At 69.8% G+C, this 52848-nt stretch carries 49 protein-coding genes and 5 pseudogenes; 29 read left to right on the top strand and 25 right to left on the bottom strand.

The genetic code is table 11. The features are described 5' to 3' along the window. The 6 genes and pseudogenes from ACFYOY_RS46090 to ACFYOY_RS46065 all read left to right on the top strand — a co-directional run. The coding region (locus tag ACFYOY_RS46090; protein WP_388593902.1) for a hypothetical protein at window positions 1-356 on the top strand (356 nt) is incomplete at its 5' end. Between the two features lie 11 nt (window positions 357-367). Continuing rightward, window positions 368-829 (top strand): pyridoxamine 5'-phosphate oxidase family protein, encoded by a 462-nt coding sequence (locus ACFYOY_RS46085; protein ID WP_388593900.1) that lies wholly within the window; start codon window positions 368-370, stop codon window positions 827-829. 364 nt (window positions 830-1193) lie between these two features. Continuing rightward, the gene (locus tag ACFYOY_RS46080; protein WP_388593898.1) at window positions 1194-4595 is read left to right on the top strand and encodes a CARDB domain-containing protein; all 3402 of its coding nucleotides are present in this window, start codon (window positions 1194-1196) and stop codon (window positions 4593-4595) included. A gap of 99 nt (window positions 4596-4694) precedes the next feature. Further along, complete coding sequence (locus tag ACFYOY_RS46075; RefSeq protein WP_388593908.1) at window positions 4695-5417, top strand: HEAT repeat domain-containing protein; 723 nt, start codon at window positions 4695-4697, stop codon at window positions 5415-5417. Then, window positions 5411-6415, top strand: a pseudogene (locus ACFYOY_RS46070) (HEAT repeat domain-containing protein); the annotation flags it as partial. The gene ACFYOY_RS46075 and the pseudogene ACFYOY_RS46070, both read left to right, overlap by 7 nt. Before the next feature lie 42 nt (window positions 6416-6457). Next, window positions 6458-6892, top strand: coding sequence for a cupin domain-containing protein (locus tag ACFYOY_RS46065; RefSeq protein ID WP_388593905.1), 435 nt, complete (start codon window positions 6458-6460; stop codon window positions 6890-6892). A gap of 106 nt (window positions 6893-6998) precedes the next feature. Here ACFYOY_RS46065 and ACFYOY_RS46060 read toward each other — a convergent pair whose 3' ends face one another. The 3 genes from ACFYOY_RS46060 to wrbA all read right to left on the bottom strand — a co-directional run bounded on the left by ACFYOY_RS46060 (window position 6999) and on the right by wrbA (window position 9736). Continuing rightward, entirely contained in the window at window positions 6999-8450 is a 1452-nt protein-coding gene (locus tag ACFYOY_RS46060) for an amidase (protein ID WP_388593896.1), read from the bottom strand. A gap of 179 nt (window positions 8451-8629) precedes the next feature. After that, the gene (locus tag ACFYOY_RS46055) at window positions 8630-8932 is read right to left on the bottom strand and encodes a muconolactone Delta-isomerase family protein (protein ID WP_351888014.1); all 303 of its coding nucleotides are present in this window, start codon (window positions 8930-8932) and stop codon (window positions 8630-8632) included. 192 nt (window positions 8933-9124) lie between these two features. Then, window positions 9125-9736, bottom strand: coding sequence for an NAD(P)H:quinone oxidoreductase (gene wrbA, locus ACFYOY_RS46050; RefSeq protein WP_351887367.1), 612 nt, complete (start codon window positions 9734-9736; stop codon window positions 9125-9127). A 194-nt stretch (window positions 9737-9930) separates the two neighbouring features. On the opposite strand from wrbA, the gene ACFYOY_RS46045 reads away from it, so the two are divergent. Together ACFYOY_RS46045 and ACFYOY_RS46040 are read left to right on the top strand one after the other, a co-directional pair. Then, window positions 9931-10551 (top strand): TetR/AcrR family transcriptional regulator, encoded by a 621-nt coding sequence (locus ACFYOY_RS46045; protein WP_351887370.1) that lies wholly within the window; start codon window positions 9931-9933, stop codon window positions 10549-10551. 238 nt (window positions 10552-10789) lie between these two features. Further along, a pseudogene (locus ACFYOY_RS46040) lies at window positions 10790-10990 on the top strand (anthrone oxygenase family protein); the annotation flags it as partial. Between the two features lie 12 nt (window positions 10991-11002). Here the strand turns inward: ACFYOY_RS46040 and ACFYOY_RS46035 are convergent. Together ACFYOY_RS46035 and ACFYOY_RS46030 are read right to left on the bottom strand one after the other, a co-directional pair. Beyond that, entirely contained in the window at window positions 11003-11764 is a 762-nt protein-coding gene (locus ACFYOY_RS46035; RefSeq protein WP_351887373.1) for an SDR family oxidoreductase, read from the bottom strand. Then, on the bottom strand, window positions 11761-12183 hold the full coding sequence (locus ACFYOY_RS46030; RefSeq protein WP_351887376.1) for a VOC family protein: 423 nt from the start codon (window positions 12181-12183) through the stop codon (window positions 11761-11763). The genes ACFYOY_RS46035 and ACFYOY_RS46030 overlap by 4 nt, the downstream gene beginning before the upstream one ends. A gap of 69 nt (window positions 12184-12252) precedes the next feature. On the opposite strand from ACFYOY_RS46030, the gene ACFYOY_RS46025 reads away from it, so the two are divergent. Continuing rightward, the gene (locus tag ACFYOY_RS46025) at window positions 12253-12927 is read left to right on the top strand and encodes a GntR family transcriptional regulator (RefSeq protein ID WP_351887379.1); all 675 of its coding nucleotides are present in this window, start codon (window positions 12253-12255) and stop codon (window positions 12925-12927) included. A gap of 43 nt (window positions 12928-12970) precedes the next feature. Here the strand turns inward: ACFYOY_RS46025 and ACFYOY_RS46020 are convergent, their stop codons facing one another. After that, window positions 12971-13546, bottom strand: coding sequence for a TetR family transcriptional regulator (locus tag ACFYOY_RS46020; RefSeq protein WP_351887382.1), 576 nt, complete (start codon window positions 13544-13546; stop codon window positions 12971-12973). Window positions 13547-13585: 39 nt separating this feature from the next. On the opposite strand from ACFYOY_RS46020, the gene ACFYOY_RS46015 reads away from it, so the two are divergent. Beyond that, window positions 13586-14416, top strand: coding sequence for an oxidoreductase (locus ACFYOY_RS46015; RefSeq protein ID WP_388593890.1), 831 nt, complete (start codon window positions 13586-13588; stop codon window positions 14414-14416). A gap of 135 nt (window positions 14417-14551) precedes the next feature. Continuing rightward, window positions 14552-17467, top strand: coding sequence for a tetratricopeptide repeat protein (locus ACFYOY_RS46010; protein ID WP_388593888.1), 2916 nt, complete (start codon window positions 14552-14554; stop codon window positions 17465-17467). Between the two features lie 23 nt (window positions 17468-17490). Here the strand turns inward: ACFYOY_RS46010 and ACFYOY_RS46005 are convergent, their stop codons facing one another. Further along, a complete protein-coding gene (locus ACFYOY_RS46005; RefSeq protein WP_351887390.1) occupies window positions 17491-18282 on the bottom strand; it encodes a helix-turn-helix transcriptional regulator in 792 nt (263 codons plus the stop codon). A 102-nt stretch (window positions 18283-18384) separates the two neighbouring features. On the opposite strand from ACFYOY_RS46005, the gene ACFYOY_RS46000 reads away from it, so the two are divergent. Further along, on the top strand, window positions 18385-19197 hold the full coding sequence (locus ACFYOY_RS46000) for a sulfite exporter TauE/SafE family protein (protein WP_351887393.1): 813 nt from the start codon (window positions 18385-18387) through the stop codon (window positions 19195-19197). Between the two features lie 55 nt (window positions 19198-19252). Here ACFYOY_RS46000 and ACFYOY_RS45995 read toward each other — a convergent pair whose 3' ends face one another. Next, a complete protein-coding gene (locus ACFYOY_RS45995; RefSeq protein ID WP_351887396.1) occupies window positions 19253-19831 on the bottom strand; it encodes a TetR/AcrR family transcriptional regulator in 579 nt (192 codons plus the stop codon). An 80-nt stretch (window positions 19832-19911) separates the two neighbouring features. On the opposite strand from ACFYOY_RS45995, the gene ACFYOY_RS45990 reads away from it, so the two are divergent. Next, a complete protein-coding gene (locus ACFYOY_RS45990) occupies window positions 19912-20685 on the top strand; it encodes an oxidoreductase (protein ID WP_388593883.1) in 774 nt (257 codons plus the stop codon). 435 nt (window positions 20686-21120) lie between these two features. Here the strand turns inward: ACFYOY_RS45990 and ACFYOY_RS45985 are convergent, their stop codons facing one another. Further along, complete coding sequence (locus tag ACFYOY_RS45985; protein ID WP_351887402.1) at window positions 21121-22041, bottom strand: LysR family transcriptional regulator; 921 nt, start codon at window positions 22039-22041, stop codon at window positions 21121-21123. 219 nt (window positions 22042-22260) lie between these two features. On the opposite strand from ACFYOY_RS45985, the gene ACFYOY_RS45980 reads away from it, so the two are divergent. The 3 genes from ACFYOY_RS45980 to ACFYOY_RS45970 all read left to right on the top strand — a co-directional run bounded on the left by ACFYOY_RS45980 (window position 22261) and on the right by ACFYOY_RS45970 (window position 25654). Then, window positions 22261-23610: a PucR family transcriptional regulator gene (locus ACFYOY_RS45980; protein WP_388593880.1), complete on the top strand. Its 1350-nt coding sequence runs from the start codon at window positions 22261-22263 to the stop codon at window positions 23608-23610. Window positions 23611-23850: 240 nt separating this feature from the next. Next, window positions 23851-24342 carry a flavin reductase family protein gene (locus ACFYOY_RS45975; protein WP_351887408.1) on the top strand — a complete coding sequence of 164 codons (492 nt, stop codon included), beginning with the start codon at window positions 23851-23853 and terminating at the stop codon, window positions 24340-24342. Window positions 24343-24388: 46 nt separating this feature from the next. Further along, on the top strand, window positions 24389-25654 hold the full coding sequence (locus ACFYOY_RS45970) for an acyl-CoA dehydrogenase family protein (RefSeq protein ID WP_351887411.1): 1266 nt from the start codon (window positions 24389-24391) through the stop codon (window positions 25652-25654). A gap of 76 nt (window positions 25655-25730) precedes the next feature. On the opposite strand, the gene ACFYOY_RS45965 is transcribed toward ACFYOY_RS45970, so the two are convergent. From ACFYOY_RS45965 to ACFYOY_RS45945, 5 genes are all read right to left on the bottom strand, one after another. Continuing rightward, window positions 25731-26969, bottom strand: a complete 1239-nt coding sequence (locus tag ACFYOY_RS45965; protein ID WP_351887414.1) for a DUF3500 domain-containing protein — start codon at window positions 26967-26969, stop codon at window positions 25731-25733. Window positions 26970-27031: 62 nt separating this feature from the next. Continuing rightward, window positions 27032-27490, bottom strand: coding sequence for a nuclear transport factor 2 family protein (locus tag ACFYOY_RS45960; protein WP_351887416.1), 459 nt, complete (start codon window positions 27488-27490; stop codon window positions 27032-27034). After that, entirely contained in the window at window positions 27487-28239 is a 753-nt protein-coding gene (locus ACFYOY_RS45955; protein ID WP_351887419.1) for an aldolase/citrate lyase family protein, read from the bottom strand. The genes ACFYOY_RS45960 and ACFYOY_RS45955 overlap by 4 nt, the downstream gene beginning before the upstream one ends. Next, complete coding sequence (locus ACFYOY_RS45950; RefSeq protein ID WP_351887422.1) at window positions 28236-29084, bottom strand: hypothetical protein; 849 nt, start codon at window positions 29082-29084, stop codon at window positions 28236-28238. Before ACFYOY_RS45950 ends, ACFYOY_RS45955 begins: the two co-directional genes overlap by 4 nt. Window positions 29085-29235: 151 nt before the next feature. Continuing rightward, window positions 29236-29709, bottom strand: coding sequence for a MarR family winged helix-turn-helix transcriptional regulator (locus ACFYOY_RS45945; protein WP_388593877.1), 474 nt, complete (start codon window positions 29707-29709; stop codon window positions 29236-29238). Between the two features lie 65 nt (window positions 29710-29774). On the opposite strand from ACFYOY_RS45945, the gene ACFYOY_RS45940 reads away from it, so the two are divergent. Continuing rightward, on the top strand, window positions 29775-29942 hold the full coding sequence (locus tag ACFYOY_RS45940; protein ID WP_351887427.1) for a hypothetical protein: 168 nt from the start codon (window positions 29775-29777) through the stop codon (window positions 29940-29942). 89 nt (window positions 29943-30031) lie between these two features. Beyond that, window positions 30032-30964, top strand: coding sequence for an NADP-dependent oxidoreductase (locus ACFYOY_RS45935; protein ID WP_351887430.1), 933 nt, complete (start codon window positions 30032-30034; stop codon window positions 30962-30964). A gap of 400 nt (window positions 30965-31364) precedes the next feature. Here the strand turns inward: ACFYOY_RS45935 and ACFYOY_RS45930 are convergent, their stop codons facing one another. Both ACFYOY_RS45930 and ACFYOY_RS45925 read right to left on the bottom strand, forming a co-directional pair. After that, complete coding sequence (locus ACFYOY_RS45930; protein WP_351887433.1) at window positions 31365-32129, bottom strand: transposase family protein; 765 nt, start codon at window positions 32127-32129, stop codon at window positions 31365-31367. A gap of 30 nt (window positions 32130-32159) precedes the next feature. Further along, window positions 32160-33431 (bottom strand): MFS transporter, encoded by a 1272-nt coding sequence (locus ACFYOY_RS45925; protein WP_388593873.1) that lies wholly within the window; start codon window positions 33429-33431, stop codon window positions 32160-32162. Between the two features lie 498 nt (window positions 33432-33929). Between ACFYOY_RS45925 and ACFYOY_RS45920 the strand changes: the two genes are divergently transcribed. Continuing rightward, a complete protein-coding gene (locus ACFYOY_RS45920; RefSeq protein ID WP_351887438.1) occupies window positions 33930-34127 on the top strand; it encodes a hypothetical protein in 198 nt (65 codons plus the stop codon). Window positions 34128-34206: 79 nt separating this feature from the next. Beyond that, a complete protein-coding gene (locus tag ACFYOY_RS45915; protein ID WP_388593870.1) occupies window positions 34207-34467 on the top strand; it encodes a hypothetical protein in 261 nt (86 codons plus the stop codon). 233 nt (window positions 34468-34700) lie between these two features. Here ACFYOY_RS45915 and ACFYOY_RS45910 read toward each other — a convergent pair whose 3' ends face one another. Further along, complete coding sequence (locus ACFYOY_RS45910; protein ID WP_388593867.1) at window positions 34701-36848, bottom strand: hypothetical protein; 2148 nt, start codon at window positions 36846-36848, stop codon at window positions 34701-34703. An 854-nt stretch (window positions 36849-37702) separates the two neighbouring features. Here ACFYOY_RS45910 and ACFYOY_RS45905 point away from each other — a divergent pair. Further along, complete coding sequence (locus ACFYOY_RS45905; RefSeq protein WP_388593865.1) at window positions 37703-38113, top strand: nuclear transport factor 2 family protein; 411 nt, start codon at window positions 37703-37705, stop codon at window positions 38111-38113. Window positions 38114-38131: 18 nt separating this feature from the next. Here the strand turns inward: ACFYOY_RS45905 and ACFYOY_RS45900 are convergent, their stop codons facing one another. Next, the gene (locus ACFYOY_RS45900) at window positions 38132-38884 is read right to left on the bottom strand and encodes a dienelactone hydrolase family protein (RefSeq protein WP_351887450.1); all 753 of its coding nucleotides are present in this window, start codon (window positions 38882-38884) and stop codon (window positions 38132-38134) included. A gap of 395 nt (window positions 38885-39279) precedes the next feature. On the opposite strand from ACFYOY_RS45900, the pseudogene ACFYOY_RS45895 reads away from it, so the two are divergent. Next, a pseudogene (locus ACFYOY_RS45895) lies at window positions 39280-39375 on the top strand (IS5/IS1182 family transposase); the annotation flags it as partial. Between the two features lie 755 nt (window positions 39376-40130). Here the strand turns inward: ACFYOY_RS45895 and ACFYOY_RS45890 are convergent. Beyond that, entirely contained in the window at window positions 40131-40745 is a 615-nt protein-coding gene (locus tag ACFYOY_RS45890) for a dihydrofolate reductase family protein (RefSeq protein ID WP_351887453.1), read from the bottom strand. 62 nt (window positions 40746-40807) lie between these two features. On the opposite strand from ACFYOY_RS45890, the gene ACFYOY_RS45885 reads away from it, so the two are divergent. The 6 genes from ACFYOY_RS45885 (at window position 40808) to ACFYOY_RS45860 (ending at window position 45028) form a co-directional block, all read left to right on the top strand. Continuing rightward, window positions 40808-41929, top strand: a complete 1122-nt coding sequence (locus ACFYOY_RS45885; protein WP_388593862.1) for an ABC transporter substrate-binding protein — start codon at window positions 40808-40810, stop codon at window positions 41927-41929. A gap of 230 nt (window positions 41930-42159) precedes the next feature. Then, window positions 42160-42522, top strand: a complete 363-nt coding sequence (locus ACFYOY_RS45880; protein ID WP_351887458.1) for a DUF2089 domain-containing protein — start codon at window positions 42160-42162, stop codon at window positions 42520-42522. Beyond that, window positions 42519-42779, top strand: coding sequence for a hypothetical protein (locus ACFYOY_RS45875; RefSeq protein WP_351887460.1), 261 nt, complete (start codon window positions 42519-42521; stop codon window positions 42777-42779). Before ACFYOY_RS45880 ends, ACFYOY_RS45875 begins: the two co-directional genes overlap by 4 nt. 20 nt (window positions 42780-42799) lie before the next feature. Next, window positions 42800-43231: a hypothetical protein gene (locus ACFYOY_RS45870; protein WP_351887463.1), complete on the top strand. Its 432-nt coding sequence runs from the start codon at window positions 42800-42802 to the stop codon at window positions 43229-43231. Window positions 43232-43520: 289 nt separating this feature from the next. Then, window positions 43521-44624 (top strand): AI-2E family transporter, encoded by a 1104-nt coding sequence (locus ACFYOY_RS45865; RefSeq protein WP_351888017.1) that lies wholly within the window; start codon window positions 43521-43523, stop codon window positions 44622-44624. Between the two features lie 164 nt (window positions 44625-44788). Next, the gene (locus ACFYOY_RS45860; RefSeq protein WP_351887466.1) at window positions 44789-45028 is read left to right on the top strand and encodes a DUF6411 family protein; all 240 of its coding nucleotides are present in this window, start codon (window positions 44789-44791) and stop codon (window positions 45026-45028) included. A gap of 27 nt (window positions 45029-45055) precedes the next feature. Here ACFYOY_RS45860 and ACFYOY_RS45855 read toward each other — a convergent pair whose 3' ends face one another. The 6 genes and pseudogenes from ACFYOY_RS45855 to ACFYOY_RS45830 form a co-directional block, all read right to left on the bottom strand. After that, window positions 45056-46696 carry a thiamine pyrophosphate-binding protein gene (locus ACFYOY_RS45855; RefSeq protein WP_351887469.1) on the bottom strand — a complete coding sequence of 547 codons (1641 nt, stop codon included), beginning with the start codon at window positions 46694-46696 and terminating at the stop codon, window positions 45056-45058. Continuing rightward, on the bottom strand, window positions 46693-47478 hold the full coding sequence (locus ACFYOY_RS45850; protein WP_388593857.1) for a cyclase family protein: 786 nt from the start codon (window positions 47476-47478) through the stop codon (window positions 46693-46695). Before ACFYOY_RS45850 ends, ACFYOY_RS45855 begins: the two co-directional genes overlap by 4 nt. Window positions 47479-47954: 476 nt before the next feature. Then, window positions 47955-48833 (bottom strand): annotated as a pseudogene (locus ACFYOY_RS45845) (ThuA domain-containing protein); the annotation flags it as partial. Window positions 48834-49102: 269 nt separating this feature from the next. After that, the gene (locus ACFYOY_RS45840) at window positions 49103-50098 is read right to left on the bottom strand and encodes an aldo/keto reductase (RefSeq protein WP_351887475.1); all 996 of its coding nucleotides are present in this window, start codon (window positions 50096-50098) and stop codon (window positions 49103-49105) included. A gap of 177 nt (window positions 50099-50275) precedes the next feature. Beyond that, window positions 50276-51622 carry an NADP-specific glutamate dehydrogenase gene (gene gdhA, locus ACFYOY_RS45835; RefSeq protein ID WP_351887478.1) on the bottom strand — a complete coding sequence of 449 codons (1347 nt, stop codon included), beginning with the start codon at window positions 51620-51622 and terminating at the stop codon, window positions 50276-50278. Window positions 51623-51693: 71 nt separating this feature from the next. Next, window positions 51694-52041 carry a hypothetical protein gene (locus ACFYOY_RS45830; RefSeq protein WP_351887481.1) on the bottom strand — a complete coding sequence of 116 codons (348 nt, stop codon included), beginning with the start codon at window positions 52039-52041 and terminating at the stop codon, window positions 51694-51696. 224 nt (window positions 52042-52265) lie between these two features. Here ACFYOY_RS45830 and ACFYOY_RS45825 point away from each other — a divergent pair. Further along, window positions 52266-52526, top strand: a pseudogene (locus ACFYOY_RS45825) (hypothetical protein); the annotation flags it as partial. Window positions 52527-52848: the final 322 nt, after the last annotated feature.

Raw genomic sequence — 52848 nt, 5'->3', positions numbered from 1 at the left:
CTCCCTATGCGCCGCATCTGGCCCTGCTGGCATGGGTGTGGCACCGGACCGTGCCCGCGCCGAGGGCCACCGGCGGGGCGCGGGTGCGGCGGCGGATCCGCGAGGGAATCAGCGCGACGTGCGCTCGCCCGGTGGAGGTGCCGGCCACCGCGTCGTGGGACGAGCGGTTCGCGATCGCGGTGGTCCTCGGCCGGTGGCCGGCCCGACGACGTGGCGTGGCCGGGTTCCTCGCCGGCCCGGAGGCCATGTTCCGGCAGGAATCCGACATCGGTGTCGACCGTGCCGAGTCTCGGCCCATCAACCGGTCGCTGGTCGTAGGTCCCGTGCCTCATGCGCGCTGTGAGTCCGCTGGCTAGCGTCGGTTCCCATGCAGACCACGGGAAACGTTCGTCGCCAGGCGGCGGAGCGAAGGCGCGACACACTGGACCGGCTCGTCACCGAGCGGGATATATGGGTGTCGACGGGGCATCCTGAGCGCGGACCGCACCAGGTGCCGCTGTGGTTCCTGTGGGATGGGCAGGCCGTTTGGATGTGCACCAGCGCCACTTCGGTGACGGCGCGGAACCTCCGCGAGGAGCCGCGCGTGCGCCTGGCACTGCCGGACACCTTCGATGTGGTGCTGCTCCAAGGGGAGGCGGAGCGCTTCCCGGATCAGGAGGTCCCCGCAGACGCGGCGGAGGCGTTCACCACCAAGTTCGGGTGGGACCCTCGCACGGAGGAGGGTCCCTTTCTGTACGTCCGCGTGGTGCCGAAGACGGTGCTCGCCTGGCGTGGCGAGCCGGAACTACGCGGGAGAGCCATCATGCGCGACGGGACGTGGCAGGAGTAGCCGCCGCCTCCGGGGACGCGACGCTCACCATGACGGCGGCCAACTGAACGGGCTCAGTGGCCGACTGGAGCACGCCGTCCCCAAGTGCTGCGCTGTACCGGGCCGTTGACAAAGTCGATGGGCAGTAGAAATCTGTCGTCAAGGCACTGCAAAAGATAGACGAAATTACTCAACTCTTGCACTGCGGCTGGCTCGGCTTCTTCACCGCGACATCGTCCGGGCCCGCTGAATACCGTCATCGTCCACCAGGCGCACCGCTCCCTCATGCCTGCGTGCTCCCTGCCCCGAGAAATCCTGCGCGTCTGTGGGCGGCGGGTGGCGGGGCCGGTTGCGAGCGCTCAGGGGAAGGGATCGAGAGGGCCTCATGAGAAGAAGACAACACGGTCGGCGGTTAGCCGCCGGGCTTGTGACGGCGGGTCTGCTCACGGTCGGGCTGCTGCCCGTGGCAGCCCATGCCGCAGAGGGAGCGAACCTGGCGCTGGGCAGGCCGGTGACGGCCAGTGGGGCACACGGCTCCTACCCGGCGAGCAATGTCACCGACGGCAGCCAGTCCTCGTACTGGGAGGGTCCCGCGGGCTCGTTCCCGCAGTGGGTGCAGGTCGACCTCGGGAACAAGGCGGACATCGACGAGGTGGTCCTGAAGCTCCCCGCCTCGTGGGAGTCCCGCACCGAGGGCGTGAGAGTCCAGGCCAGCGCCGACGGCCAGAACTTCACCACCGTGGTCGCCGACGCGCGCAAGGACTTCTCGCCGTCGTCCGGCAACACCGTGGCGCTCGACGTCACGGCCGAGGCGCGATACGTGCGCGTACAGGTGACCGGCAACACGGGCTGGAACGCCGCCCAGCTCTCCGAGGTGGAGGTGCGCGGGGAGGCCGGCGGGGAGGACCCCGGGGACCCGCCCGCGGGCACCAACCTGGCCCTGCGCAAGCCGATCGAGGCGTCGTCGACCGCCCAGAACTACGTGGCGAGCAACGCCAACGACGGCAGCACCGCCACCTACTGGGAGGCGAGCGGCCAGTCCTCGACGCTGACCGCGAAGCTCGGCGCAGACGCCGATCTGACCGGCGTCGTCGTCAAGCTGAACCCCGATCCCGTCTGGAGCACCCGGTCGCAGAGCATTCAGGTGCTGGGGCGGCCGGCCGGGGAGTCCGGTTTCACCTCGCTCAAGGGCCGGGCCGACTACACCTTCAACCCGTCGCAGAACAAGAACACGGTGACCATCCCGGTCACGGGCCGATACGCGGACGTACGCCTGCAGTTCTTCGGCAACACCGGCGCCGGCGGGGGACAGGTCGCCGAGTTCGAGGTCGTCGGCGCGGCCGCACCCGCCCCTGACCTGACCGTCACCGATCTCTCCTGGTCGCCCGAGTCCCCCTCCGAGACCGACGCGGTCACCGTCGAGGCGACGGTCCGCAACACCGGGCCGGTGGCCGCACCCGCGACCACGGTGAACGTCAGCCTCGAGGGCGCGGTCGCCGGCAGCGGCGCCGTCGACGCGCTCGCGCCGGGCGCGTCGCTGAAGGTGCCGGTCAAGGTCGGCAAGCGGGCCATGGGCAGCTACACCGTCTCCGCCGTCGTCGACCCGACCGACACGGTCGCCGAGCTCGACAACACCAACAACAGCCGCAACGCGGCCACGAAGCTGGTCGTCGGCCAGGCCCCCGGGCCGGACCTGGAGGTCACCGGCATCACCACGAACCCCTCCAGTCCGGCCGTCGGCGCCAAGGTCACCTTCACCGTCGCGGTGCACAACAGGGGCACGAGCGCGGTGCCCGCCGGTTCGGTCACCCGGCTCACCGTCGGTGAGACCACGCTGAACGGCACGGCGGGCGCCATCCCGGCCGGTGGCACCGCCACCGTGGCCATCAGCGGCGACTGGACCGCCACCAACGGGGGAGCGACGCTCACCGCGACGGCCGATGCCACCGGCACCGTCGCCGAGACCAACGAGGACAACAACACCTTCGCCCGCTCCCTCGTGGTCGGACGCGGCGCCGCCGTGCCGTACACCGAGTACGAGGCGGAGGACGGCCGGTACGACGGGACCTTGCTGAAGACGGACGCCAAGCGCACCTTCGGACACACCAACTTCGCAACCGAGTCCTCCGGGCGCGAATCGGTCCGGCTGGACACCACCGGTCAGTACGTGGAGTTCACCTCCACCACGCCGTCCAACTCGATCGTCGTCCGCAACTCCATCCCGGACGCGGCAGCCGGTGGCGGCAAGGAAGCGACCATCAGCCTCTACGCGGACGGGAAGTTCGTCCGCAAACTCACCCTGTCCTCCAAGCACAGCTGGCTCTACGGCACGACCGACGACCCCGAGGGCCTGACCAATCGGCCCGGCGGCGACGCCCGGCGACTGTTCGACGAGTCCCACGCCCTGCTCACCGACTCCTACCCGATGGATACGAAGTTCCGGCTCCAGCGGGATGCCGGTGACGACGCGGCCTTCTACATCATCGACCTGGTCGACCTGGAGCAGGTCGCGGCACCGGCCACCAAGCCCGCCGACTGCGTCTCCATCACCGACTACGGGGCCGTGCCCAACGACGGCATCGACGACGCGGACGCCATCCAGCGCGCCGTCACGGCGGACCAGGAAGGCCAGATCCCCTGCGTGTGGATCCCCGCGGGCCAGTGGCGCCAGGAGAAGAAGATCCTGACCGACGACCCGCAGGATCACGGTCAGTACAACCAGATGGGTATCCGGGACGTCACCATCCGCGGTGCCGGGATGTGGCACTCCCAGCTCTATTCGCTCATCCCGCCCCAGGAAGCGGGCGGCATCAACCACCCCCACGAGGGCAACTTCGGCTTCGACATCGACGACAACACCAAGATCTCCGACATTGCCATCTTCGGCTCCGGGACCATCCGCGGCGGCGACGGCGGCGCCGAGGGCGGTGTCGGGCTCAATGGCCGCTTCGGCAAGAACACCAAGATCACCAACGTGTGGCTCGAGCACGCCAACGTCGGCGCCTGGGTCGGCCGCGACTACTCCAACATCCCCGAGCTGTGGGGGCCCGGTGACGGCCTCGAATTCAGCGGCGTACGAATCCGCAACACCTACGCCGACGGCGTCAACTTCACCAACGGCACCCGCAACTCATCCGTCTACAACTCCTCCTTCCGCAACACCGGCGACGACTCACTCGCCGTCTGGGCCAACAAGTACGTGAAGGACACCTCGACGGACATCGGCCACGACAACCACTTCCGCAACAACACGATCCAACTGCCCTGGCGGGCCAACGGCATCGCGGTCTACGGCGGCTACGGCAACACGATCGAGAACAACCTGATCTCCGACACCATGAACTACCCGGGGATCATGCTGGCCACGGACCACGACCCGCTGCCCTTCTCGGGCCAGACGCTCATAGCCAACAACGGCCTGTACCGCACGGGCGGCGCGTTCTGGGGCGAGGCGCAGGAGTTCGGCGCGATCACCCTGTTCGCCCAGGGGCAGGACATCCCGGGGGTCACGATCCGCGACACCGACATCCACGACTCCACTTACGACGGCATCCAGTTCAAGACGGGCGGCGGCACGATGCCCGGCGTCCGGATCGAGAACGTCACCATCGACAAGTCCACCAACGGGTCCGGGATCCTCGCGATGAGCGGGGCGCGTGGCAGCGCCACGCTGACGAACGTGACGATCACCAACTCGGCCGAGGGCGACGTGGTGAAGGAGCCCGGCTCGCAGTTCGTGATCAACGGCTCGGCGAACCGGTCCTCCGCATCCGCATCGCGCGACTGAGCGTTCCACAGGGTGTACCGGTTTCGGCCCGTGACCGGCGGATCTTCTGATCCGCCGGTCACGGGCTTGACCTTGACACGGTGATAACGTGTGCCCTGGGTGCAGGAGGTGGCCCCGATCAACGCGACAATCGGAACCCCGCAGAACACCCGCGTGGCCAACGCCCTGAGCGCCCAGGACTCGTCGGTCCGGCTTCAGGCGGCCCTGGCGGTCGGCTCGAATCCCGATCCCGGCTTCCTGGAAACGCTCGTCGAGCGGTGCGCGGTCGAGCCGGACTTCTTCGTACGGGACATGCTGTCCTGGGCGCTGACCCGCTTCTCACCGGAGATCACCCTGCCCCGGATTCGCCAGGAACTCGACTCCGAGCGAGCTCAGGCCCGCAGCCAGGCGTTGCACACACTCTCCAAGATCGGCGACAAGGGCGCGTGGGCCTGGATCACCCGCGACCTGCTGCGCGACGCCCACGACGAGGTCGCGCGGACCGCGTGGCGCGTCGCGGTCGTCCTCGTACCCCAGGCCGAGAAGGAGGACCTGGTCGACGAACTGGTCACGCAACTCGGCCGCGGCGACCGCGATGTGCGGCTCAGCCTGAGCCGGGCCCTGGTCGACCTCGGCGATGTGACCGAGCCCGCCCTGGAGCGGGCCGCGGCGAACGACGACCCGGAGGTGGCCACGCACGCCCGTGCCACCGAGCTGCTCCGGCAGAACCCGGAGACCGGCTTCGACGCGGCGATCGACGAGGCGAAGCGAGTCGCCACACTCGGCCCGGAAGGAGCCGCTGCCGCGGCGTCCGCGAAGACTGCGGAGATCGAGGATTGCTGATCGGCGATGTGGCCCGTCACTCGGGGGTGAGCGCCCGGATGCTCCGGCACTACGACGCCCTCGGGCTCGTGCGACCGACCGGTCGCACCGTCGGCGGCTACCGCGAGTACTCCGCCGAGGACGTCCGCAGGATCTTCCACGTGGAGAGCCTGCGGTCCCTCGGGCTCTCGCTCAAGCAGATCGGGCGCGCGCTGGACGACCCGGCCTTCACCCCGTCCGCCCTGGTCAGCGACCTCATCCAATGGACGGAAGACCGCTTGGCGCGGGAAGCGGAGCTGCTCGAGCGGCTCCGCGCGATCGATGCGTCGGCGCCCACCGGCTGGCCGGACGTCCTGCGCATCGTCGAACTCATGCAGGGGCTCAACTCGACCAGCGCCGCACGCAGGCAGCAGGCCGTCCTGGCCCGGCCGGGGGACGTGTCGGTTCCCGCCGAGCTGCTGGCCGGGGCGGTCCTGGCCGAATCCGACCCCAACGTCGCGGGCGCCCTGCGCTGGGCGCTCGCCCGATCGGGCGGCGACGGCGTGGCGACGCTGGCCGCCGGTGTGCACGCGGAGGACGTCGACATCCGGCGGCGCGCGGTGCTGGCGATCGCCGAGATGTCCGAGGCCCCGGGCGCGACCGCGGCGCTTGCGGACGCGCTCGGGGACCCGGACCCGACGGTGCGCAGACAGGCCGCTCTGGCGTTGGGCAGGCGTGGCGAGACCTCGGCCGTGCCGACTCTCGTCGGCATGGTGGTCGAGGGCTCCAACGATGTCGACGCGGCAGAGGTCCTGGGAACGCTGTCCCAGGACCCCGAGCGCGCGGACCGGATCATGACCGCACTGGTCGACGAACTCGCCGCCCCCACCGCGGACTCCGCGACGCGGATACGCCTGGCCCAGGCGCTGGTCGAGCTGTCGGGAACCACCGTGCAGGAGGTCCTGCGTCAACTGGCCCACGACGACGACCACGCTGTCGCCCTCGTCGCCTCGTCCTTCGTCGGACTTCTCGAAGAGCGGAGGCGGGGCTGTCACAAACAGGGAGGCCATCTTGTCCTTTCTATGGACAGACCCTGTTTGGAGGAACACATGAGCGCTGAGCACGCACACCTGCCACCAGGCGTTGAGGTGATCACGACCCTGCCGGAGGCGGCGGACCGGATCCCGGCCGGCGCCGAGGCCAGGACCGTCCGGGTCACGCTGGCGCCCGGTGACCCCGGCGCGCCGCCGCACCGGCACCCAGGACCGCTTTATGGCTACGTGACCGAGGGCGAGATCCTCTTCGAGCTGGAGGGGGAGGCGCCCCGGGTCCTCAAGGCCGGTGACGCCCTGTTCGAGCCCGGCGGAGACGTGATCCACTACCAGGGCGCCAATAACCTTCCGGATGCCCAGTCGCAGCTGGTGGTGACCATGTTCGCGCCGCCCGGTACCCCGGTTCTGACCGTGGTCGGCCCGGAGGAACTGGCCGAACGACGGCACCTACGGGTGGCCAACTGAAAAGCCCGGTTACATGTGTGCGGGGGTAGCCGGAACACATAGCCGTGACCCGGCTATCCCACACAGGTGGACCTGGGCCGGAGTCGCGGACACCCGGTAGGACGCCCTACTTCGGTGCCTGGAAGCCGCCGATCTTCTGCTCGAGCAGTTCGGCCAGTCGCAGCGGGGTGCGGTCCTCGAACATCGGGCCGATGAGCTGCACTCCCACCGGCAGGCCCTCGGGGGACCGGCCCGCTGGTATGGCGGTGGCGGGTAGGCCGGGCATGGTGGCCAGACCGGCCCAGACGAGCTGGTCGAAGTACGGGTACTCGACGCCGTCGATGTCGAGCCGGCGGCTCCTCGGATCGGGGTTGTGGTCGTGCGGGAACGCGGGAGTGGGCGTGATGGGACACACCACGGCGTCGAACTCGGCGAAGAGCTGCCGCCAGCCGTGGCGGTGGAGCTCGCGACGGCCGTTCGCCGCGATCCAGTCGTGGTGGCTGAACACCATGCTGCGCAGTCGTGTCGCATCGAGACTCTGGTCGTCCGCGCTCAGTGCGGCGGCGCTGGTCCGCAGCTGCTCGTACGCTTCGACGGGGAAACGTGCGACCTGGCTCGAAAACAGCAACTGCGTGTAGAGCACCGCGGCTTCGGTCAGATCGGGCAGCAGCCCACTGTGCCGTTCGACGCGGGCACCGGCACCGACGAGCGCGTCGGCCACCCGGTTCACGCCCGCCCGCACAGCGGACCCGGTCGGAATGAGCGGATGCTCGTCGAGGACCAGGACCCGGAAGTCGCCGAGCCGCTCGTGGCGCGCGGGCGGCAGCGTCAAGTCGTGCGCCTTGCCGAGCGTCAGCGGGTCCGGTCCGCCCATGACATCGAGCAGGAGCATGAGGTCGCGGGCAGTGCGCGCCATCGGACCGACGACGGCGAGGTCGAGGTCGACCGGCAATGGGGGTGCCGTCGGCGCGACCATGCCGCGGGTTGCCGCCAGTCCGAGTGTCGGCTTGTGCGCATAGATGCCGCAGAAATGCGCGGGGGTGCGCAGCGAACCGGCGAGGTCGGAGCCGATGGACAGCGCGCAGAATCCGGACGCCAGGGCCGCCGCTGATCCGCCGGAGGATCCGCCCGGCGTGCGATCGTGATCCCACGGATTGTTAGTGGTGCCGTAGATCTCGTTGAAGCTCTGGATATCTTGCAGCCCCAAGGGCACATTGGTCTTACCCAGCACCACCGCGCCCGCGGCCTTGAGCCGCGACACCTGTACCGCGTCCTCGGCCGGCACATAGTCCCGGTGCTGCGGCATGCCCCAGTTCGTGGGCAGCCCAGCCATGTTGTAGGACTCCTTGACCGTCACCGGAATACCGAGCAGCGGCCGGACCTCACCACGAGCGCGCGCCTGGTCGGCACCGCGCGCGGCGGCCCGCGCACGGTCGAAGTCCGGCACACAGATCGCGTTGATCGCCTTGTCGTCCCGCTCGATACGGGCGATCGCCTGGTCGGTCAGTTCCGCCGAGGTCACTTCACCGGCACGCAAGGCAGCCGCGAGTTTTTCGGCCGTCTGAAAATTCCACTCCATAAATCCGACCGTATCGGCCTATGGAACAGGCCATGAAACGCCGCTCAGCGCAACGGGATGGATGCCTCAATACGCATCAAGTTCCTCTCCGCCACAGGCAATTCACCCGCTGGTGCCGGCGCTGTAGCGGGTCGGTTCCGCCGGCGGAGATACCCGGGGACACAGCAGCGGAGGCTGGATCAGACGATATGGCCGGTGGGGCCCGGGTCGTTGGGGTGCGGCTGTACGGCGGTGACCACCGCGGTCATCCAGGGCCACAGGGGCAGGGTCCCCAGCACCTTTGCGCGCAGATCCGCCTCGCTGTCGGCGCGCCACACACCGATGCTGCGAAGCTCGCCCACCGGGCGCCACAGCCGGACCAAGCGGCCGGCGGAGGCGAGCTCCTTCGCCCGGACGGATTCGTCCGCGCGGCGTCGGCTGACCTCGGCGGGGTCGGTGCCCTCGGGCACGGTGGTGGTGAGCTCGACCAGGAACTCCTTCATGGTCATGTTCCTCTCCGTGAGGTAGGGGGGTTTCGGGGCGGTGGATCGGAACCGTCTGTGAGGGCGCCGGTGTGTGCCTGCGGCGCCGGGCGGCCCGCATCGCTTCCGGATGGGGGTATGGCCGGCCGGTGCCGGTCACCACCGGGTGACGAGGCGGGGCCGCGCCGACGGGCTTGTTGTCCAGCGGTCTGATCAGGCAGCGGTCTTGAGTGCGGTGGCCATCCTGACCGCGCGCTCGGCCTGGATGCGGGCGGCGGTGCGGGTGGTGTCGTCGACGGGGTTGGTGCCCTGGGCGTCGACGTGGGAGGTGCCGTAGGGGTTGCCGTCGGTGAACTTGGCCGGGTCGGTGAAGCCGGGGCTGACGGTGATGCCGCCGAAGTGGTGGATGGAGTTGTAGAGGGCGAGGAGGGTGGATTCCTGGCCGGCGTGGGCGGTGGCGCTGGAGACGAAGCCGCTGTAGACCTTGTCGGCCAGCTTGCCCTGGGCCCAGAGGCCGCCGAGCGTGTCGATGAACTGCTTGAGCTGCGCAGAGACGTTGCCGAATCGGGTGGGGGTGCCGAAGAGGACGGCGTCGGCCCATTCGATGTCGTCGGGGGTGGCCTCGGGGATATCGGCGGTGGCGGCGTGGTTGGCGGCCCAGGCGGGGTTGGAGTCGATGGCCGCCCGGGGGGCGAGTTCGGCGACCTTGAGCAGGCGTACCTCCGCGCCGGCCTTGGTGCCGGCGTCGCGGAGCTCCTTGGCGATCTCGGTGATGGTGCCGGTGGACGAGTAGTAGACGACGGCGAGCTTGACGGGGGTGGTCACAGTGACGCTCCGCTTTCAGGGGGATACGGTGCATGCGGCCGATAGTCGACCGATCGGCTAAAGATTAGTCGACCGGTCGTCTAGCTGCAACCACCGGCATGGATCCAAGGGGGCAGACCGACCCGCGGGTGCCCGGCGGGGCGCCCGGGGGCTGCGGGTCCTCGGTATAGACGATCGGTCGTACACTTACCGCCATGGGACGTACCAGTGATGCGAAGGAGAAGATCCTCGACGCCGCGCACTCGCTCATCGAACTGCGTGGCTACTCGGCGCTGGGCGTCGCCGAGATCTGCAAGGCGGCCGACGTTCCCAAGGGCAGCTTCTACTACTTCTTCGAGTCGAAGGAGGCGCTTGCCCTGGCCGTCCTCGACGAGCACTGGCACGCGCAGCGCGGCGACTGGGCCCGAGCCCTGCAGGACGACGCGGAGCCGCTGTCGCGGCTGCGCCGGTTGTTCGAGCAGACCCAGGCCGGTCTGCGTGCGGGCCAGCAGAGCTGCGGAACGGTCTCCGGGTGCATGTTCGGCAACCTCACCCTGGAACTGAGCAATCAGACCGAGCCCATCCGTGCACGCCTTCAGCAGATCTTCGACGCCCAGGTGGAGATGGTCGATACGGTCATCGCCGAAGCCCGGGAGCGCGGGGAGGTCACTGTCGGCGACACCCGTGACGCCGCCCGGTCGGTCGTCGCTCAGCTCGAGGGCCAGGTGTTGTTCGCCAAGCTCTACAACAACACCCAGCACCTCGAAGCCCTGTGGGAGAACTGCCTGGCGCTGCTTTCCGCACGCCCGACGGGCATGGCGGCCGTCGGCTCCTGACCGGTCCGGGAGCGACCGGGTGCTGACGCGGTCGCGCCGTCTGAGATGCCCCAGGGCCGGCGGTGCGGGTCGCGATCACGGCCCGCGAGTGGGTGGTCAGCGCTGGTCGGACAGGGGCCGGATCGGTGCCGGAGGGCGGGGACTGCTCCCGCGCTGGCGCGACCGGCCGGGGCCGTCGGCCGGAGAACAGCTTGGTGCAGGCGTAGTACCCCACCGCGCCCACGAGGAGCCCGACACGCTCCTGCTCGTGCTGCGCGTGGTGATGTCGATCATCCTGCTCGTGCCGATCAATTCGCGCGTCGCGACCTGGTCGCGCGAGGGCGTGCCCGCGGACTGGAAGCAGCAGGTGGGACGGTGGGACCGGTTTCACTGGGTTCGCGTGGGCGTCATCGTGCTCGCCTTCGCGCTGCTCGCCGTCGCCCTCGTCCAGGGCGCCTGACGGATGTGCTGTTCAGGTCCGGAGGTAGGACGCGCCGTTGAGGTCGAGCACCGCTCCGGAGGACCACGCGGCTTCCGGTGAGGCCAGGTAGAGCACGGCGGCGGCGACCTCCTCGGGCGTCCCGACCCGCCCGAACGGGCTCTGGCCCCGTAGCTCGTCCCCGGCGGGACCGGCCATCTTGGGGGCCTGCCGTTCGGTCGCGACGAACCCGGGGGCCACGGACGCCACCGCGATCCCGTGCGGCGCCAGCGTGACGGCCATCGACTGCCCGAAAGCGTGCAGCGCGGCCTTGCTCGCGCCGTACGCGGGGAAGTCGGGCTCGCCCCGGAAGGCGCCGCGGGAACCGATGTTGACGATGCTTCCGGTCGCGCCGCGGTCGATGAGATGCCGGGCGACGCAGTAGGTCATGTTCGCCGCGCCGAGCAGATTGACGTCGATCATGCGGTGCCAGATCCGCTGCCAGTCCGGGTAGGACACGTCGGCCACGGAGTGCCGGTTCTCGGCGGACGGCGCGATGGCGGCGTTGTTGACCAGCACATCGACCCCGCCCAGCGTCCGCACGGCCCTCTCGACGATGTCCTGCGCCGCTGGTGGCTCACCGAGATCGCCGCCGAGCAGACAATGGCCGGAGCCGGGCAAGTGGCGCACGGTGTCCTCGGCATCCGCGAGGCCGGTCGCGTAGTGCACCCCCACGCGGTCGCCACGCTCGGCGAAGGCGTGGGCCACGGCACGACCGATGCCCCGCGACGCCCCTGTGACCAGCACTCGCCTCATCGCGCGAACACCTTCGACTCGTCATGGAACGCCTTGAACTCCAGCGCGTTGCCGGCCGGATCGTGGAGGAACATCGTCCACTGCTCCGCCGGCTCGCCCCGGAAGCGAAGGCAGGGCTCGATGACGAAGTCGGTGCCCGCCGCACGGAGCCGGTCGGCGAGCTCGTGGAAGCCCCCGGTCGACAGCAGCAGCCCGAAGTGCGGAATCGGCACCGCCTGCCCGTCGACCGTGCTGGTCCCGGTGGACACGGGGCCACCGGGGACCACATGGGTCACCAGCTGATGGCCGTGCAGGTCCCAATCGACCCATTGGCCGGTGGAACGTCCCTCGGCAAGCCCGAGGACGCCTCCGTAGAACCGGCGCGCGGCATCCAGGTCATCCACGGGTATGGCCAGATGCACGGCAGGACGCACAGACATGGAGCGGCTCCTTCGGCTCGGATGGCTTCAGACCTTGCAGCACCCCGCATCCCAATGTCAACATTCGACATGCCCATCGCACCGCTCCCCAAAGCCGGCCGCCGCGGACTGGCACAAGAGGCCGCCGACCTCATCCGCGAGGCGATCTTCGCCGGCCACTTCCCACCCGGATCGCCGCTGCGCGAGGTCGAACTCGCCGCCTCATTGGGGGTCAGCCGCGGATCCGTACGTGAAGGACTCGCCTTCCTCGAACGCGAAGGGCTGGTCCGGAGCGCCTGGCATCGGGGCACCACCGTCATCGAGGTCACCGAGCAGGACGTCGAGGAGGTCTACGCCGTGCGAGCCGCGCTCGACCGCCTCGCGGCGACGAGCGCGCAGGGCAACGCGACCGCCGACCAGCTGACCGAGTTGGACACCCTGGTCCGGGCGATGGCGGAAGAGATCGGCGGCGAGGCGTCCGGCGCGCGGCTGCTCGCGCTCGACATCGCCTTCCACGACCTGATCTACGCGGCCTCGAACAACCGCAGACTCGGCGCGGCATGGCACGCCGTACGCTCACAGATCTATCTCTTCCAGCTCCGTCGTATCGCCCTCGGCTACGAGCACTACCGTGCCCGGGTGGTGGACGAACACCATGAACTGGCGACGCTCCTGCGCTCCGGCGACCGCGAGACCCTGGCCCGGCGCGCTGAAGAACACGTCGACTCCGCCCGCCGCAGTCTCCTCACCGGACTGCACCCCTGAACGACCCGGATCGTGCTCCGCCGGACGGGGGCGGGGGAGACTCCTACCAGGCCCCGGTCTCGGGCGCGATCAGTGAGCGGGCCACCGCGAGCGCCGCTGCGTGGCGCTCCGCCTGCCGGCCGCCCAGTTCGCGTCCGCGTGCCGCGGCCATGATCACAGCGGACAGGGCCAGCCGTCCGCGCATCATGCCCTCGGGCCCTTCGCCGGTGGCCAGTGCGCGGGTCAGGTCGCCCAGCCGCTGCTGGAGTGTGCGCGCGGCGGCCAGGCCCCGCAGGGCGTGCTCGTTGAGCTGGGCGCACACCAGCGAGGCGCCGTGCTCGCCGCGGACCAGGGCGTCGAACTCCTCAACGGCTCGCATGCGGGTCGCGGCGGACGGCGGGTGGGCGCGTGCGGATTCGATGACGGCGTCGAGCGCCGGGAGCAGCTCTTCGTAGGAACTGGTGAGCAGCTCCTCCTTGTTCGCGAAGTGGTGCAGGACGGCCTGCCTGGTGACCCCCGCCTGCTTGGCGACCTGGGTCAACGAGGTCAGCTCGTAGCCCTGCTCGGTGAACAGTTTCAGCGCGATGGCCCGCACGCGCCGACGGGTGTCGGTGCGCCTTCGATCGGCTTGCTCCGGCATAGTTAACTGCCTTACTGGTAAGTCAGGTATTCTGAGTGCATGAACGGCACAGAGAGCAACCTACCCGCCGGTGGGAGCGGAATCGACGCGTCCTCGCCGCTCCTCGACGAAGGGCTTGCGGGGCGGCGAGCGCTGGTCACGGGCGGGAGCCGCGGGCTCGGCGCGGCGATCGTGCGGCGACTCGCCGCGGCGGGCGCGACCGTGTTCGCGGCAGCCAGGTCGGCGCCGCCCGAGGGTTCGCTGCCGGCGCGGTTCTTCACCGCGGACCTCGCGGACCCCGACGGAGCACGGCAACTGGCGGAGCGGGTGCGTGACGCCGCCGGCGGGGTGGACATCCTCGTCGACAACGCCGGCGCCGGCAGTGCCCCGGAGGACACGCTGACCCGGCCGCCGGCAACCTGGCAGTCGGACCTCGAGAGCAATCTGCTGTCCGCGGTCCGGCTGGACCAGGAACTGGTCCCGGGCATGGTGGAGCGCGGCTCGGGGGTCGTGGTGCATGTCTCGTCCATCGCAAGCCATCTGCCGCAGCCGGGCCAGGCCGCCTACGCGGCGGCCAAGGCCGCGCTGAACAGCTACAGCCGCTCGCTCGCGGCCGAGGTCGGCCCGGCCGGGGTACGGGTGGTGTGCGTCCTGCCGGGCTTCATCGCCACCCCGGGGGCGATCGCGCACCATCAGAAGATCGCCGACAGCCAGGGGGTATCGCTGGAGGAGGCGCAGCGCGGCCTCGCGGCGCGGCTGAACGTGCCGATGAACCGCCCCGGAACCCCTGAGGACGCCGCCGAGTTGGTCGCGTTCCTGGTGTCGGAGCGCGCGCGCTGGCTCACCGGATCGCAGTTCCGTGTCGACGGAGGCATCCTCGCCCAGGTGTAGCCGGGCCGGCGCCCCCTGCGGCTTCGCGCGCAAGGAGGGCGCTCAAGGATATTTCCACCATATGTGTCCTTGTCCGGTGGTTCACTTGGCTCAGGCGTGCCCACGGGGGGCACCGGCCGAGGGGGAACACCGGATATGGCCACGCCCATCGTCACCGCACTGGCGGTGTATGAAGCCGGCAAGAAGGCGTACGAGGCATACCAGGGCATCATCGCCTTCGTCAGCCTCGGCAGTCACACCCCCACTCCCGAAGAGGAGATCCTGGCCCGGCTGGAGGTGCTGCACCAGGATTTCGTCGCCCTCCAGGGGCGGTTCGACGAGGTGCTCGAGGCCGTGAAACAGGCGGTCAGGGTCGAGCAGCAGGCGTATGTCCTCAATCTGCGGCGCGATCTGGAGGGGCTGCGCGGGCGGGCCCGCACGGCCACGGACGAGCTCAGCGCCTGGGTCGCCGACGGGCGCAAGGACCCGCTGCTGCGGTCCAACGCGGACAACAACTCACGGCTGGCGGCGAATACGCTGCTGGAGGGCGACTCCTACTTCTACCGCCCGGATCCGAATGCGCCGGAAAGCGTCTTCGACCACCGGCTGGCGTATATCGCCTACGTCTATGTGCTGACCGTCCGGTTCGGTGTGATCGCCGGGCTCAATCCGCAGTACCGCGAGGACCGGCTGGCCCGCGAGGAGCTGACCCGGCACGCGGCGCGGCTGGAGTGGGTGTTCCAACACGCCGACCAGGCCATCGAACCGCATACCGGCGGGGGTCCTGACGACCGCGGCAGCTACTTCCTGGCCCACCAGTGCGTGGACCACATCACCGGCTACGACACGGGGCACACCGAAGTCGGGTGGCGCCCGGGCGGGCAGGCCGAGTACGACGACGCCCGCGCCTACTACGCCGATCAGCTGCGCGCCGATATGCGGGTCAGGACGGGGCTGGCCAAACTCATGGGCTTCCACGACACCGTGGCCTACTGGGCCAAGGACCCGCGCACACCGGCATGGTCCCCCTGGACCCCGGTGGAGGTGCCGGACAGCGTGGCATCCCTGGCCGCGGCGTCGCACCGGCCGGGGCACACCGTGCTGGTGTGGCGGGACCCGGACAAGGCACAGCTGCGCACCACGTCCTACGACTCCACCGGGGCCACACCGGCCTGGAAGCCGTCGGTGGCCATCAGCGCGGAGAACATGGTGCGGGAGGAACCCACGCCGCGCGCCGTGTCATCGGGGCCGGGCCTGATCACCGTGATGATGCGGGGCAAGGAGGGCGGGGTCTACGCCACGCGCACCGACCCCACCCAGCCGACCGGATGGCTGGACGCCCCGGTCGAGGTGAGCGGCGGCGCCACCGACGTCTCGTTCGCCGAGGTCGCCGCCTCACCGGGCTCCGTCGTCGTGATGTGGCAGGACAATGGCACCGGCACGCTGATGGCCGCGTTCCAGGACGCCAAGGGGGCCTGGGGGCCACCGCAGGCGGCGACCCCGGCAGGCGCCATTTCGCTGAGCTCGGACCTCACGGTGGCCTGTCCGGCGCCCGGGGTGGTGCTGGCCGTGTGGACCATGAACAACCGCACACTGCACAGCGTCACCTACGATTCCCACGCGCCCGGCGCCGCGTGGAGCGCACCCGCGCAGATCGCCGAATTCCCCGGGAACGACTTCGCGTCGTCCATCCATGCCATGGGCACCGGCGACGGAAAGGCCGATGTGGTCTGGCAGGGCTCCTTCGGGGCCATGTGGAACATCCACTACGACGGCGGCTGGAGCGCCCCGGCCGAGATCACCCCGCGGCACCTCACCAAATGGGGCTATCCCTACACGATCGTCCCCGCGGTGACCGGGGACCGGCGGCTCAACTGGTTCTGGCAGGGCCGGGACAGCCGTGTGCAGACCATCTACCGGGATGCCGAGCAGCCCCAGTGGTCGGCGCCGCAGTGGCTCGGACAGCCCTGGTGGTCGTACGCCGAACTGGCCGCGGTGCCGTCGACGGCTGGCAGCGTAGCGCTCTACCGGGTCGACTTCGGCAGCGAGATCGGTGAGGTGCCGAGGCTCCAGAGGTGTTTCTACGACCCCGCCACGCCGACGGCCTCGGCCCGGATCGCGGACGCCCGAGCGCTGGTGGCGCGGGCCCAGACCCTCTGGAACCTGCCGGGCCCGGCGCGCGAGGAGGCCAACGCCCGCGCGGCCGAGGCGATCGCGGTGGCCCGCGAGGTCGTGGCCCTGGACTCAGGCTTCCGGGCGACGCTCGCGCAGTGGCTGGTGTTCCCGGCGGGCACGTATCTGATGGGCAGCGGCCGCCACGATGACGCCATTGCGCGTATGCAGGAGGCCCTCGGCCTCTACGAGAAGCTGATCGGTGAACAGCCCGGATCTGAGGACCTCCGCTACCGAAAGGCGTGGACGCTGGTCAATTTGGCCCAGGCCCTGTGGGGTAAGCCGGACCACGCCCAAGGCGCACAGCGCGCCGTCGAGGCCACCGACCTGCTGCGCCAACTCGCCACCAGGACACCCAGCTACCGGGCCGGGCTCGCGCAGTGGCTGGTGTTCCCGGCGGGCACGTATCTGATGGGCAGCGGCCGCCACGATGACGCCATTGCGCGTATGCAGGAGGCCCTCGGCCTCTACGAGAAGCTGATCGGTGAACAGCCCGGATCTGAGGACCTCCGCTACCGAAAGGCGTGGACGCTGGTCAATTTGGCCCAGGCCCTGTGGGGCAAACCCGACCGCATCCGAGGCGCACAGCGCGCCGTCGAGGCCACCGACCTGCTGCGCCAACTCGCCACCGAGAACCCCGGGAGGTATCGCGGAGGGCTGGGCGACTGGCTGATGTATCCGACGATCCCCTATCTGCGGCAGTCCGGGCGGAGGGACCAGGCGCTCGCGCGGGCGCAGGAAGCCGTGGACATCTTCACCGCGCTCAACGCCACGGACCCCGCGACCTATGGGCCGAAGCTGGCGGCGGCGAAGAAGCTCGTCGCCGATATCCAGGCCGAAACGCAGTCCGACGAGGTCCAGTCCGGCGATGTCCGGCCCGACGATGTCCAGTCCGGCTGACGCGCCCGGGGCCTCGCCGGGCGTCAGCCCCGGTCGCCGATGCCCGTGGCGTCGGGACTCCGGTACGCCGTCGGCGGTTGGCCGAGGAGCTTTTTGAACGCGGCCGTGTAGGCGGCGGGGTTCTCGTAGCCGAGCTGGGCCGCGACGCGTGTGACGGGCAGGCCCGCGGTGAGGTGCTGAAGGGAGTGCAGGACGCAGGCGCGTTGCCGCCATTGCGAGAAGCTCAGGCCCGTGCCGCGCTGGAACAGGCGGGCGAGAGTGCGTTCGCTGATGCTGAGGGCAGCGCACCAACGGGCGGGCGGGTCATGGATGTCCGGCTTCCGCAGGAACGCCTCGCACAGGCCACGCAGCCGCGGCTCGGAGGGCAGCGGCACATCGAGCGGCAGCGGGGTGAGGTTCTTGAGCTCGTGGAGGATGAGGGCCGCCACCGCCGCGTCACGGCTGTGCTCCGGGTAGCGCGGCTCCATCTCGACGGCCTCCAGGATCAGCGCCCGCAGCAGCACGGAGACATCGACGGCCTGACACCGGGCGGGAAACCACGGCACGGCGGCGGGCTCGATGTAGAGGCTGCGGGTGCTGACGCCCGTCATCGTGACCTGATGTCCGGTCATGGATGGGATCAGCACGGCGCGGGCGGTGGGTATCGTCCAGCTGCCGTCCGCCGTCTCGACCCGCATCACGCCGGTGGCCGCGTACAGCACCTGGGCGCGGCGGTGCTCATGCCAGACGAGCAGATGGTCCTGGGGGTAGTCGGTGCCGATGGCCAGCACGGCACGATCGAGGTCGTCCACCTCCGCGACCCGGATGTTGCGCATACCGCGAGGCTACGCGGGACCGCCCGCCCTTGTCTGCTGCGCGTAGGAACGTGGCAATCCGTCGATTGCCCGCCATGCCTCGTGGTACCTAGCGTCTGACCAGTGCTGACCTCGTTCTCCACTCTTCTGTTCCTCGGGTGCCTGACCGGCATCACGACGGTGCTCTTCGGCTTCGGCGGCGGTTTCATCACGGTCCCCGTCGTCTACGGCGTCCTGACCGTGACGGCGGCTCCGGGAAAGGACGCGGACGCCATGCACATCGCCGTGGCGACCTCGGCAGCGGTCATGGTCGTCAATGCCGCCGCGGCGGCGCTGGCCCAGTGGCGGCAGGGCCGACTGCGCCGCGCATACGTCTGGCCGCTGGCGGCGTTCATCGCGGTCGGCGCCGTCGCCGGATCTTTCGCGGCGACCTTGATCGGTGGCACGGCGCTGCGCCTGCTGTTCGCTGCCTACCTACTGGTGACGATCGCCGACAGTCTGCTGAGGAAGGGCTTCCTCTCCGTGACGCACCAGGCCCACCCGGAGCCCCTGGGGCGGCGCACCACCACCCTCGGCGGAATAGGCATCGGCCTGGTGGCCGCGGGCCTGGGGGTGGGCGGCAGCGTCATGACGGTTCCGCTGCTGCGGCGCAGGGGTCTTCCCATGGCCGAGGCGACCGCCATGGCGAACCCCCTCAGCGTCCCCGTCGCCATGGCCGGAACCCTCGTCTACGCCCTCGCCCCCGCCACATCCGCCGGCCCGGGACAGCTTGGCTACGTCGATCTCACCGCGGGCGCCGCCCTGCTCATCGGATCACTGCCCACCATCGCCGTGGCGAGGCGCGTCACCGGCCGGGTCCCGGACCGCGTCCACTCCGTGGCCTACGTCGTCCTGCTCCTGATCGTGCTGGTCGTGATGGTGACCATGGGAGTCTGACGCGTCTGACGCGCCGGTCTCCCGGACGGGCCTCGTCGGCGCGAGGCGCGGCGGCTCAGCCCGCGTTCTGCGCGCCGAACCGCAGGCCGTCGAAGAGGATCGCCGTGATCTGCACGGCTTCGTCCTGCCAGCCCTCCGTGGTGTGCATTCCGCAGATGCCCCCCAGTGCGCGCAGCAGTGTGCGTCCACTGACGCCGCCACGGATGGTGCCGGCCGCTGTGCCCGCTTCGAGCAGTTGATGGAGAGCCTGCGCCATCCGCGTGCGGGCGTCATCGAAGATTGGTGAGTCCGTCGCCATGATGCTCTCCAGCGCGACGGCCATTCCCTTGCCCACGGCTGCGTGGTCCACGAGCAGCAGGAGGAAGTGGCGCAGGGCCTCGTCCGGGGCGTGGAGGTCAAGGAGTTGCGCGGGGGCGGCGCACAGCTCGTCGACCTCTTGGCGGTAGACCTCCTCGATGAGGGCCTCACGTGTCTCGAAGTGGCGGTAGAGCGTCCCGACCGCCACTCCGGCCCGCCGGGCGATCTCTTCCACGTGAGCGTCGGCCTCGCCGGTGAGGAACGCCTCCCGCGCCGTGGCCAGGAGCGCCTCGCGGTTGCGGCGCGCATCGGCGCGCATCGGACGTGACGACGGCAACAGTGCCTCCGTAAGGTGAGTCGGGTTCCGCTTATGTATAGTTTCCGGAGTCGGGTTCACCTTACTGGAAGGGCACTCCCATGACAGTTCCGGAAGAGGAGCTCAGCGGCCTTCGTGTGCTGGTCACCGGCGGCAGCCGTGGTCTGGGCGAGGCGACCGCCCGTCGATTCGCCGCCGCTGGCGCGACGGTGCTGACCGCCTCGCGCGGCGCGCCTCCGGAGGATCTGCCGGCCACCTTCATCCCCGCGGACCTCGCGACGGACCAAGGAGCGGCGGAGCTCGGCCGACGGGTCATCGACAGCGTGGGCGGGGTGGATGTCCTGGTCAACAACGCGGCCGCCGCGAGCGCCCCGATGCCGACCCTGAAGCGGTCCGACGCATCGTGGCGTGCGGACCTCGAGATGAACCTGCTCAGTGCCGTCCGGCTCGACCGGGCCCTGATTCCGGGGATGGTTGAGCGGGGTTCCGGCGTCGTCGTGCACGTCTCGTCGATCGCGAGCCGTCTGCCGCAGCGCACCGAAGCGTCCTACGCGGCGGCCAAGGCGGCGCTCAACGCCTACAGCCGCGAGCTGGCGACCGAAGTGGGAGAGCACGGAGTGCGGGTGGTGTGTGTTCTGCCGGGCTTTGTGGCCACCGAGGGCGCCGTCCAGCACCTCCAGCGCATCGCCGACCGGCAGGGCGTCGGCGTGGCGGAGGTCCAGCAGCAGATCGTGGATCACCTCAATGTGCCGATGGGCCGGCCCGGCGATCCCGAGGACGTGGCGGAGATGATCGCCTTCCTCGCGTCCGGCCGCGCGAAGTGGCTCACGGGAGCCCAGTTCCGGGTCGACGGCGGCATCATCCCCGTGGCGTAGGCCCAGGGCCAGGCTGTCTCCGGTACGCCGTGAGATCCTGCCCCGTGGAGACGAGGGCCCCTGCCGTGCCCAGCACGGAGGTGTGGCGAAGCCGACTTCACGGTGGCCGCCGCCCTCCGTCGGCCGGTACGACGTCGGATGCGGCCCGCGCAACCACTGCTCCGGCCACCGCGGCCAGTAGGTCCGCGTCAGCGCGAGGCGTTCGGTGACCCGCTGCTCCACTTCGCGCTCGTAAACGCGGAGGGCAGGACGGTGTTCGTGAGCGTTCTGTGTGGCTTCGTCAGCCTCAGCACACTCCCCTTTCCCCGACGGTCCCGACAATCCGAGCCGTCCCAGGGAAGCCCCGGGGGAGCCCCCGGGGAAGTGCGCCTTGACCGGAGGCCAGGAGCCCCGTTTCAGGGGCGCGGACGGTCGCCCACGCACACACCGGGTGGGTCACATGAGCTTGTCGTCGATGTCGAGCGAGCCGACGATCGACCGCAAGCTCGCGATGAGCGCCGCGATGGAACCGTCGCGGGCCTCGGCGCGGCTGATCGCGCAGATCCGGACACGGTCGGAGGCGTCGGCGATCGGCCGGAACACCACCGTGGACAGGGGATTGGTGAAGGCGATCGGCCCGGGGTGGACACCTACGTGTCCGCGCGTGGCCACGTGCACGGCAAGCTCGTCGTAGCGCCCCACCTCCTCGATGTGGGTGCGGGGGATACCGGCCCGGATGATGTCCGCCTGCAGTTGGCTCTCGAGGTAGGGGTTGTCGGCGCGCGGAGTGATCAGGATCTGACGGGTGCGGAGGTCCGTGAGCGCCACCTCGCGGCGGCTCGCCAGCGGGTCCGCCGCCTGCACCACGGCGACCAGCGGGAACTCGCCGAGCACGGCACTGGCGATCCCGGGTTGCTCCGGGACCGACCAGCACAGACCCACGTCCACCTCGCCGTTCGCCACGGCGGCCAGTTGTTCGGGGGTGTGCAGGGGGACCGGACGCCACCGGCCCCGGCCCCCGCCGTCGGCGGTGGCGCCGGGCCAGGCGTCGACCAGTCCGGGGAGGATCAGCTGCCCCAGCTCCGGGGTGTGGGCGACGACGAGGTCACGATGGCGCGCCGAGCGCAGGCGGGCGGTCCGATGGGCCTGGTGCAACGCCTCGATGGGCCCCCGGATCGCGGCCGCGAACTCGGCGCCGAAGGGGGTCAGTCGCACCCTTCGGCTCGTACGCTCGACGAGCCGGCTGCCGAGGCTGCGTTCCAGACTGGCGACGGCCTCGCTGACACTGGGCGGGGCCAGTCGCAGACGGTCGGCGGCGCGCCGGAAATGGAGCTCGTCCGCGACGGCGAGGAAGCACTCCATCTGACGCAGGTTCACTGCCGTCCTCCCGTCACTCCATAGTGTGCGAACTCCATGGTGTTCGCACCACGACGAGCAGCCAGACTCTTCTACCACATCGTTCGGTTTTGCCGAACGATGGCTTCGGCAACCCGCAGTTGATCAGCCCCGCGCCGTGGACCGAGTATGGCGTCACATCCGGTCACCGCGACCGGGACCGATGACCCCGTCGCGGAGTCGTAGCCCGAGGGAGGCAGTGTGACCGAGACCGGTGGGCGGCGGCCGCGACGGGCCTGGATCGCGCGGCTGGGCCCGCGGGATGAGGTCGACGTGGACCGAGCGGCGAGCCCGCGCGCGGTCGTCGAGGACGCCGTCGCGCGCGTCGGTGCGGACCCCGTGCGCTGGGCGATCGAGCTGAATTCCGTGGTCGTGCGGCGGATCGTCGGCGAGGTGCCGGCCCTCGGCGGTAGCCCGGCCGCCGTCGAGCTGCTTCGCCGGGGCAATGAAGCGACCACCCTGCGGGCGCTGTTCACTCTGGTGGAAGGCCCGGCGGCCGCCCCGCCCGCCGATGAGGCGATCCTGGAGGGCATCCGCGAGTTCGTTCACCGGGCCGTACCGCTCGAGCGGGTGTTGCACGGCGTCCGGATCGGGCATGCGGCGACGACCGAGGCGTTTTTGCGGGCGTGTGCCGAGCTGGTCGACCCGGACGTGGCGGTCGATGAGGTCACGGCGATCTCCCGCGAGCTGTTCTCCTACGTCGACGACCTCTCCGACACCATGATCCGCGCTTACCTCGTGGAGCACGAGGTGTGGAGCACCAGCGCGGCCGCGGCACGGGCCGACATCGTGCGTTCCCTGCTGAGTGATGCCACGACGACCGATGTCGGCGAGGCGTCGCGTGTGCTCGGCTACGACCTGCGGCGGACCCACGAGGCGGTGGTGGTGTGGTCGGACGCGCCGAACGGCAGCTCCACGCTGCAAGCGGCGGCCACCGAGGCGCTCCGGGCCCGGGGCGCCACCACGACGCTGGTCGTGCCCGTGGCCTCGGGGCGGTTGTGGGCGTGGGGCACGGTGCCTTCGGACGGCACGCGCCGGAGCGGTTCGTGGCAGACCATCGCGGAGGCACTGTCCCGGCAGCAAATGCAGGCGGCCTTCGGGAGCCCGGGCGGCGGCGTCGAGGGCTTCGGCCGCTCCCACCGCGAGGCCCTGCGCGGGGCGCGGGTCGAGCGACTGCGGCGCGAGGCCGGGCGGGTGCCGAGGCATGCGACCGCCTACGCCGACGTCGCCGCCATCGCGCTGTTGGCCACCGATATCGACGCGGCCGGTGACTTCGTACGACATGAACTCGGCGGGCTCGCCACCCGCAGCGCGTCGATGGAGGCGCTGCGGACCACGCTGTACCACTACATCGGCGCCGAGCGCAGCCTCGTGGATGTCGCCCGACGCCTGCACGTGGCCAGGGGGACGGTGACCTACCGCGTGAAACGGGCCCAGGAGGTGCTGGGACACGGCCTCGACGACCGCCGCTTCGCCCTCCACACCGCCCTGGCACTCGCCGAGGAACTGGGGGACGCGGTCCTCCTGCCCCGCGACGTCGCAGATCGGTGAGCTTGGAGCGCCGGTCACGGCCCGGACCGGTGCGGCAGCCCAACGGACTCGTGCGGCAGCCCAACAGACAGGTGTGGCAGACCAACAGACCGGTGCCGCAGCTCAACGGGCGACCGGAATCCTGAGCCGACAGACCAAGCGCCCGCCCCGGGAGCCGGAGTTCACTGTGTGTTGTCGGACGCGGGGCCACACAACACCACGCATCCCGACAGACGAACCCATGCCCACTGGAGGCGCACCATGATCAACCGAGAGACCTTCGTCGAGCTGATGAGCGGGGTGTGTTCGCCGGTCGCCGTGGTGACGGCGATGACCGCCGACGGGCGACCGCACGGCACCACCGTGTCGAGTCTTGCCTCGCTCTCGCTCGACCCTCCGCTGGTGAGCTTCGCCCTGGACCGCGCCTCGCGGCTGCTGCCCCACCTCCAGCCGGGGGACAGGGTGGGAGTGAACATCCTCGGCGCCCACCAGCGGGAACTGGCGTCGGCATTCGCCCGTCGGAGGGGGTCGGGCTCGAAGTTCGACGGCGTCACCTGGACCCTCCGCGCCGGACTGCCCTACCTGCCCGAGTCCGCAGGCTGGACGGCGGGACGCGTCGAACGCCACGTGGACGGCGGCGACCACATCCTGCTCGTCGTCGGAGTCGAGGAGGCCGAGCCGACCCCCGCGGCCCCGCTGACCTACGCGCGCCGGGTCTTCGGCACGCACACCCCGCTCGCTGTCGCGAGCTGAGCCGTACGACCCGACGACCCGTACGACCCGACGACCCGTACGACCCGTGACCCGTACGCCCCGTACCCGCCTGATCCCCGACACCGAAATGACGACGATGACCATGACCCTGGACGTTCCCCGCACCACTGACCCCGCGCGCGCACTGCGGTCCGAGCTCGTCGAGCGCGCCGCCACCCTGCGACCGCTGATCGCCGCGGGCGCCGATCGGACCGACCGCGAACGCATGGTTCCCGCCGAGAACATCGGCGCCCTGGCCGAGGCCGGCCTGCTCTCGCTGATGCGACCCGCCCGTTACGGCGGTCTGCAGAGCGACTACCGCACCCTGCTGGAGGTCAGCCGCGAGGTCGGGCGGGCCTGTGGCTCCACCGCCTGGCTGACCTCACTGCTCAACGCCAACGCGTGGTTCGTCGGGCTCTTTCCGGCCCAGGCCCAGGACGACGTATGGGCCCACACCCCCGAGGCCCGAGTCGCCGGCGTAGTGACTCCCTCGGGCACCGCACGCGTGGTCGAGGGCGGGTACCGGGTGAGCGGGCGCTGGGCCCCCGCCTCCGGGTGTGCCCACGCCGACTGGGCGGTCCTCGGGGTCACCCGGCCGGACGCCGAGGGCACGCCGGACGCCGTCGGCATCGTGCTCGCGCCGATGCCGGAGCTGACCATCGAGGACACCTGGTTCGTAACGGGCATGCGCGGGACCGCGTCGAACACGCTCGTCGGCGAGGACCTCTTCGTGCCCGCACACCGCTTCCACTCCGTCCCCGAGGCCGTCGAGGGCCGCTACGCCACACCCTTCACCGACGAGGCGCTCTACCGGGCACCGTTCGTGCCGACCGCCGCGCTCGTGTTGACCGGGCCCCAGCTCGGGCTGGCCGCGGCCGCTGTCGATCTCCTGCTGGAGAAGGCCCCGCGGCGAGCGCTGACGCTGACGGACTACGCCTCCCAGGCCGAGGCACCCACCATCCAACTGGCCGCCGCGAAGGCGGCGTCGCTCGCCGACTCCGCCCAGTTGCACGCCTACCGCGCGGCCGCCGACATCGACGAGGCGGCACGGGCCGGGGTGTTCCCCGATTACGATGCCCGGGCACGGATGCGGATGGACGCGGGAATGGCGGCGGTCCACGCGCGTGAAGCGGTCCGCATCGTGTGCTCGGCCCAGGGGGCTTCGAGCTTCGGCGAGTCCAACCCGCTGCAGCGCATCTGGCGGGACATCGAGACCGGGAGCCGGCACGCCGTCCTCAACCCCGAAGTGGCCGCCGAGATCTACGGGAAGTCGCTGTTCGGCATTCGGGGCACGGTGTCCGTGATGGTGTAGGACGAGGGCCGTCCCTCCGACGAGGGCGTCAACGCACCCGTGGACGACGGAGCACAACCCTTCTCGTCGTGCGATGTCAACCGGCCCCATGACCTCCGTGGTGAAGCCGGTAGTGCTGGGCGAGGAGATCACGCCCGTAATCGTTGCCGTTGGGGGCCCGCACGATGGTGTGCACGTGGTAGCGGGCGGGTTCGGGGTTGGTGAGGAAGACACCGGGATGGTTGTCGTACTCGACCAGGAGCACGGGGGAGTGGATCCGGTAGTAGAAGGCGCACTCGTCGTCGTGGCCGCCGCGCCAGGCGAACCGCGTCTCGTCGAAGTGCTCACGGACGAGCGCCAGGGTGTGCTCGGCCTGTGGCGGTGGCAGGCGGTCGAGATAGACCCGGATCAGCTCCACCAGACCGTCACGCTGGTCGGCCGGCAGGCTCGCCGCGACGATCCCCTCGGGAGGCAGGACGAGGTTGTCACTGCCCGCGCCGGCCAGATGCCGTCCGTTCCAGGGGCCGGCGAGCTCGGGTGGCAGATCCTCCGCGCGCAGCGACGGCCCCATCAGGTACTCCTCCTGGCGGTTGGGGTCCAGAGTGCGGCGGAACGCCAGGGCGACCTCGGTCTCGTCGCCCAGGGCGTGGACGCCCTCGAACCGCCCCGTCCCGGTCGTCGGCTCGGCGCCGAGGAACACCGGGGCGAGAATCACCTGCCCTCCGACGAAGACGCAGTGCACGTCCACGTGATGGCCCATCAGCTGCCATCCCCATGGGGAGTCGCCCGAGGGAGTCCCGAAGACGGTGAACCAGTAGGCGAACTCCGTGAGGGTGTCCCGGTAGTCGTCGATGAGCTCGCCCAGGTTCTCGTTGAGCGCCATCACCGCTCGCACCTGGGCGTAGCCGGCAGGGCTGAGACTGGCCTCGATGACGGCGAGTGCGCGGTCGCGGTCGCCGTCGGCGAGCCGTTCCAGGCGCATGCCCTTCGGGTGCCAGGTCGGGATCGCGTTCGTCCACAGCCGCCACTCCGGGGCGTCCATGGGCAGGGCGGCGACCACCCTCTGGTGGGGCGCCAGCCCGTCGAGGTAGACCCGGGCCGCCATGACGGCGGCCTTCGCGGATGTCCCCGCGTCATTCAGCCGGTAGAGGCCCGGGCGCGGGGTGCCGTCCTCGGTGATGCCGACGAAGGGCTCGCGGTGGCGGCGTAGACCGGCGGTCAGCTCGAAGGCCGCCTTCGCGGGGAGTAGATCGTCGAAGAGGTGGGAGTCGACGATCGGCAGGTCGCCCCGGGCGGTCGGCAGGGGGAAATCTTCCGGATGCCGCTGGTGAGACATCGGGCTCCTTACTCGATGGAAACGGCGAGGAGGTCTTGTCCGGTGGGAACAGCGAGGACGTCCTACTCGGTGGGAACAGCCAGGACGTCGCCCGGCATGAGGAAGCGGTTCTCGATCCGCCGGGAGGCGATGAGCCATCGGCGAGCTTCGCCCTCCGCTTCGCCGACCCGGACGAAGCGGTCGTATACGTCGGCGACCAGCACCGGCACGGTCGCCGGTACCGGTGGCATTCCGTCCTGTGCGTAGAGCACCAGGGCGGACAAGGCCTCGACACGATCGCTCTCGTACCGCAGGACATGGAAGTTGGACATCAGATGACGCGAGACCCGCGGTCCCCGCGCGGTGCGGTCGCGATACACGCCGTTGATCTCGTCGGTGCCGCGGAAGGTCCGGCGCGAGAACGTCAGCTCGGCGTCGGGGGTGAAGAAACCGGCGGCCGCCGAGCCGTCGCCGTGATCGATCTCGTACCACAACGCCGTCATCAGCATGGACAGTTCGGTGTGCAGGAGGGCGAGGGTCATCGGCCGGCTCCCGGCGTGGCGGTACGTGCACCGCGGACCAACGCGTGGGCGCCCTGGCGCAGCATCGTGGTGTCGGCCCCCAGGACGAGGAAGTCGTACCCACGACGATCCAGCAGCTCCAACGCGTTGCCCGAGGCCGTGGTCCCCAGGGTGATGAGGTGGTCGGCACAGCGTCGTTCGGCCGCTGCGACGAGTTCTCCCGGCCCGCCGTCACCTTCGGGGAACTGGCCGGAGACCGCGAGATCGGTCGGGCCGATGAACACCGCGTCGACGCCGGAGACCTCACCGATCTCGACGATCGCCGAGAGGGCTCCGGGGCTCTCCGCCTGGACCACGAGGCGGACCTCGTCATTTCCGGACCGCAGATAGTCCCCGAGGGCCTCGAGCCCCCACCGGCCGGCTCGTCCGGAGGTGCTGGCCCCGCGCCGTCCGAGCGGAGGGAACCGCGTCGCTCGTACGGCGTCCCGCGCCCGGGCCGGGTCATCGACCTGCGGGACGAACAGGCCGGCCGCACCCGCGTCGAGCGGGACCTGGACGTCGCGCGGCGCGGTGCCGGCGACCCGGACGAAGGGCGCGAGCCCGCAGCCACGGGCCAGCCCGATCATGGTCGATATCGTGCGGGTGTCGATCGCCCCGTGCTCGGCGTCGATCACGACGAAGTCGAACCCGGCGAGTGCGAGCAGCTCGACGCTCTCCGGTGCGGGGAGCTTGACCCAGGCTCCGAGCCGGGGAAACGCATGGCGCGTCATGGCCGGGGCCCCTGGTATTCGGCGGCGTTGAGCACCCAGCCCTTCGCGAGGAAGTCCTCGCGCGGTGGGGCGAAGACGTCGATGAGCGTGTGCGGGCCCGCACCGATGGCGCGGGTGGTGTGCACGACGGTCGGCGGGATCAGTGTCATCGAGGGACTGCCCACCTGGACGTGCTCATCGTCGCGCCACTCACTCATCCGGGGGGTCCACGGGACCCGGAGGTGATGGGTGTAATTCCCCACGAGGGTCACCGACATCTGTTCGAAGTCCTCGTGGGAATGCGGCGAGAGCCTTTCGGTGTCGCGTGGCCCCTCGTGCACCGGAAACCAGTTCACCATCAGCGACGCCGTCCGGAAGATCCGGCCGAGGTGTCCCTCCTCGTGGGGGATGTCCCGCAGGCGATGTATCCGGATCCCGTCACCGCCGGTCTCGGTGGGCTCCGGCAGCGGTGCGGCTCGCGGGTCGGCCCCGGCAGCATGGTTGACGGCCCGCCTCATCTGCTCGTCGCAGCGGGCGGTGAACACCCGTGCCACCGTGGTCGACGCTGCCGCATGCACCGTGCTCGTGCCGGCCGGTACGACGACGAGTGCAGGCTCGGGCACGGCTGTAGAGGCCCGGCCGTCGTGCTCCACGCACACCACCGCGTCGTCCTGGACGAGCAGCACATACTCGTCGGGCAAGTGGTGCTCGGTGAGGCGGTCACCCGCTTCGAGCTCGGTGATCGCTACGACGAAATTGCGGCCGCACACCGACCACGTACGGCTGCCACCGGCGGAGATCAGGTCCGGATCACGCTCGGAGATCTCGTCGACGACGGAAGTTCCTACGATTGCAGCGATGGTCATCGGACCTCCTGGGGAACCGCTTGGATGCCATCAGCTTCCTGGCGGTCCTGCGGCGGAACAATCGCGAGTTTCCGAGCGCACCGGTCGGCTGAGCCGAACCATCCATGGAACGACGGCGTCAGAACGACAGCGTCAGGGCGTCGAACGAGGCTCACCCTCCTTCGACTTCTTGGCGCACGGTGGCGGCGATGCGGGTGAGTGCGGCGCTGAGGTGGCGGCGTTGAGCGGCGCTGAGCGGATCGAACACGAGTCGCTTCACCTGCGCGACGTGTTCCGGTGCGCTTGCCACGACCTTCTGCCGGCCCGCGTCGGTCAGTGTGGCGAGGGTGTATCGGCCGTCGGTGGGGTCGGGCCGGCGGACGACCCAGTCGCGGGATTCGAAGCGGTCCATCACCTTCGACAGGCGAGGCTGCGTGCTGTCGCAGTCCCGGGCCAGGTCGCTGAGTCGCATCGTGGCCTCGTCGGACATGGACAGCCGGGCCAGAACGCCGTACTCGAAGTTGGAGATGCCCGCATCGCGTTGCAACTGACGGTCGAGGGCCGCCGGAAGTGCGATGACGACGGTGAGCAGGGCCTGCCACAGCTCTTGCTGGTCGTCGTCGAGCCAGGGTGATGAAGTGTCCATACCCCACATCCTACTTGCCTGGGCAACTCAGATGACTTGCCTAGGCAACTCAATCGGGGTTACGTTTGACTTGCCTGGGCAAGTCAACGGGCTCCGAGGCCGCCCACCCGACGGCCGAGCACTTCGTCCCGCTGCTGCTCACCGTCGGCGCCGCTTCCGATCCCGGGAGCGCCGTGAGCGCCATCGGCCGCGTGGTGATGGGCAACTCCATGCGGTCGGTGCAGATGGACTGACGGCGGCGCTCGCCTCGCCCATGAACGAGCAACGCCCCGCACCTGCACACCGACCCACCGACCCACCGACCCACACAGAAGGAAGTGCCATGAAGGCAGTGCGTTACCACGACTTCGGCAGCAGCGAGGTCCTGCGCTACGAGGACATCGAGCGTCCGGTCCCGGCCACCGGGCAGGTGCTGGTGCGGGTGGCGGCCACGTCGTTCAACCCGGTCGACGACCACATCCGCGCCGGAGCCCTGAACGCGATGCTCCCCATCGCTCTCCCGCACGTGCCCGGGATCGACCTGGCGGGCACCGTCGCCGAACTCGGCGCGGAAGTGTCGGGCGTGGAGGTCGGCGACCGGGTCGTGGCCATGCTGCCCCTCGACGCCGTGGGCGCGGCCGCCGAGTACGTGCTCGCCCCGGCCGAGGCCCTGGCCGCGGCGCCCCGGTCGATCGACCTGGTCGACGCCGCGGCGCTGCCCCTTACCGGCCTGTCGGCCTGGCAGGTGTTGTTCGAGCTCGCCGAACTGAAGCCCGGGCAGACCGTCCTGGTCAACGGGGCAGGGGGTGCGGTGGGCAGTCTCGCGGTACAACTCGCCGTGGACGCGGGAGCGCACGTGACCGCGGCCGCCAGTCCGCGGCACGCCGAGCGCCTTCAGGGCTATGGTGCCCGAGTCGTCGACCGCCTCGATCTCGCCGCAGGCCCTGCCGCGGTGGGTGGCCCCTTCGAGGTTCTGCTGAACCATGTGCGCGGCACCGAGGACGAGGCCGCGCGGCTGTCGCGCTACGTCGCCGACGGCGGCGTGGCCGCCAGTACAGCGGGCCCGATACCGGAGGACCCCGCCCGCTCGGTACGCAGCGCCAGCCTGTGGGTCCGCAGCGACGCCGCCCAGTTGACCGAGCTGGTGGCCAGGGCCGATGACGGTCGGCTCCGCATCCACATCGCCGACCGCCGCCCGGTGGCCGAGTCGCGCGCCGTGCATGAGGACTCCGCCGCCGGGCGACTGCCCGGCAAGACCGTCCTGATCGCCCCCTGATCGCACCGGCCGGGACGCCCGCCGCTCGCTCCCCGGCCGACCGGCGTCCCGGCCCTACCAGGCTCTGTCCGGTGGATCTTCGCGCCTGTGACATCAACGGCTGCCGCCGCGGGGGCCGCGGCGTCTGGTGCAGGGGGTACCTCCCAGCGGTAGCTGGGGGAGCATCGCAAGGCGGAGGGTCGTCCTCGTACCGGGTCGTACTCGGACGATCCCGACAACGCGGCCGGGGGCACCTCCCAGCGGTAGCTGGGGGCGCCGTGCCAGGCGTCGCGGGCCCGCGAAGATCCGCCGGACAGGGCCGAGGGGCATGAGAAGGCAGAGTAGGGCCTTTATGAGATGAGTTGCCGCTTCTCAGGACCTCGATTTCCCACTCGGCTCAGTGAGGTTTTCTCATTGAAGATCACTTCCAGTGGCAGTTGAGAGCGAGGGCGGCTCGGGCTGTGTCGCCGATTCGACTGGGGCTCAGGGTGACGCGCTTCAGTGTGCGCCAGCGTTCCTTGAGCTCGGCGGCGGTGCGCTCGCCGAGGGCACGGAGGGCTCTGATCAGGGTGTTCGTGGTGCGGGTGTCGGCGTCGAGAGCTTGTTCTGACTTCCCTTTCGGGCGGCGGACCGGGACGTGGACGCCGATACCGGCGCCGATGTAGCCCTTGTCGGCCAGGGTCGGCAGGCCGTGGGCGGCCGCCTTGTACAACGCGGGCAGGACGTGCAGCCGGGCGGCGGTGATGTCCGGGGTGGAGCCTGGCTCGGCATCGGAGACCCCCAACGGGGTTCCGTCGGGGGCCGCGAGGAACTGGACGTTGCCGCCGAAGCTCTTATGTTTCTGGCTGAACCACAGGTCGTTGCCGTTGTCCCGGGTTCCGGTGAGGCGGTCGTTCTCGATGAGCATGCCGTCGAGGATCACGTGACTCATCCCCTCTTCGCGGCAGCGGTTCAATACCTCGTGCAGGTCAGGGGCTTGAGCGACGAGGACGTCGATGGCCTCGTGCAGGTAGCGGTAGCCGGTGGCCTGCGAGACTCCGGCGTCCCTGGCCAGGCAGTGCACGCAGCCGCGCTCACGGAACCCGCGCAGCACCATGACCGCCTGCCGGAATGTGCCCAGGACCCGCGACCCACGGGGCGTGTTGAGGCGCCGGCGATGCGCGACGAGCAAGCAACGCCCTGCCATCGGGCAGGGGGTTGCTCGAGATGGTCTGTTTCAGGATGCCTTTTGGCCGGCGGGCTTCTCGATCTCGGTGGTCACCCGTGCCCCTCGGAAGAGCACCGGGAGCCACAGGAGACATGCCAGCAGGGGGACCGCGGCGTAGGTGGCCATGCCCACACTGGAGCCCAGCCCGTCCATGAGCGCGCCGAGGACGAGATAGCCGATGCCGATGAGCGCCGACTCCACGAATGCGATCATCGACAGCAGGCTCGCCCGGTGGCGCGACGGCACTGCCTCGTTGAACACGTTGTCCACGATCACGGCGGTGATCTCGGGAATCCCGACCAGGACCAGGAACGCGGCGATGGTGACCCAGACAAGGCCGAGGCCGCTGAGGCCGAGTGTCGCGGCGAGCGTCAGGAGGGACACCGGGACTATGACCCGATACCCGATGCGCCGGTCCGCGCGGTCCGACAGCAGCGGAGTGAGCCCGCCAGTGAAGAATCCCGCCGATATGACCACGCTGACCAATGCGGTGCCCGCTCCCTGATCGGAGAGGGTCTTCTGCGTAAAAATGATGTACGGCGTCAAAGTCGCATGCATCAATCCGGACACCACGACAAGCGTCACGAGAGCCGGCGTGGCGACCCGAAGCACCGCCCGCCACGCTGTGGCGTCGCCGTGCTCCTCCTCGGCTCCGTCCCGCTCGTCCACCGCGTCCGCGCCGCGGATCTCGGGCACCCGTGACATCAGCACCACCACGGCCAGGACGAGGCACGCCGCCGAACCGACGTAGACGACTCCCCAGGAAATCTGCTGCAGTTGGCCGCCGAGGACGATGGCGACTCCCGAGGTGACCGTCCCGAGCATGGTGAACCGGGACTTGATCTTGACGTAGCTGGCCGTTGCACCACGACGCACGAGCAGGTCGTACAGCAGGGCGGTGTCCGAACCGGACACACATGCCATGCCCACGCCCTGCCCGATGAACAGCGCCAGGAACATCCAGTAGTTGGAGAACGCCACCTGACCGAGCAGACACCCAGCTATCAGCACCTGGCCGATCACGATGCTGGCACGCCTGCCGATTCGGTCGGCGATGACTCCCGTCGGCAACTCCGCAAGTCCGCTGACCAGGTAGAGCAGTGTCTGCAGTAGGGCCACTTGCCCGACGGAGAAGCCTCGCTGATAAAGGAAGAGGACGAATACGCCGCGCTGAAACAGCGTGTTGGCGAGCACGGCGTATACGTAGAACGGGCGCGTGACACTACGTGCTGCATCGTCGACTGCAGCCGACCCGCCAAGGGCCTCCGTCGTGCTGGTCATGCTGCGGGCTCCCCCTGGTGACTCAGGTGATCATTGGTGTTGGGCCTCCGCCGCCGACCGGAACCTCCAGTCCATACTTCGCGCAGGAGATTGGGCCGGCCATCCGGGAACCGTTGCCAGCGCCGCGGCCATCTTCACAGCCCGCAAGCACGGCCTCAACCCCATGACCGCCCTGCGCGACCTCTTCGCTGGAAACGTCTGGCTGCCGCCCGCTCACACGTAATCAAGCACCTGAGCAGTCACCCTCGATCCACCGCATGACCTCCGCCGATCCTTTTCGGCCGGTTTCCGGAGACTTCTCCAGTCCGAGGCAGCGCGAGTCGCCGGGTGGCCGTCCGGGCGGGGTCTCCAGGGTCTTTCGGGTCGTGGGCGGTCAGGTCGAGCGGCTGGTTCAGGTGACCATGCGCTGACCGGTTGCCGTCCAAGGGGCGGCGAAGTCGTGCTCCAAGCACCAGCGTTGGGGCAGGTGGCGAGTGAAGCGGTGAAGCCGCCAAAGGAGTGGCCGAACATGCCGACCTTGTCGAGATTCCCCCCGCGCCTTCCCAGCTCGTCGAGGACGAACCGGGCATCGCCGAGGCGCGCTTCGGCCGTCTTGCCCAGCTGGTCCTTGGGGATCTCAACGGGATTCTCGACCCGTCCGCCCGGAAACTCCACGGCGGTCTCAAAGCCCTCGCTCTCAACTGCCCCTGGAAGTGATCTTCAGTGAGCCTTTTCCATCCTCAGGTTGGGGCGTGGTGAAGGACGGGGACGGCCTTCACGATGTCGGTGATGCGGAGTGACCAGAATCATCATCAAGGAATTCAGCCCGCCGACGGGTACGATCGCGTCGATTCCGGTCAGCGGCACCGAGTTCCCGGCGACGTACGTCCACCACTGCCACATTCTCGAACAGGAAGACGACGACCTGATGCGCCCGTGGACGATCGTCGACCACGTCGACCACGTCGACCACGTCGACCACGTCGACCACGTCGACCACGTCGACCACGTCGACCACGTCGACCACGACGGCCACGGCGGTGGCCACGGCCACTGACGGGATCGATCGACCCGCGGGTGCCGGTGCATGCCCAAGGGGACATCCATGAGCCACGCCACCGCCTCCGTCGATGCCTCCCACGGCCCGGGCGAGCACCCGCGCCTCGTCTGGGCGGCGGTGGCGGGCCTCGGGCAACGCCCGTCGCCGTCCGGGGATGAGTACCGCAAGGCGGCGAACCTCTCCACGAGCCTCCCGCGCCATGAGTCACCCACGCACATGCGCGGCCGGCCTCACTCCTCAGCGGCGTTGAGTATCTCCCGCACCCGCGTGACCTCCCACGGGGCGTCCTCCACGGGCCAGCTCGCGCTCAGCTCTTCGAGCAGGGGGCGATGGTCCTCGATGACCTCGTCCCACATCAGCCCCCACGCCGCGGCGGCTTGAACCTCTACTTCGGGGCAGCGCGTCGCCTGGACGAGCGCCTCCGCGGAGTTGGTCCCCGGAGACTGGTCCAGCAGTGCCAGTGCCCTGACGCGGCCATGCAAGGGCATGTTCGCGTCGCAGGCGACCCTCCCGAGCGCCTCGACAAGCCGTGGGTCAGTGTCCTCCGCGTCGTTGAACACCGCTTCCACCACATCGAATACCCGCTCGCGAACGTGATCGCTCGCCGCGGCTGCCACGATCTCGGCCAGCAGGGACGGCTCTTCCACCGCCACGACGTCCAGCGCAGACAGTGCGCTGAGGCGCTTGGCCTCAAGCCCGTACACGCGGCTGAGCTCCGCCGGTGAGGGAGGCTGCCGCAGCACCTCCCGGATGCGATCGAGGACGAGTGCCCTCTCCGGTTCACGCGCTTCCTCGCCGCCCCGCTGCACGGCGCCGTGAGGACTCCACCAGTGGTCGAGGGCGATGCCCACGGCCGCCGGGTCGTCGCTTTCGAGCAACGTGCGAAGCGCCCGGTGATACGACTCGTCCACCGTGGGAGCCCGCAGTCTCTTGTGGGCGCGATACAGATCCGGGTCCGCCAGCCGGTGTCCTTCCCAGTGGACGCTGTGCGGCTTGCCGAAGATCAGCTCAACGGGGTCCTCGCCCCAGGGGCGGTGGGGAGGCCGGTCGCCCCAGTTCTCGGCGACCTCCTCCAGCATGGCGCGGTGCCGCTCCACGCCTCCCGTCCTGACCAGGTAATACGCCGCGTGAGCCTGGACCTTGGGCTCACCCTCGCGGAGCGCCCGGAGGAGGATGTCGTCCGCGTCAGCGCCGAGACTGTCGGCCAGGACGCGGATCGCCGTCTCCTTCGTGAGGGTGAAGCCGACGGAAGGGTCGAAGATCAGGCCGCCGAGGGCGGCGACGAGCCTCTCGTCCTTCACCTCGGCCTCGTCGAGCACGCCGTAGGCCATCCGGACGGCCTCCGCGCGCACCGCGTCCGAGTCCGTGCGCAGGAGAACGTCCAGCAGGAGGTCGGCGTCGCCGGGCTCGGTGTGCCGCGCCCCGATCATGTTCAGGGCGCTCACCTCGGCGGGAGACATCGGCCGCCGGAGCACCTCACGAGCGCGGGCCAGCACCTCGGGCAGGTAGGTCTCGACAGGTTCCTCGTCCTCCAGGACATGGCGCAGCCCCTCCGAGGACTCGTAATGGTCGATCGCGATGCCCACGGCGACGGGGTCCTCGCTGCGCAGCAGGGTGGCGAACGCCTGCAGGCATCCCTCGTCGCTGAGCGGGAACATCAGCTCGTCATGAGCCTTCCGGAGCACCGGATCGTCCAGCTCGGTGTCCTTCCAGTAGGTGCTGTGGAAGCCTTCGAGCGCTTGCCGTCGAATGTGCTCGGCCTCCCAACCCGCCTCCTTCGGCCAGGACTTCGCGAGCCGCATGACGCGGTCGCGGTGGACGCGGAGCCGCAGGGGCGTTGCGAGACAACCCGCCGCGTACACCTGGAGTTCCCGTTCGGACGACTCGGTGAGACGGACGATGAGGTCCTCGACCTCCGGGAGATCCAGATCGTCCAGGGCCTGCATGGCGTGCCTGCGATCCCGCACATCGAGGCCCTCGTCCAGCACCATGGTGGTGATCAGTGTCAGCAGCCGCCGGTTTGGCTCCTCGCCCTGCGCGAGGGCGGTGCCGGCCGCGAGAAGCGCCATCTCCCGCACGTCGGCGTCCGGGGCGCCTTCGAGGGCGTCGGCGATCACGTTCGCGTCCTCCTCCTCGGCGAGATGCCACATCACGGTGAGAGCGCTCGCGTGGCTGCGGCCGGACGGAGGTTGCCTGAGGAGGTCCCGGGCGGCGAAGCGCACCTCGTTGGCCAGCGGCCAGTAGGGGTTGTCCACACCCCACCGGGTGTTTGCCTGCGCCGACTGGTAATCGTCCAGGGCCCCGCGGACGACGTCGATGTCGTCGCTCTCCAGCCGGGCACTGAACTCGCCGAGGCGGGACTTCTCGCCGTCGCTCACGAGACTTCCTTCTTCATCATCTCCGCAGCCTGGCAGAGCCGTCCGGCTGGTGTCCCCGCATTTTCCCAACAGGGCGTCATCCACCACGCGACGGGAGCGCGACACTCCGCGATTTCTACCGCGCCTCTCAGACCTCCCAGCCCGCCTAAGATCGGCCCTTGCAAAGCCGTCGCCGACGGCGATCGAGTACCACTGGCCATAGGGGAGGTGGATCCTGGCACCTCGTAAGAGCACTGGTGGCACCGCCGCCAAGGCGCGAGCCGGCGACGTCATCGCGTTTCACGTACTTCTTCCCGACCTGCGACGCACCGGTTTTCACCACGGGCGTTCTGCCGACCACTGAGACGGCGCGACTCCATTTGATCAGCGGCGTCGAGGGGGCGTTGAGCACACTTGGGATGGGCTTGGACGAGGCGGTCGACCTCACCGCCGAGGAGATCGGGGCCGTGCTCTCCGCGCGGCAGCTGGCGGTCAACGAACTCGGTCGGGAACTGGCCTCGCCGTGCGGGGCCCGGTCCCTGACCCGGACATCATCCGGGCGCGGCGCAACCGGCCTGGCCCCGCCGTCACCGGGATGGTTCAACGGCCCCGTTCGAGGCCACCCCTTCGGCCCAACCCCCGGGGCGGTGAGGTCGCGAGTTCATGCGGATTTATGAGGTGACGGCGGCCGACAGCAGTCATGGATGAGCGCCCCGAGAATGCTAGACATTCTTGCCTAAATCAGACGTTGGGGGTCAGGTGGCGGATACGGAAGCGATGGTGCGTCAGTGGCAGGCCCACACCCAGGCCGAGTTCGTGACTCGGGACGTGGGTGCCACGATGCGGACCATGAGTGACAACCCGCGGTTCTGCATGTGCCCACGGGCATGGGCGGTACGGGCTTCGAGGGGGTCCGCTCCTTCTACCGAACGTGGTTCGTGGGACGCAACGCGGCCGACCTGAATGTCCAGTCGGTCAGCTGGACGGTCGGCGATATGACCGTCGTGGACGAGTTGCTGCTCTCGTTCACACACGACATCGAGGTCCCCTGGATCCTCCCCGGCGTGGCCGCGACGGGGAGGAGGGTCGACATCCCGGTGATCGCTGTCGTGGGATTCGAGGGCACCGCGGTCGCGTACGAGCACGTCTACTGGGATCAAGCCGTGGTGCTCGCCCAGGTCGACCTGCTGGACCGCGCGACCGTGGCGCGGCTGCCCATCGTCACGGCTCCGCGCGCTCTTCTGGACGGCTCCGAACCCCTGAACCAACTCGCCCAGGCCGACTGACACGTGCTTGCCGGAGCCTCAGCCGGTGGCGAGCGTGCGGTCCAGGAGAGAGAGCAGCCGGTCCCAGTGGCGCTTCAGTCCGGCGGCGCTGAAAGCATCGGTGTCGGACATGGTGAAGCCGTGGATCGTGTCGGGGTAGATCTCGCAGGTGTGGCCGACACCTGCGGCATCCAGGGCCTGGTTGAGCTCACTGATGATCTCGGGCGACAAGTCGCCTTCGGCGAGGCCGAGATGGACCTCGGCAGTGAGCTTGGGCACGAGGCGGTGTGGGCTGTCGGGCGCGTCGGTGACCACGAAGCCGGGGTGGAATCCGGCGACGGCGGCCACCTGGTCGGGGTGGGCCGCCGCGGTGCGCAACGCCAAGAGGGTGCCGATGCAGTAGCCGGTCACGGCGACCGGTCCGGAGCCGACCTCGGGCTGGGCGGTGAGGAAGGTGAGGTAGGCGTCGGCGTCGCGCAGGACGCGTTCGGTGGTGATGTGTGTCTGGAGCAAGGGCATCAGCCGGCCGATGACCGCGGGCCGGACCTCTTCTCCGATGTGCTCGGGAAGTTCGATCACCGGTGCCGGGCCGTGCCGGTAGTAGAAGTTGGGGACGAGCACGTAGTACCCGTGCCCGGCCAGTTCGCGGGCCATCTCCTGCAGTGCGGGGCGTACTCCGAAGGCGTCCGAGTACATCAGCACCCCCGGGTGCCGCCCGCCCCGGTCGGGGAAGGCGGCGAAAGCGTCGGCCTGGCCGTCCGCGGTGGGAATCCGCAGTGTCTTGGTGGGCATGAATTCTCCTGTCGTGGTTGATGTGTGGAACCTGTGATCAACACGACGGAGGCGGAGCTCGCGCGTCAGCGCAACATCCTCGATCGAAGAGCGGGCCCGCACCGGCCCGTACGGCGCTCAGGAGAGCACCGGGTCACCAATCCGTGCGTGGCGCGATGCCGTCCCGGGATTCATGGCCACAACGTAGTCCACGGAACAAGGCCGACGCCAGCGCCCCGGGTCCACGGTGCCCTTGACGATCTCCTCTGGCGATCTCCTCGTCGGAGTCGCCGTGCACCCCGTAACCGGTGACGAGCCGCTCTCAGGCGAGCAGGTCCAGCACGTCGACCACGGCCTGCCTGCCTCCGGTGAAGCCGAGGGAGCCGCCCAGTCGAGGGCGTCGGGCAGCCCCTGCTCGAGGGATCAACCGGCTCAAGGTGTTCCGCGCGGTAGCGACCCGCTTCGACGAGCGTACTTTGGTCTTCGCCGGCACCGTCACCCTTGCCGCGATCGGGCCACCCGCCCGAAAATCAGTGGAGCCACACTTCCGTGTGCCGTTACCGTGCTCCCGCCCACAGTCACTCCGTCAAGGACATGCCGTTGTACACCAAGTGAGACCCCCCGAGCGCTGATCCATCGCGCGTCGCACCTGTGCGCCGTGCTCCTTTTCGCTGCGGTCTTCTCACTGGAAGCGGTGTAACTCTGTGTCCAAGAACTGGGTGGTCGTGCCCACCTGCCTGCCGATCGTTCTCCGCCGTTGCCACAGGTGCGCCTCCGGGCGCTTCCGGGCGAACGGCAAAATCCGCGTCAATGCGAACCGCGAGCTCCTCAACGCCTGGCTCCTCGCGCTGTTGCGTTCCGTGCAACCCGAGCGCCTGAACCCGCTGCACGACAGCGGCCCCGGTCTGGTGACCGAACCGCTCCAGGACCCGGTCGTACGGCGCCGCGACGTGGGCGGCTCGGGTCGGCCCGATCGGCCGGCCTGGCAGTCGCCGTACGGTCCGCCGCCGCACCGGGCACACCGCGGCCGGTGGGCGCCTGTGCCGGGGTTGGCCAGCTCTCAGTCCGCTGTGCGGCGTGGATACCTGTGCGGCCGGTGCGACTGATCGCCGATGGCTTCGGCTTTTCGCGAGCCGAAGCGAGGACGCACAACCCGACGACCGTGCACAAGGTCACGTGGCGCGCCGACAATACGTGCTGACGTGGCCGCATGGCGGGTGCTTCCCGATAGGAGGCGCCCGCTTTCCGTCGGCCCCGGACGGAGGTGTCACGGGACGTCGTAGGTCAGGTGGGTCACGGTCGATGTCGAGGTCACGCTCCGCTGCACCAGTGTGCGTGGGGCGCCGCCGGTGAACAGTGGCGTCCCGGGGCCCAGTACGACGGGCGCGAGGTGCAGTGTCAGCTCGTCGACCAGCCCGGCGGCGAGCGCCGAGCCGATCGTGGCGCCGCCGCCCATGAGGAAGGCGTGGAGGTTCTTGCCGCTGGTGGACGACGCCGCCTCGGCGTGCTCGCGCGCGGCGGTGACGGCGTCGGGCAGGCCGGTCGTGACGAAGGTCCAGTCGAGGTCGGTGAGCCGCACCGACGTCGGCGGCGAGCTTGTCACGACGATGAACGCGGGCTTGCCGACCTCGCCGGCGCCGTAGCCGGTCGTGTCGTCCCAGCCGTTCGGCCCGTCGACGATGTCGAAGAGCCGGCGGCCGAGGACGACGGCGCCCGAGCGGGCGGTGGCCTCGCGCAGGATCCGGCGGTCGTCGGGGTCCTCGGAGAACGCCCAGGTGTGCAGGGCCTCGCCGCCGGTGCCCAGACCGTTGTCCGGGCCGGGGTCGGGCCCGGTGACGAAGCCGTCGAGGGATACCGAGATGTCAGCGATGATTCGAGTCATGCCAGGGCAGACTCGATCGGCCAACCGAACTCATTGCTGACGCGTGAAGGAGACGCAAACACATGAATGCGCCACCATCGCCACCATCGTCGCCTGGAGCGGAGCGGACTGACGGGTCAGCCGTCCAGATAGGCGCTCTCGTTCCGCTGACTCGGCCCGGCTGGGTCGAGGCAGGCCAACACCTCCTCGCTGGGCTCGAGTTGGCCGTTCGCGAAGTCAATGACGGCGGCGGGATCGGCGGAAGACCACTCGAGCTGGTGGTCCGGGACACCGCGGCTGATCCACAGAGGGCCGCGGCGGCCGTCGACGAATTGGCTCGTCTGGGCGTGGCCGCCTTGGCGGGGGAGTACCACAGCGTCGTCGCTCGCGCCGCTGCGGCCAGGGCCGACGCCCTCGGCCTGCCGTTCCTCTGCTCGTCAGCGGTTCTCGACGGGCTCACCGAAGAGCCGACGGAATGGGTCGCGCGCCTCGCCCCGGCGCAGTCCCACGGCTGGCAGATCTACGCGGACTTCCTCCTCGGCGCGGGCCACAGCCGAATCGCCGTAGCGGCCCAGCCGAGTGTCTACTGGGCATCCGGGACCCGCATTCTGCGGGACTACCTCGCGCCACGCGGCGGCACCGTCCTCGAACTCGACATGCGCGCGCCCACCCCCGCGGCGGTGTGCGACGAGCTCGTCGAGCATCGTGCGACAGCCCTCCTTCTTCTGGTCGGCCACCCGGAGCCGGCCGTGTCGATCGTCAAGGCTGTCCGCCGCGACGAGCGCCTCGCCGAGGTGATGATGGGTGCTCCGGCCGGGCAACCGGAGTTCGCCGAATGGGCGAGGTTGCTGGGCGACGACAGCGCCGCGATCCCGTTCTTGCGCTACCTGCCCGAACGCCTGAGCCCACTCGGTGCACGAGTCGGGACGGCCCTTCGCGAGCGGCTGGCCGAAGCGCCCTCCTTCGTCGCCTTCGAGGGCTACGACACGATCGCCGTCCTCGCCCAGGTGCTGCGTTCGCATGGCGTGGACCGGGCGCGCACTGCCGAAGCCTGGCCGCGCGTTGCGGTCGAGGGCACCCGCGGGCAGATTCAGTTCTCCCGCACGCCGGGCATCAGCGTGTGGCAATGGGCTTGGACCCCCGTCCAGGTCGTTGATCGGGATCCGGCGGACCCCGATCGCTTTCGGGTCCGCCACGCCGGCTGAGAGAGCACGGAGGTCCGACTGACTCCGACTGGCCTGTTCTCCACGTGCTACCCGGACGACCGGTCCGGTGGGGCGCCTGAAACCCGCGGGCGACAAGGACGTGGCCTGGCTATCTCACACCGAGATATTGAAGATCAAATGAGAAAAATCAAGGTTCTTGGATTGGCAGCTTAAAAAACTCAAGGTACAAATGAATGGCGGGCACGTCGCCGAGAGCAAGGGGGCCGAGGGTGGACTGGCAGGAGCTGACGGACCTGACGCAGGGACGGCCGTTCGTGGTCGAGCGGGTCCGCCTCGTCGGCAGCGGCGTCGTGGTCGAGGGGCAGTTCGAGACGCCGCAGCTGGCTCAGCTCAGCGTCGACGACCAGGTGTTCGTCGCCGCGTTCGTACGGTCGCACGGTTCGATCAAGGAGATGGAGCGGACCTTCGGGGTGAGCTACCCGACGATCAAGTCCCGGCTGAACCGGATCGCCGAGGCTCTCGACTTCGTCGACACCGACCCGGCGCCCACCGGCGCCGACGTCGTTGACCGCCTGCGGCGGGGGGAGATCAGCGTCCAGGAGGCGCTGGCCGAGCTGGAGCGGTCCCGGTGATTCCGCAGCTGGTGACGGTGCGCCATCGCCGTCCCGACGGACGCCGGCTGCGGCTGTACATCCCCGTCCTGCCGGTGCTGCTGGTGCTGTCGCCGCTGCTGCTGCTCGCCGTGCCGGCCGGACTGGTCGCGTGCCTCGTCTTCCGGGTGAGCCCGGTGGGCGCGCTGCGCGGCACGGGGCGGCTGCTGTGGGCACTGCCCGGCACCCGGTTCGAGATCGCGCAGGGCCGAACGGCCGTGCTGGTAAGCGTCAAATGAGCCAGAGGGGGAGAACAACGATGAACGAACAGCGTCGCCAGATCCTGCAGATGCTGGCCGAGGGCAAGATCACCGCGGACGAGGCCGAGCGGCTGATCGACGCCCTCGAGCGAGAAGAGCCCGAGACGCCGCGGGGAGCCTCACCCCGCCCGAAATCGCGGCCCAAGTATCTGCGCGTGGTGATGAGTTGGGCAGACGGCTCCGGCGGCGACGAGCCGGGCCGCATCAACGTCCGGGTCCCGCTGCAGCTGCTGCGCGCCGGGGTCCGGCTCACGAGCCTCGTCCCTCCGCAGGCGCTCACCCGGGTCAACGCGGAGCTGAACAAGTCAGGGGTGCCGATCGACCTCGCCGAGCTCAAGCCGCAGCATCTCGAGGAGCTCATCGATCAGCTCGACGACGTCACCGTCGACGTCGACGACCCCGACGCCAAGGTGCAGGTGTTCTGCGAGTGAGTTGCGGGGCGTCGGCGCTGTCGACGGCCCCGCCTTCCTGACGAACTCACACCTCACCACGGCCGGTGACTCGCGGGTGAGTGGCGCCGACGGTGACATCGACATCGCGCGCGCCGAGGGATCGGACACCGCCACCACCACCCACGGCACCCCGCGTATCGCCCAAGTCGGCTGCGGCACCGACCCGGAGAAGACCACCGGCCGTCGGTCCTCGCGGCAGCGGCGCGGCGTGGGTTCCCGGCGAGGGTGCTCCTGGACAGCAGCAATAGCCATGGGGTACGGGTGGCTCATGCCTCCCACGTTGAGTTCAACGAAATCCCGCGTCGCGCTCCGCCAATCGGCGCGTATCTCCCTTGATTTGCTTCTGGTCCTCGCCATGACCACGGTGGTCCTGTGGGGCCTGGGCCAGATGTGGTCGGTGGTCTGGCCACTAGTGGTCGGCCTACTCCTTACGACACTGACCTGGCCCCTGGCCCGCTTTCTGCGTGGGCACGGGTGGCCGCCCGCTCTGGCGGCCTCGGTCGTGACCGTGCTGTTCCTCCTGGTCGCCACGGGCATCGTGGCGCTGATCGCGGTGCCGGTGGCGTCCCAGTCCGGCGAACTGACCGACCGTGTGACCGAAGGCATCCAACAGGTGCGTGAATGGGCCGCCGGGCCACCGCTGAACATCAGCGATGCCCAGATCGCCAAGGCCACCGACACCGCGGCCGACCGGCTGCAGAGCAGTGCCGGCAGCTTGGTCACCACTGTCGTCACCGGGGTGAGCACCGTGATCGATGGTGTGGTCACCGCCGTCCTCGCGCTCTTCTTGATGTTCTTCTTCCTCAAGGACGGCCCGCGGTTCCTGCCGTGGCTCACCCGCCAACTGCCCGGTCGGCTCGCCACCGACATCCCCGTGGTGGCCGCGCGCGGTTGGGACACTCTGGGTGCCTTCGTGCGGTCCCAGGCGTTGGTCGGCCTGCTCGACGCCGTCTTCATCGGACTCGGCCTGTGGGCTTTGGGAGTACCGCTGGTGCTGCCGCTGGCGGTCCTGACCTTCATCTGCGCGTTCGTGCCCATTGTGGGGGCCCTGTTCGCGGGTGCGGTCGCGGTGCTCATCGCGTTGGTGTCCAACGGCACGACGGACGCGCTGATCACGCTGGCGATCATCGTCGTGGTGCAGCAGCTGGAGGGCAATGTGTTCCAGCCCATGATCCAAAGCCGTGGGCTCGGCCTGCACGCGGCAGTCATCCTGCTGGCGGTGACGTTGGGCGGCAGTCTGGCCGGGATCGTGGGCAGTCTGCTCGCCGTACCGGTTGCCGCGCTGATCGCGGTGGCCTGGAACTACCTGCGCGAGCAGCTCAGCCACCCGCCGGAGGAGCTGGAGAGCAACGAGCAGCCTGTCGTGTCGTAAACCTTCGGTGTCGGCGCCGACCCCGCCGGCGCCGACCCCGCCGGCGCCGACCCCGCCGGCGCCGACACCGAAAGCGCATCGGGCGCTGTCGGCCGGGCGGCGGCGCATGCGGTCGGCCAGGCGGGGTACTCGGCAGACACACTTCGTATGAGGAGTACTTCGCCATGATTTTCGGCATTGTTGGCATCTGCGTCCTACTGGCCGTGCTGGCCTTCCTGGTCCCGCGCCTGTCCCGGCACCCCGAACGGGGCACCCAGCGGACCCTGGGAGCCGGATCACGCGTCGGTGGCAAGGCCCCCGGCATCCTGGGGCGGCTCCTCAGCAAGCCCTTCCGCAGCAGCTCCAAGGCGGTCGGCCGCAGCGGCTCCGCCGGACGGCGGGCCCGCGGCCGCATGCCGTTCTAGACAGGAGTCCGGGGTCCCGACGGCTGCTCAGTGACCGCGGAACGCCTCCTCCAGCCACCAGGCCCCGTGATCGCCGACCACCTTGGCGTCGATGAGCAGTGGCGCTGATCGTGGTCCGGCGACCCAGTCCTCGACGGCCTTGAGGTCCGCGGGCGTGCGTACGGTCACCGCTTCGAAGCCGTACCCTCGCGCCACGGCGGCGATGTCCGTCGGCGGGAACTCGACGGTATCGAGCGGGTATCCGCCGGGCCTGAAGTGGTGCACCTCCGCCCCGTAGGCGTCGTCGTTGTAGACGACGACCACCATCGGCAGCCCGAGGCGGCGCACCGTGTCGAGTTCGGCGGCGCTCATCAGCGCACCGCCGTCGCCGAGCGCGGCCACGGGCAGCCGGTCCGGCCGTGCCAGCGCCGCTCCGGTGGCCGTGGCAAGGCCCAGGCCGATCGACTGGAACGCCTGGGTGAAACACAGGCCGTCGTGGTCCGGCACGGACAGGTACATGGTCGGGTAGCCCATGAAGTTTCCGGAGTCCACGCCCATCACCCGCTCGGCGGGGAGGATGTCGTCGAGCGCGATGCTCAGCGTCCTCGGGTCGATCCGGTCACGGCTGCTCTCGTCTTCGTACGGCACATCCCGCCACCGCACCCGTGCGGCGATGGCCGCCCCGTTGTCGGCGGTGCGGTAACCCTGCCGTTGCCGTCCGGGCGTATCGAGCACCTGCCGTGCGGTGAGCTCCACATCGCCGGTGACGCCGAGATGCACCTCCCGGTGCGCACCGAGCGCCGAGGCATCGTCGTCGACCTGCACGACGGTCGTGTCCGGGCCGATCAGCCGACCGTGCCGCATCGTCCACATATTCAGCGCGCAGCCCCAGCCCACGATCAGGTCCGCCCCCTGGATCAGCTCTGCCGTAAGGGGGGACGAGAAGCCGCCGGACACGTCGAGCGACCACGGGTCGTCGTGGAACAGTCCGCGGGCGACGGCCGACGTGGCCAGCAGCGCACCGTGGCGCTCGGCGAGTGCCACGAGGGCATCGCGGGCACCGATCGCGCGCGATCCCCGGCCGGCCACGAAGACCGGACGTCGTGCCCGCTCGAGCACCTGCGTCAACGCCGCCACGTCGGCCGGCACCGGTTCGACCGCGGTCCGTTCGGGGGGCGGCGCGGCCAGGGCCGGTGCGTCGTCGGGCGCGTCCAGGGCCTGCACGTCCAACGGGAGGTTGAGCAGCACGGTGCGCCGTTCGTGCAGGGCTCGCCGCACCGCGGCGCATGCCTGCTCGACCGCGTCCTGCGCCGACGTCACACGCGCGGTGACCGCGCCCACCGCGTGCGCCAGCGCCTCTTGGCCGACGGAGAAGTTGGACCTCGGCTCGGTCGCCTCGGCCGCCAGCACGAGGAGCGGCGTACGGCTCTTGGCCGCCTCGCCGATACCGGTGATGGCGTTCGTCAGTCCGCACCCCTGATGCACGGTCAGCGCGGCCACCGTGCCGCTCATCCGCGCGTAGGCATCGGCCATCGTGGCCGCGCCACCTTCATGGCGTGCGGCGACGAACCGGGTACCCGCCGCCACCATGGCGTTGGTGAGGTGGAAGTTGCCCGAGCCGACCACGCCGAATGCATGGTCGACACCTGCGGCGGACAACGCCCGGCCAACGGCTTCCGCGACCTTCATGAGCGCTCCACCAGCGCGAGCACCCGCGCGGGAGCCCCGGACCCGGTGACGATGGGCAACGGCCCCGCGATGATGACGGCGCCGGTCGGTGGCAGTGCCGAGAGATTCTGCAGCTGCGTCAGCCCGTACTTGTCACTGCCCATGAGATAGGAGTGACACGGGAAGGCCGGGTCGAACGAAGGCGCCTGTCCGGCGTCGGTGCCCACCGTTTCGACACCAAGGCCGATCACCGGCGACTCCTCCGCCACCCACCGAGCGCATTCCGGTGCCAGGCCGGGAGTGTGCGGGCCGCGCGCGTCGGCGTTGAGGAACGGCTCCTGCGCGTGCGAACGTGCGTCCCACCCGGTACGCAGCAGCAGCCAGCCACCCTCGGGCAGCGGCCCGTTCTCGGCCTCCCATGCCTTCACATGCGCCACCTCGACGAGGAAGTCGGGGTCCGCCTCCGCCTCGGCGGAGAAGTCCAGCACGGCCGCCGGTGCGATCAGCCGCCCTGCTGGAACCGACGCCACGTCGGTGAGGTCCTTCCCGGTGACCCAGTGGTTCGGCGCGTCGAAGTGCGTGCCCGTGTGCTCACCGCTGCGGAAGTTGTTCCAGTACCAGGCCGGTCCCCGGTCGTCGTACCTGCTGATCTCCTCCAGTTCGAACACCGCGGTCTGGCCGAACTCGGAGGGTAGCTGGATCACCGGCGTGGAGGACGACAGGGGCGAGGTGAGGTCGACGACTTCGATGGCACCACTTCGCAACCCGGTGGTCAGGGCGGCGAGGACGGATTGGGGGGACATGACGGCCTCCTGCACATGAGGGCTGATCGTGTGCCGTGCATCAATGCATCACTGCAGGTCGTAGGGGCCTGGCAGGGTCCGCAGGTGTGCAGGGACTCTACCCGAGTGATCATCACTGGGGTATCAGGTGACGCGGAAGCGGCTGCCGGTTTCCGTGGTGCTGCCGCACGCGGTGACGCGACAAGAGCACTAGTCCCGGCAGCATACCTAGCGTTGCTAAGAATCGTCGTGTCAGCCATCAACGAGCGCCGGTGAACGTGAACGCGCCCACGGCACCCGCTGATCGCGGCGGCCGCGCGCACGACCGATGCCCCCGGGATCCGCCGCACGGCTCCGCGCGATGAAACGAACGTGGCCGCCCCGGTTTCCCGGGGCGGCCTGGGCGGGGGTGGTCGGGAGGTGGGCTCCCGGAGTGTCCCCCTGGGTTCTCGGTGGTGCGGGGGCTACTTGTGCGGCATGGACGTCCGGGCGGATTCGGCGGTGGAGGCGGCCGGTGACTGGGCGCCGCCCGCGCCGCCGAGCCACTTCAGGCCGTCGAGGAGGAACCGGTTCTGTGTCTCGCTCGCGAAGGTGGACGACAGGGGGGTGTTGGTGTCGTAGTCCATCGCGTTGTGGCCGAAGTTCGCGTACAGCATCTTGTACTTGCTGTTCGTCCACAGGATCGGGTAGTAGCCGCTGTACCAGGTCTGGTTGGGGTCGGTGCCGAGCGGGAAGCTGCTCGGGTCGACGGAGGCCAGGATCTTGATGTCCGGGTTCTGCCGCAGGTCGTTGGACCAGCTGTACCACTCGCTGACCGACGAGGTGAAGGTGGCGGGCAGGGCCTTGGTGGACGGGTGGGTGCGGTCCTCGACCTTCAGGGTGGCCGTGGTCGGTCCCCAGGTGTTGGACTTGAAGTTGCCGCTGCCGAGGAACTCATTGTGATACCAGGGCCAGCTCTGCGCCTCGGTGGTGAAGGCCGCCACGTGGAACCCCATCCAGGCGCCACCCGCGCGCATGTAGCGCTCGAAACCGGCACGTTGGGCGGAGGTCTGCGGCAGGTCGTCGAGGAAGAGCACCACCTTGTAGTCGTCGACCCCGCCGTCGGCGAGCAGGTTCCAGTTGTTGCTCGCCGTGTAGGTGAAGCCGTTCTGTTCCGCCTGCTGGGGGAACCACTCGTTCGCTTCGTGGACGAAGTTGATGTGGGCGGCGTCCCACGTTCCGTTGTACAGGGCCAAGACCTTGAACGGGGCGGCCGCGCTGCGCGCCGTCGCGTGGACGGGGGCGACCGCCAGGCCCAGCAGCGTGGCCAGCAGCACCAGCAGCCGTATGGCCACGGACGCCGTCCTGGGCGATCCGATGTCTCTGCTCTCCTGCATGTGCGCTCCTCGCTGTGCGGATGTTGCCGCTGTCACGGGTGGGGGATCTGGACACCGACGGCCAACGCCGACACAGCTGCGGAGCGGGTTTGTCCACCATCGCAGAGGCACGGCTTTTCGCAGACGGGCGATGGGTGAAGTTAAAGGTCTGAACCAGACACGTCAAGAGATGAAGCAAGAAGAGCACCACGGCGAGGTTCGCCTGAAGAAGTCGAACGCGCCCTATGTCGCTCTGTGGGTTTTCTGTCGCCGCCCCGCCGTGATCCCGCTCAGCGCCCCAGAATCCGGTCGACGTCGGCCATCTGCCCGGCGGTGAGCGGCCCCTTCGCGATGGCGCCCGCGTTTTCCTCGGCCTGGGCGACCGTACGGAAGCCGGGGATCGGGATCGTCCGCGGGCTGCGGGCCCAGATCCAGGCGAGGGCGCCCTGGGCGAGGGTGCGGCCGTCGCTGGTGAGGAGGGACCGCAGGGCGTCGACACGCTGGAGCCAGGCCGGGTCCGCGCCCGTGTTCGCGAGGAAGCCCGGCAGCCAGGCGGGGGGTGCGTTGCGGATGTCCGCGTTGTCCAGGGCGCGCCCGGCGGTGTGCTTGCCGGTGAGCAGTCCCATGGCGAGGGGGCTGCGGTTGATGCTGGCGAGGTCCGACTCGGCGCAGAGGGCGAGGAGTTCGGGGGCGTCCTGGAGGATGTTCAGGCGGTGCTGGACGGCCGCGCAGTGCGGGCCCTGGGCGAAGACGGCGGCCCGGGCGGGGTCGTCCGTGCTCCAGGCGTACGCGCGGATCAGGCCCTCGCGGACCAACTCCTCGCAGGTCTCCCGGAGTTGAGAGGCGCGTTCGGGGCCTGCGTCGGAGATGTGGAGTTGGTACAAGTCGACGTGGTCCGTGTTCAGCCGCCGCAGTGAGGCGGTCAGGGCGCGGCGTAGGTGTTCCGGGGAGTCGTCCTGCCCGTCGCAGACGCGGGTCCGCTCGTCGAAGAGGTTGCCCCATTTCGTCGCGATGACGACGTCGGTACGGTGCTTGCCGAGGGCGCGGCCGAGCAGGCGTTCGCTGTGGCCGGTGCCGTAGGCGTCGGCGGTGTCGAAGAAGGTGACGCCGAGGTCGAGTGCGCGCTGAATCGCCCGTACGGACTCCTCGTCGTCGACCTTGCCCCAGCCCAGGGGCTGCCCGTCGGCGGACTGCCACTCACCGCCGATGGCCCAGCAGCCGAAGCCGAGAGCGCTCACCTCGATGCCGCTGCGGCCCAGTGTTCTGTTGTGCGCCGTGGTCTCCATGCCCGGGGACAGTAGGAGTTGGAGCGCACACGAAGGCAAGCCTTGGCGAGATTGCCTTCGTGTGCACGAGGTTGCCTTCGTGTGCGACGTCGGGTGCGTCTTCGGATGCGCCGCCGGACGCGATGTCGGGTGCGCTTTCGGATGCGCCGCCGGGCGCGACGTCGGGTGCGCCGAGGGTCAGATGACTCCCTGGGCCATCATCGCGTCCGCGACGTGGCGGAAGCCCGCGGTGTTCGCGCCGAGCACATAGTCCTCGGCGTCACCTCCGTAGATCTCGGCGGAGGCGCGGCACTGGGCGTGGACCTGCCGCATGATGCCGGCGAGCTGGTCCTCCGTGCGCTCGAAGGTCCAGCGGTCGCGGGAGGCGTTCTGCTGCATCTCCAGCGCGGAGGTGGCGACCCCGCCCGCGTTGGCCGCCTTGCCCGGGCCGAAGAGGACCCCCGCGCCGCGGAACACCTGGACCGCCTCGGGTGTGCACGGCATGTTCGCGCCCTCGGCCACGGCCAGCACACCGTTCTTCACCAGCGCGCCGGCGTCCTGCTGGTGCAGCTCGTTCTGGGTCGCGCACGGCAGGGCGATCTCGCACGGCACGTCGAACACCGACCCCCGGTCGGAGAACCGCGCACTCGGCTTCGCCTCGGCGTAGGCGGAGAGCCGGGCGCGGCGCACCTCCTTGATCTCCTTGAGCAGGGCCAGGTCGATGCCGTTCTCGTCGACCAGGTAGCCGGAGGAATCGGAGCAGGCCACCACGAGGCCGCCCAGGGCGTGGACCTTCTCGATGGCGTAGACGGCGACGTTCCCGGACCCGGATACCACGACCCGGCGTCCGTCGAAGCCCTGACCGCGGGTGGCGAGCATCTCCTGGGCGAAGAAGACCGTGCCGTAGCCGGTGGCCTCGGTACGGGCGTGTGAACCGCCCCAGCCGACCGGCTTGCCGGTCAGCACACCGGCCTCGAAGCGATTGGTGATCCGCTTGTACTGGCCGAAGAGGTAGCCGATCTCACGGCCGCCCACGCCGATGTCCCCGGCGGGCACATCGGTGTGCTCGCCCAGATGCCGGTACAGCTCGGTCATGAAGGACTGGCAGAACCGCATCACCTCGGCCTCCGAGCGGCCCTTGGGGTCGAAGTCCGACCCGCCCTTGCCGCCGCCGATCGACAGCCCCGTCAGCGCGTTCTTGAAGATCTGCTCGAAGCCGAGGAACTTCACGATGCCGAGGTTGACGCTCGGGTGGAACCGCAGGCCGCCCTTGTACGGCCCCAGGGCGCTGTTGAACTCCACCCGGAAACCGCGGTTGACCTGCACCGTGCCCTGGTCGTCCACCCATGGGACCCGGAACATCAGCTGTCGCTCCGGTTCGCACAGCCGCTCCACGATCCGGGCGTCCGCGTACTCCGGGTGCGCCTTGAGCACGGGGCCTATGGCGTGCAGGACTTCGTGGGCCGCCTGGTGGAACTCCGTTTCCCCGGGGTTCCGCCGGCGGAGGGTGTCGTAGACGGCTTCGATCTGGGCGCTGACGTCCATATGGTGTCTCTCTGTTCAGGTGTGGGCGAGCCGGGTGTGGATCGGTGGGTCGTGCGGTTGCCGCGCCCAGGTTAGGGGCTCGGGGCGGACCAGCCGATCAGGGCGCCGCGCAGGGCGGGCACGAGGCGGGTGGCCGCCTCGTCCTCGGTACGTCCGCTCTTGATGAGGTCGAGGATGTCCCGCGGATCGAACAGCGCGTTCCACACATACAGGGCCTCGTCCCCGAGATCCCCTGGACCGAGTTCCTCGGTGGTCTGCCGCAGCGGTTCGGTGAGTGCCTCCGCCTGCGGGGTGGGATAACCGGTGCCCTCACGCAGCCGCTCCAGACAGCCACGGTGCGACCGCATCTGTGCCGTCGCACCGCCGTGTTCCAGCACGAGGGAGACCCAGTACCGCGACACCGCTTCGAGTCGCACCATGCCTCGCGTGGTCTGCCGGCTGCTGAAGTCCCTAGTTCGCAGCCCACTTGGGCCCGGAACGCGTGCGGGATCCCCTCGACGGAGGAGAAGTGCCGGTAGGCCGTCGCGGTGGACACCTCGGCGTGCTTGGCGATCTCGGCCAGGCTGACCGGCGTCGGCGAGTCCTCGAACAGCAGCGCGGCGGCCTTGATGAGTGCCTGCGGGTGCGCTCGGTGTCACTGCGCATGGGTCGACTCCTCGTCGGGTGGGGGACGGCGTTCACCGCAGGGCCGACAGGCCCTCGGCCAGTCGGCGTACGCCCTCGGTGCTGGCCTGCGCGCTGCCAGCGCTTCGCCGTCCATGGTGCCGCCGGGGCGGTCGTCGACGGATATGTGCGCGACGCCGCGATCATCGAAGAGCTCGGGGTCCCGGTCTTTGCCCGCGGGCTCACGCCCGCCGGGCCGTTCAAGAACGGCCCGGGCACGATCGGCGAACCCGTCGCCATGGGCGGCGTCGTGGTGAACCCCGGAGACATCGTCGCCGCCGACGTGGACGGCGTCATCGTCATCCCGCCGCACCGGGCCGATGAGCCGCTCAGGAGGAGATCGTGGCCCGCGAGGCGGCGCTGGACGCCGAGGTCGAAACGCTGCGGAACCAGGCCAAGGCCGTCCGCTGAACGGCCAGGACGAGACGACTCGTTCATCGTCTCCTTCGAACGGATCCGCGACGAGATCCGGGGGGGTGCCTCTATGTCTTTCGTCAAGCGAGGCGTGGGGTTCTGGGTTGGTAGAAGGTGCCGTCTCGGAGCATGGCGAACAGCACGCTGAT

The sequence above is a fragment of the Streptomyces sp. NPDC007875 genome (genome assembly GCF_042868035.1).
GTDB classification, from domain to species: Bacteria; Actinomycetota; Actinomycetes; order Streptomycetales; family Streptomycetaceae; genus Streptomyces; species Streptomyces antimycoticus.
Note: the sequence above shows the minus strand (reverse complement) of the source record. Positions and strands in the feature narration are given on the sequence as shown.

Excerpts from the sequence above, each read along its gene's own strand:
- ACFYOY_RS45990 (WP_388593883.1), top strand. The coding sequence starts at position 19,912 with ATGACAGTTCCGGAAGAGGAGCTCAGCGGCCTTCGTGTGCTGGTCACC.
- ACFYOY_RS45890 (WP_351887453.1), bottom strand. The coding sequence starts at position 40,745 with ATGACTCGAATCATCGCTGACATCTCGGTATCCCTCGACGGCTTCGTC.
- ACFYOY_RS45865 (WP_351888017.1), top strand. The coding sequence starts at position 43,521 with ATGCCTCCCACGTTGAGTTCAACGAAATCCCGCGTCGCGCTCCGCCAA.
- ACFYOY_RS45975 (WP_351887408.1), top strand. The coding sequence starts at position 23,851 with ATGATCAACCGAGAGACCTTCGTCGAGCTGATGAGCGGGGTGTGTTCG.
- ACFYOY_RS46080 (WP_388593898.1), top strand. The coding sequence starts at position 1,194 with ATGAGAAGAAGACAACACGGTCGGCGGTTAGCCGCCGGGCTTGTGACG.
- ACFYOY_RS45945 (WP_388593877.1), bottom strand. The coding sequence starts at position 29,709 with ATGGACACTTCATCACCCTGGCTCGACGACGACCAGCAAGAGCTGTGG.
- ACFYOY_RS45860 (WP_351887466.1), top strand. The coding sequence starts at position 44,789 with ATGATTTTCGGCATTGTTGGCATCTGCGTCCTACTGGCCGTGCTGGCC.
- ACFYOY_RS45830 (WP_351887481.1), bottom strand. The coding sequence starts at position 52,041 with ATGGTGCGACTCGAAGCGGTGTCGCGGTACTGGGTCTCCCTCGTGCTG.
- ACFYOY_RS45965 (WP_351887414.1), bottom strand. The coding sequence starts at position 26,969 with ATGTCTCACCAGCGGCATCCGGAAGATTTCCCCCTGCCGACCGCCCGG.
- ACFYOY_RS45855 (WP_351887469.1), bottom strand. The coding sequence starts at position 46,696 with ATGAAGGTCGCGGAAGCCGTTGGCCGGGCGTTGTCCGCCGCAGGTGTC.
- ACFYOY_RS45955 (WP_351887419.1), bottom strand. The coding sequence starts at position 28,239 with ATGACGCGCCATGCGTTTCCCCGGCTCGGAGCCTGGGTCAAGCTCCCC.
- ACFYOY_RS46065 (WP_388593905.1), top strand. The coding sequence starts at position 6,458 with ATGGACAGACCCTGTTTGGAGGAACACATGAGCGCTGAGCACGCACAC.
- ACFYOY_RS46025 (WP_351887379.1), top strand. The coding sequence starts at position 12,253 with ATGCCCATCGCACCGCTCCCCAAAGCCGGCCGCCGCGGACTGGCACAA.
- ACFYOY_RS45885 (WP_388593862.1), top strand. The coding sequence starts at position 40,808 with ATGAATGCGCCACCATCGCCACCATCGTCGCCTGGAGCGGAGCGGACT.
- ACFYOY_RS46085 (WP_388593900.1), top strand. The coding sequence starts at position 368 with ATGCAGACCACGGGAAACGTTCGTCGCCAGGCGGCGGAGCGAAGGCGC.
- ACFYOY_RS45950 (WP_351887422.1), bottom strand. The coding sequence starts at position 29,084 with ATGACCATCGCTGCAATCGTAGGAACTTCCGTCGTCGACGAGATCTCC.
- ACFYOY_RS45960 (WP_351887416.1), bottom strand. The coding sequence starts at position 27,490 with ATGACCCTCGCCCTCCTGCACACCGAACTGTCCATGCTGATGACGGCG.
- ACFYOY_RS46015 (WP_388593890.1), top strand. The coding sequence starts at position 13,586 with ATGAACGGCACAGAGAGCAACCTACCCGCCGGTGGGAGCGGAATCGAC.
- ACFYOY_RS45900 (WP_351887450.1), bottom strand. The coding sequence starts at position 38,884 with ATGCCCACCAAGACACTGCGGATTCCCACCGCGGACGGCCAGGCCGAC.
- ACFYOY_RS45925 (WP_388593873.1), bottom strand. The coding sequence starts at position 33,431 with ATGACCAGCACGACGGAGGCCCTTGGCGGGTCGGCTGCAGTCGACGAT.
- ACFYOY_RS46005 (WP_351887390.1), bottom strand. The coding sequence starts at position 18,282 with ATGCGCAACATCCGGGTCGCGGAGGTGGACGACCTCGATCGTGCCGTG.
- ACFYOY_RS45930 (WP_351887433.1), bottom strand. The coding sequence starts at position 32,129 with ATGGCAGGGCGTTGCTTGCTCGTCGCGCATCGCCGGCGCCTCAACACG.
- ACFYOY_RS45850 (WP_388593857.1), bottom strand. The coding sequence starts at position 47,478 with ATGTCCCCCCAATCCGTCCTCGCCGCCCTGACCACCGGGTTGCGAAGT.
- ACFYOY_RS46060 (WP_388593896.1), bottom strand. The coding sequence starts at position 8,450 with ATGGAGTGGAATTTTCAGACGGCCGAAAAACTCGCGGCTGCCTTGCGT.
- ACFYOY_RS46010 (WP_388593888.1), top strand. The coding sequence starts at position 14,552 with ATGGCCACGCCCATCGTCACCGCACTGGCGGTGTATGAAGCCGGCAAG.
- ACFYOY_RS46035 (WP_351887373.1), bottom strand. The coding sequence starts at position 11,764 with ATGAGGCGAGTGCTGGTCACAGGGGCGTCGCGGGGCATCGGTCGTGCC.
- ACFYOY_RS45840 (WP_351887475.1), bottom strand. The coding sequence starts at position 50,098 with ATGGAGACCACGGCGCACAACAGAACACTGGGCCGCAGCGGCATCGAG.
- ACFYOY_RS46055 (WP_351888014.1), bottom strand. The coding sequence starts at position 8,932 with ATGAAGGAGTTCCTGGTCGAGCTCACCACCACCGTGCCCGAGGGCACC.
- ACFYOY_RS46045 (WP_351887370.1), top strand. The coding sequence starts at position 9,931 with ATGGGACGTACCAGTGATGCGAAGGAGAAGATCCTCGACGCCGCGCAC.
- ACFYOY_RS46030 (WP_351887376.1), bottom strand. The coding sequence starts at position 12,183 with ATGTCTGTGCGTCCTGCCGTGCATCTGGCCATACCCGTGGATGACCTG.
- ACFYOY_RS46020 (WP_351887382.1), bottom strand. The coding sequence starts at position 13,546 with ATGCCGGAGCAAGCCGATCGAAGGCGCACCGACACCCGTCGGCGCGTG.
- gdhA (WP_351887478.1), bottom strand. The coding sequence starts at position 51,622 with ATGGACGTCAGCGCCCAGATCGAAGCCGTCTACGACACCCTCCGCCGG.
- ACFYOY_RS45870 (WP_351887463.1), top strand. The coding sequence starts at position 42,800 with ATGAACGAACAGCGTCGCCAGATCCTGCAGATGCTGGCCGAGGGCAAG.
- ACFYOY_RS45935 (WP_351887430.1), top strand. The coding sequence starts at position 30,032 with ATGAAGGCAGTGCGTTACCACGACTTCGGCAGCAGCGAGGTCCTGCGC.